Origin of the sequence: [Borrelia] finlandensis (genome assembly GCF_030438365.2) — a bacterium.
Taxonomy (GTDB): domain Bacteria; phylum Spirochaetota; class Spirochaetia; order Borreliales; family Borreliaceae; genus Borreliella; species Borreliella finlandensis.
Window position 1 is genome coordinate 1 of sequence record NZ_CP179480.1, and the last position, 49758, is coordinate 49758.

The window sequence follows — 49758 nt, forward strand, 5'->3', positions numbered from 1 at the left end:
ATATAATTATTTAATAGTATAAATATATCAACTCAAAAAAATTAGCCCAAAAACCCAACCCTTAGCCTAAATAAAAAAGCTAAACTTTAACTCAAAAAAGTAAACCTAAATTTCTATGAAATAGATCCAAATGGATTCATCCTAATTAGTGAACATCTTATAAATTCTTATGACACTATTCACCAATTACTTGAAATTATTATGACTTCTAGAATTCCATTACCTCATCTAAAAATCTAAATATTAAAACTCCTACAATTTTAAATCTAACATAATCTCTTATGCATCAAACAACAGCTTACAAATTCAAACATATTCTCTATTTTGTTTTAATGAAATTTATAGCTGTTGAACCTATAAAAAAATAAGATTATCACCTATTAGTGCAAGCAAATCAATTGTGGCCAAAAATATATTTGGCTTTAAAATTGCTACTAAAAAACTAAAAATTGCTTACCCTTTAGCCCAAAGAAACATTGCATGAATCTAAATACAATTCTAACTTAAAAACATTTTTCTAGTCAATACGCCTGTATATAAATATCAAAATCAATCACATTAGGTCATTTGCCTCTAAAAAAGTTCAATCAAGGCAATCTAAATTATTATCGAAACGGCTCTAATGAATTTATATCTACTATTACAAATTTGATTTCAATTTTTTTTACTTAAAAAATAACTTGAAAAAATTTGCACAATCTAAAGCAATACATTAATTCTAACCTAAAACATCTAGAAATCTAAAAAAACTATTGAATTTGTAAAAGCAAATTATATCTACAATTTTTTTAAATTGGTGTATGGAAAATTTTTTGTAATGTCTATTTGAAAAACTTAACAATTAGCAAAATAATAAAAGGCATTAAAAGATATATCAAGCGAGCACATACTATTAGCAATAGTTGCAAAGGAAAAGAGAAAAGTATAGCTGCTAAATATAGTAAAAAGTTGCTAGAAATAAAGGTTTAAAAAAAGGAAGGATATCACAGCGGAGAGTATTTACAAAGGGTAAATTTAAATACTAGAAAGTCATAAAAGTAGTGAACATTTGGGGAAATGAATCTTATATTTAATTTTTTTTTAACTTGTTTAGTATATTTAATATTTTATATTACTGAAAGTCTTGTATTAAAACAAAAGAAAACCCAATTTCTTAAAAAGAATCGATAAAGAGATTACTAGGTTTGCATATAAACTTCTAGTAAAAAGAATATAAGAATTTTTAAGCCAAAAATAATATTAATAGCAATGCCCACTCAAATAGATAAAATATTTTTCCACATAACCTTAAACAAAAAATATAAGTTGTTTTGACATTCTTGAAACACTTTCTATGAAATATTTGTCAAACGAATTTTTAGGCGTCTTTAAATCTGAAATATCCAGTTTATTTAGTTTATTTTTAGGGTACAAGTAGCAAATTGCTGTGTCAAGAACTCCCCTAAGAATGCCAAAGGTAATATATCCTCCTCTGTTACTAAACAACATAATATTAGAGAATTCCTTTAATTCATCAATATCTAGAGCACTTAAAATAATATAGGCATGTCTTCTAAATTTTACAGATCTTTCGGTATTTTGGGATATCTCTCCAACCCCCTTTAGCTCTTTTCCATCTCACCATTCACCCCAACCAGTAGTCTTAGAAATCTTGGTGGCAGCTGCTAGCAGCTCCCCCTCTAACAACTCAATATATTTCTTTTATTCTTCAATAGCACTTTCTATATTAAGTTTAAAATACGCTTTTTGAATCGTTTTTATCAGCTTTGACGACATTGTTCTTGCAATTAATAAAAACAAAAAAAGCCGCTAAAATATTACACTTGAAATCTTTTATCTTAATATTTTTGATGGGAACATAAGATATTATCTTAACTTAAAATTCACACTTTAACACATGCAATCGTTAAAGTAATTTTAGCCAAAATCAATAAAACATTTTTATTTATATTTTATGGCAATTTAAACAAAATGATATATAATCTTAATTAAGAATCATTATTATTTGTTATATATATATTCTTAATTAGAGGAAAGGAGAATATTTTTATGAGAAAAAATTTGTTTTTATATACATTATTAGTGGCAGAATTGTTATCTTGCAATCTAAATTCTAAATTATCTGGCAATAAAAAACAAAAAAATAACAATGATGTAAAAGAAGTTTTGAATAGTGCTCAAGAAGATACCCTTAATGATTTATATAGTAACCAAGAAGAGAAAGAGGGTTTTGATAAAAATTTTAAAGAACGGAAAAATGAGGATTTAATCGATCCTTTAAAGTCTACAGTATCTTTAAAATCACTCAAGAATAAGGTTGATATACCAAATACTACTTCAATTGAGCATGCTCAAAAAAAAGAGATAAAAAAGGGGGATTTAATTCCTTATACTAACGAAGAAAAAAAAGCAGATAAAGCAATTAAACATTTAAAGAATGTTCTTGAAAACTCTAAATTTTCTGAATTAATTGGAGAAGTGTGTGCACTTAAAGATGAATATACTTTAATAAAAACTGATTTCTATAATGTGAAGGAAAAGATTGAAAATAAAAAAATGTCACTAATGGTAAATCGTAGGGAAAATAGAGATAAGATCAATCAGCTAACACAATTGCAAAATACTTTAAAGATAGATATTGAACTTGATAAGCTTATAAATAATATTGATATTACAGAAAATATAATAAGATCTGCTGCTTTATTTTTTGATATCGCCCAGAAAAGGTTAAATGAAAGTATTATTAAAAGATTGGAGAGTAAAAATAATAAATATTATGCATTAGCATTATCTAGACAGGCTCTAATTGACACAGAAAATGCTTTGAGCAATTTAGAATCTTTTTCTTTAAAAAAAATTGAGGTAATAGAGAAAAAAGAAGAAATAAAAAAAATTATTAAACATGCAAAAACTGTTTTAGCAAGTCTAAATAAAAAATAATTCTCCATTTATAATTTCTATAGAATTTAGGTGAAGATGAACTTATAAAGTAAGGTGAACTACTATTTCTAAATCAAAGATTATAAAAATAGCTTCTTATTTCATTCCATGATAGCTTTTTAGATTTTTAAAAAAAAGAATGGGGAGATCCAAAAATAAAAGCATAATCCACAAGATTTACTTAAGGCAATTCCTGCTTTAATTTTTATTTCTTTATAAGAAAAATATAAAAAAATGATATTGAGTAAAATAACATTAGCAACAAAACAACTTAGATTGCTGAACATTTCTAGAACTTACTAATGACTATTTTCATATCACTTAAAACATAAATTCCAATAGCATTTAATTCTAAATAATTAAGGATATTCATTTTTTACTACTTCAGTAAGAATTTGTTTGTAATTGTTTTCAGAATTTAAGAACTCTATGTAAAGACTTTGTGCATACTCTTCAAGAGTATTAAATACTAGAATATTTTCTATCCCATAAAAAAACATAGGATTTTAAAGTGTATTTTATGATAAGCATAATGTTATAGATGACAAACTACATGGCTATTAATAAATTGATACTATTGAGATTTTTTTAAAAAAGAAGCATTAAATGCAATTTTCTTATTCATAATTAAAATAAAGCCTCTTTAAGGACAGTCAATCTTATTATTTTCTACTTATTTTAAGTAGAAAATAATAAGATTGACTATTCTAATAGTAGAACACAAATTCATAATTACAATATATAGGGAAAACCAAATATCATTATATGTATAATTACATAATTAAATATTAATAATGAAAATAATAATATATTAACATAGTATGTAATCGCAATTTTTTGGGTTTTCTTATTTTATTTTATTTTAATTAATTTTTCTAATTTGCACTTTATGTTGCTTGGATTCTTACAATTTTTTATTTTCTTTACACAAAAAACAACTAAACCTTGTTTTTTATAATTATTAATCAATTAAAATGCCTTTTTTACTTCTATTTATTATAATATTGAAGCTCTTACTCAATATCTTTTAGCGAATTGGCTATAACTTTATTTGTCAACTTGTCAGTATCAAAAACAGTGCTAACTATTTTATATTTAAATTAGGAAAATTATATTTTTTCATTTAATTATATTACAAAATATTGTAAAATCAGATCTTTAATTTCCCTTTAAATTAAAGCTTAATGGGTATAGCTATGAATAAAAGAATGTTATTATTTGCTTTGTTTTTGAATTGATAATTTCCTGTAAGAATTATCAAATTAGTAAAGATGCAAAAATTTCAGAACAAAATTTAAAAAAGCAAATTAAAGGATTTATAGATGTTTTAGATACAAAAGAGGAATTAATGCGAGCTGATGAACAGATGTAAGTTCAAGCTAAAGATTAATTATCTCAAAATGTTGTTGAAAATCTAATATTAAAAGATATTGAAAAAGAAATACCCTCAGATCTCTTAGAAGAAAAATAGATAAAGTGGACCGTGAAAAAACTTCTCTTAGAACATATTGTGAGCATGAAAATGAAATAAGAAAAATTACAAGAAGAACAAAATATAAAGAGTAACTTGAAGATAAATTAAAGGGACCGAAGATAGCTTAAATAAGGAAAAGGATAAAAGAGAAAGCGATTGACAAAAGGCTAAAGAAAAATTTGAAGAGCTTGAAAAACAATTTAAAAGTGCAATTGTAATAACCGATGGTGATCTGGTTAAAAGAAAAGGTGAAATTGGCAGACAAGCTTTTTATTGGCTAATAGTTTGGATTTAAAAAATATTATTAGTGTTATATTTAAGTTTTACAGAATATTAAAACTATGGCAAAAGATTTAAATCAAAAAGTACCATTTTTGCAAAAATCAGCTCAATAACAACGATAAAATTTGTATTGCTTGTAAAACTCAAAATAAACATATTAAAAAATCTTGAATTAAATTGATAGATATTAGCCCCAGAATAAAGAAATATAAAGTTTTTATTATTATATTCTTTTAATAAAGATTTGCGATTCTTTATACTTGGGACTAGCCCTTTTTAAAATTAATATATTCTTCACTAAGAATACTAAATTGACTAAACATTTTATTAATTAAGACAAATTCTTTACTATCTTTAAATTCAATAATTGATTCTTGAATGGTTATTTTTTTAAAAAACATTATCATTACTCTGAATCATAAATTTTGCTTTTAAATTCGATGTAGGGGTTTTAGTATTGCTAAGTTGAAATATTGTAAGCTTAAAGCTTGAATGCATATCTTCAAATCTTTTTTGATTTTGAAATTGATAAATATAATTAAGTTTATAGTTACAGTTACTAAATATGTGTTGTCTTAGCGATGAACTAGATTCGCTCCAAAGACTTGAGAGAACCAAATAAGTTAAATTCCCGTTTTCTTTTATTAATTTTAAATTAAATGTAACAAAATATCTAAAAAGATTTGGATCTCCACCACTAGTAAAATCTTGCAAAATCACTTTATTATATTCAATGCTCAAAGGATGATTATCTTTGCCAAGTATTTCTTACTTTATTCCATTTTAATCTTTTATGCTTAGCTTTCTGTAATTAGGAATATGTTTTGAGAAAAACTCTGCTTAATTAAACTTGGTTTTCTCCCATGGCAGATTTCCAATTACAATATCAAATCCTTTCTGAATATCTGGAAACTCAATTCCATAGTGAAAAAATTTATAGTGGCTACTTAATTTTCTAATTTTCTCCATTTTTTTATTATCTTCACTAGAAGTTTTATTACTCAAAATATTTTCAATTAAACTGATTACAGCTGCAATATCACTAAATTCTATATCTAAAGATTTGTCAAAAGATAATGAATAAAGTTTAATTAAAGAAAATATTATTCTTAAATTATCTATATCACCTTTCTCATATTCTTTGTATATCTTTTTAGATCTTTTTAGATCTTCCCTAGTAATATCGTTAATGCCTTTAATTTTTTTTACAACCATCTTCCAAAATAGTTGTAATTTCCTTAATTCTTTTTTTAAATAAAGAAAATCTACTTTCAAATTTCTTTTGCAATATCAAAAAATTAATCTTTAGTATAGCCTAGCAAAGCATTTCCTACTTATGATACCCAATAAAGCTTAATGGTGTTCCAAAAATAAAGGTATTAATCCGCAAACTTAGCATAGTAATTAAAAACGAAATAGGATTAATATCAATACCATAAATGCACCTCTTTGGCAGCATCCTTTTAAGTATCAATTCTTTACTTATACTATCTTGAACATCATACTCTTCACTTTCTTCAAGAATAACTCTATATTCTTTATTAAGCTCTTTTTAAGGAAAAAAATAAAAATCTTATAAAAACAGATAGCAATGAGCCTAAATCCCATATAAATAAATTTCAAAATCAATTTCGATAAGAAGCTCACCAGGTAGATAAGTTAAAAAAGTTTATAATATCAAGACATAACTTTAAGTTTAACTTTAAAAAAGTTAAACTTAAATATTCAAATTTATCTGCTAACTATGCTTTTTATGTTAAGTAATCTAGACAAGAAATTAAAAAATGCCCTGATCCACAAGAATTATCAATGATTTTTATATCTAAAGGGGGCTTGGTTTTAAGCTGCTCTTAAATTTATTATATGACCACAAAATCAGTTAAGTCATCTGGGGTATAATATGCTCCACTTTTCTTTCTATCAAGTGATCTAGAAGCAAGATAAATATTCCCTTTAAATATGTAGCAACTTTGTTTACTTTCTTGTTTTAAGCTTTTCCTCAGTACGAATGAGATAAAAAAATTCTTTCTAAAGAATTTTTAGACAAGACTATAAGGATTTATAGCCAAATAAATTTAATTAAAAAAGCTATAATGATATAAAAATACTAATAATTAGTGTAGACCAAATTTCCAATAGAACCTCCTTATTGAAAAATTTTTTCCGCCTATTACAAACTATTATTTACATAGTAAATATTTGACTTTAAAAAAAGTAATTTGTATTTTCTAGTTTATATACTTTATTCTTGCAAACTTTCTAATTTTTCAAGCTCTTCTTAAATATTATTAAGAACATTCTTCATTAACTTCCTTTAATACCATATCCCCAAAATGTCTTTTTTATAAGAAAAATTAGTATATCTTTTACAAGAAAAATTACAAAAAATCATAAGTGGAGAAACAACATAAATAATAAAATAATAAATGTTTTTTTATTCATCATAATTTACTCCTTTGACTTAAAGCCAATACAATACCTAATAAATAAAAATATTTTAAAATAAAAAACTTCCCCAACTTCAATAAAAACCAACAAACATAAACTAAGCATTGCTAGCCAATTTTCACATAAAAAAATTTCAATCTTCAAAACAATTTAAATAATTGTGGATTAACATAGTATATCAAGTGGTACATTATCCTCATCAAAAGCAATACCAAGCGCAAAAACCTTTCCACTAGATGTCTAAATAGCGCCTGAATTTCTTAATTTACCTCTAATAAAAATCTCTTTATCCATAAATTCAAAATTAAATCAACAATTATATTTTCATTGTGCATTTATGCTTCTTCACATTAAACTTGATAAAAACTTTATTAAAATCAATTTTTAGTCTTCTAATAGAATTTTTATCAACAATAATCCTCTCATGAATTCTCTGATTTTGTCCAAATTTTAATTCAAGAAGTTTTCCCACTTTAATAAGAATCTCCTCTGGCATAAAAGTTGAAAATTCAAATTTTAATAAATTGTATTTTTTATTTTGATGAGAATAAGTGGAAACACTTAATAGATTAACAGACAAATCCGGAAAAAAATCCGCACTATTATTAGAATCTGAATTTTTTTTAACTTGCATAGAACATAAATTTTTATTTTTGGCCAAAACGGATAATATGTTATTCTCTTTAAAAAAATCTTAATAGAGTCCATAGAAATAGAATAAATCATTCCAAATACAGAATAAGAATGATCCATTGTCATATTAACAATATTGCTAATATTTAAAAAACCATTTATTTCGGAGCTCAATTTAACTTCTTTATCCCTATACTTATCTTTACACTCTCTTAACCTTTTCGATTAAATCATAAGCCCTCCTTATATTTTTTTATATATAAGAGATAAAACAAGAAAATAAATATACTAAATATGGTTTTGGCTTGTCAGATTTTATTGGAATTTCACTTAATATTTCTTTTATAAATTAAATAAAAAAATTGATTTTTGTATAAGAAAGACAAAATGAAGACAAGTCTTTATAATTCGCCACAATAAATAACTAGAAGATCTAAATAAATAGAACCACCATTTATAAGTAAAAAACACCAAATTTCAAATAAGATCAACCTTGATTTTTACAAATTTTTTAATTCTATTACGAACTACTGTTTTTTAAATCAAAGATTATAGAAATAATAGTTCACGTCTTATGTCTTTATATGCCAAATTATTCATAGGTGTTCAGCTTTTAAAGCTTTCAAATTCTTTTATAAACTTTTCAAGCAAATCTTGTTTCTCTGTAAAAACTCTATCTAAAAAGTAACCAGTAAATTCGGTGTTTTTGCCATAAAAATCATAACTTTCCTGATTTTCAAGCTTAAATCTTAATATCCTTATTGATTTCCTTTTTACAATACCCTTCTATGTCAAACTTTTTGAGTCTACTATAAGTCTCTGCAAATCCTAGTTGCTTAATTTCATCTATTTTTAAATCGCCCGATAATACAAGCCTGTAAAGCCTTAAATATAAAAATGCTTGACTCCTTGATATGACAAATTTTTTTAATAAAATCTCCAAATTTTTTGTATCCATCAAATTTATAAAGTTTTTTAGTCCTTATTTTATATAAAATTTTCATTAATTCAATTCTATTGTATATTTCGCTTGTGGTAATTCTTCTTATTTGATTTTTATAGCTTTCGTATTCTATTTCATTATCTTTATCGCAACTATTTAATTGATTAATGCTGATTTCTCTACCATTTAAAATGATTTCTTTTCGCTCCTTTCTAGACATTAAAACTCCTTTCTTTTAACAGTAAAAAGTACATTCTAAGTACTTTTTTATTAATTTAAGTTTGTGTTTATTATTATTTTCATGCGATCCTTTTTCAAAGGATTCTAGATCAAGCCAAAAGTACAATTTTAAAGCAAAAGCTAAATCGGTCTTGAATCCTTCTAATAAAGAAAATATAAACACTGGAAAAGGCACTAATACTATGCTTTGCATAAAATAAGAAGATAGTAAAATTATAGTTAAAGATTATATTAATAATCAAGAACTTTTTAAAGTAAGCTCTAAAAGAAGATATGATATTAAAGCTATGCTTCTTGGTGTTAAAACGGCTTTAAAAGTTATAAATATTGGTAAATAATAATAAAAATTAAATTCTATAATAAAAACACAAAGATCATATTTTATTAGAATTTAAAGATAATAAAATATATATAATTAGATTATCTGAGCTTAAAACATTTACTAAAAAGCAAGAAAAAAACATTATTAAGAAGAACAATGCCGGGAAAAGAAACAGAATTTATAAAGATCCTGATGGGCAGCATAGAAGCAGACAAAGAACAGACTATAATAGACAGAGAAGATTTCAGAGACGAAGAATTAGAAGAAGAAATAATAGGAAAAGAAAAATCTGACAATTAAAATTAGATATTATAATTTCATAAAATGATTGTCTAAAAACTTATATTATCCTAAATCATTAATACTTTTTCTCAAAGCATTAATTTTTGCATATCTTTAATTAATGCGTTTTTTATTACTATGTTTTTATAATTAGCAACAAAGTAATAAGTTCATTTGTCTAAAAAGTCTTTTCTTTGATTTGAAATTTTCTTATGAAACTTATCAGCTCTTAATCCAGACCAATTCTATTAATAGAACCTTTTTGTTTTTTGCCGGTTTTCTTTGGTATTTTTTAAGTTTATTTTCATTTTTTAGCAAATATTTAGGATGATTGTTTTTACACCCTTGCTACTCTAAAAAATAATTAATACTCATACCAATACCAACTACCTCTTTTTTATCATCTTTGATTTTATTGTTATTTTTAATATTTAAAAACTTAACGATTGCTAAAATATAATATTTATCATCAGTATCTTTTTATACTACTCTACATAATAGTCCTAAAAGTTTGCTTATTTTTCATAATAATCTATCTTATCGCTTAACATTTTGTTATATAAAAATTTTACAAATCAAAATACTTTTGAAAAATATTTCTTTTGATTGACACTAAGATATATTATATACTTACAAGCTGTATTGGTGCTCATTATTATATTATCCTTATACTTAAATATATGACAAATAATCTAAATTTTAATAATCACTAAACATATTCTATTAGTGATTGCCCAGTATTAGCTATTAACTATATAGGCACAAAATGAACTTGTGTTTTGTTTTTGACAAATAATATTTATAATATATATTCTTTATGGAAAATAATCTTTGATGAATTCAATTATTATAAAAATCAAATTCATTTACTACTAGAATTTACTCCAAATATTAAACCTTCTAAATTTAGACACAAAGTCTATATTTACAGTATTAGCAGCTCTCTATTTTAAAAAATTACCCCTTTACTTTAGCTGCATCACAACTTAAAGCATTATTATTTCCTTTATATTTCTGATTATTTTGATGCAAAAACCACAATGTTAGCATCCTGCTCCAATGCAATTGATTTTATTAAAGTTGCCAAGCCAAGCTCCTTGCCCTAAACCTATGGCAACTCGATATAAAACTATTATTTAAATTTCAAGATCAATTGCGAGTATGGTGCAGCTCAAAAAAAAGAATATCATTGCACTGGATGATAATAAGCCAATATAACCAACAAAAATAATCCAAATATTACTGCTTCTAATTTATCTGGCTTTAGATTTTAATTCACATATTTGGACACCTCGTGTACTTTAATAAATAAAGTAATTCGCTATAAACAATACGATCGTTTTTATTCATTAAGTTATTATAAAGATTATAAAGCATTAAGTAATATAATACTTCTTACAATAGGTTTACTTGACATTTTAAATGCAAAAAATCCAACACTTCAATTTTGCTAAAACACAAAATATTTACCATATTAAAAACAAAAGCTGCTTTGCAAACATTAGGATTTCTTTATTCACATAAATACTTTCATATTGATTTCTAAACCCATCAACTCAATCTTGAAAATCGTTGCCCTTAAAATTAAAACTCATAAATCATATTTTGTTTTTATACTTTAATTTGAATTTAGATAGGTAAAATTTCAATATGTCTTTTTATCATATTGCTTTATGATATATGCGATATAGCATTCAAGATTAATTGGTGTTTTTATAAGCAATTGGATTATTTGAATGGCTTTTTAATTCTTAGATATCTTAATGGAACTTTTTATTTAATAGCTAGCTTATTTTCCTGATGTTATTTAAAAGCCTTTTTTGTAGCTAAATCTTAACTTTTCTTTTTCAGTTTCTGCTTTATTGAATCTAATTTTATAATTGTTATTTTTTTTGATTGTTTTGTATTATTTGAAGTATTTTTTTGTTTTGTTTGGAAAAATTTATACAGAATTCTTATTTATATTATGGGTACCTTCCATATAATTATATATAGGTGTAAAATTTGATGGGGATAAAATTTGATAAATAAAAGCTTTAAAAAGTCAGGTTATCAATATCTCTCTTAAGAACAGCCGCTATTATTTTATCTTATGAATATTCTTTAATTTCATTTTCAATAAAGTTTCTTACAAGTACTATTCTACTTTTCCAAATATTGGTACTTGTTTTATAAAATTAAAAACTCCATTATCTTTGCCTAAATTTTTTAAAAATGTAACAATTAAATCAATTTTTATAAGTTTTTTTTAATGCCTTTTTGCATTGTTCTTTTAATACCCGGCTTATTATCTTTCATTAAAACCTAATTAATACCAAATACTTAAGTCTATAAGTTGATGCATTTTTAGTTTTTTTTGAATGTATCCTAGTAGCAATTTGATTTAAGAAACCAGGATATTTTTAGCAATCTTTGTTTGGCATTCTATTTCTTTTTTAGCAATATTAAAACTAAGTCTAAGATTAGATTTTTTTAGATTCACATTATTTTTTTCCATATTTTTTATAGAAGCTCTAAATAAGAATTAAAAAAATATATTTTTTTAAATCTTAACACCTTGAGCGCTACTCGCTATTCTATTATTAAATTTGTTATACAAAATTAAAATAATAATCCTTTATTTTTTGCTTTCATGAAATATGGATGCTCTTTTGCTCAAATATCAACTCTTTAAATTAGATATTCTTAAAAGAAGCTTGTAGTTTTAATTTTAAATTGGTTTTAAATATTTAGGACTTTTTGGAAATTTAAATTAATTTTTAACTTTAAAATCAGCGAAATTAATTAGTTAAAATTCTTTGTAATTTTTATTTGAAAAGCCTAATAATCAGCGAAATAATAGCTCACAGTATGCCTTTTAAAGCATTTTCGGCTTCTCTATAATAAACTTCTTTCAAAGAAGGCTCTAAAAGGTCATTTATAAAAACTTTTATACTGTTTGAAAAGTGAATTTTGCCTTTTATATATTTACCATATTTTTTATACAGCACATCCTCCACCTCCTTTAAGGTATTCCTATTTCTAATAAATTGGTTTTCTATAATAGAAATATTATATTTTTTACTTTTAATATTTTGAATATTATTAATAGTTTCTGTTAAAATAGAAAAGCTTTCTATTGACCATCTTTCTACTTGAACTGGAATTATAATATGATCTGTAACATTTAAAGCGTTCTTTAAAAGGAAATTTCTGCTAGGAGAAGTATCTATTATAATATAATCAAAATCAAAACTTCTAATACTTTTATTTAATCTAAATTCTAAAATAATTTCTTTATAATCTATATCATCTGTGTTAAATTTTTCTAAAACAGGATGAGAAGGAATTATAGAAATATATTCATTAACTTTATTTTCACATTTATCAAAATAGGCATTTCCCTTTAAAAATTCATAAACATTATGTTTTTTAATATTAAAAATATATTTATTAAAATAAGAAGTTAAAGAATTTTGTGGATCTAAATCAATTAATAAGACTTTTTTGCCCAATTCTTTTAAGACATAAGAAAAAAGTATAGAAAGTGAACTTTTCCCAACTCCTCCTTTTAAACTTGCTAGTGTAATTATAATTGGTTTTTTTTGATCCATTTGTTTATAACCTTCTTATCTTTTAATTTCTTATTATAAAATTCATATACTTTTCTTTCCATTTTTTTCAAGTGCGATAAATTGAATTGATAATACTCGGTGCTTTCTTTGCTTTTTCTTAGAAGTGTTCTTAAAGTTTGAACATATGCTTTAATAGAGCCATGTTTAAAAACAAATTCTATATAATAGAGTTTTTTTATTGCATAAATTTTATTATTCTCTTTTTTAAGAAAAAAGGGTTTATCGAGTCTGTCATACTTATATTTTATTTCTAAAAACTTGTCGTCTTCTTTTAAGGGAAACAGATTAAAAAAAAGAAAATCTTCATTGTTATTAAATTTTTGGAAAGTAAGCCTTAGTCTTTTTCCTTTGTTTGTAATTTTAAAACCAATCAAGTGTTTAAATATTTTTGTGCAGTATATTTTTCTACTATCTATTTCTTCAATTTTATTGAATATAACTCTTTTTTCTATATTATTTTTTTTATTTCTGAGTTTTTCAAGCAAACTACTCAAATTATAATCCCTTTGTTAAAATGTTAAATAAAATACTATTGGTATTGTTCCAGCATGTCCAGAAAAGCTTGTTATTTTCCTTGATTTCCATTTAGCAGTATAAGTGTCTTTAAATTCTTCTACTAGAGTGTAAAAATTGGTTTCATAAGGTGCCATTTTTCTCATAAAGTGAATTTTGCATTTATAAACGTTTAGCTTGAATAAGAAAAATTCTTTAATATATTTTACTTCATAATCATATTTTAGATAATTTTTAAAATATTTATAGCTTAATAAAGTATTTTTTAGTGGTTTAATTGGTTTTTGGGTATTAGAGATTATTGATTTAATCTTTTTAAAGAAAGAGTTTTCTATAGAATTCTTATTATATATATTCATGTATTGTTTATTATATACAACAATATTTTTGGTGATATTTTGAGGTTTAAAAGATTCTTTCTTTTTCCTTAAAGTATCTTTTTCATCATTTACTTTTTTAACTAAGTCTGCTTTAGTGATACTAAAATATGCATCAACCAATTTATGTTCAATAGGTGGCACTTTGTATAAACAAAATTTTCCCTTTAATTCTCTAAAGTTATTTGCAAATATTAGTATTCTTTTTTCTAATGCTTTTAGCTTGACTAAAAATCTTAAGTCCAGTCTTAGAGTATTAATTGTGGTTTCTTTTTTATTTTCTTTATGTATATTTGAGCTTAGTACATAAAGCATATCTCCTTGATGATGAACTCGAAGTACTTTTAGCTTTTTAGAGTTAAAATGAATTCTATGTATTAATATATTATATTTTTTTTCAAACCCTTTATTTAAGTAAATAATAACTGAAATTATTTTTTTAAGTTTAAAGTTTTTTGGAAGTAGCTTGTTAGCATTAATTTGGTAGTTATGATTAGATACAGTAGCTTTCATTTTTTGCCTTCTAGTTTAATGTGTATTTAATTATCAATTTTATAGTTAAAAACTATAAAATATAAAATAATAAATTTCAACCTCCTGTTAAAATTAAAGTTTAAAACTATTTTTAAAAATACTTAAGCCAAGGAGGTATTGATTTTTTAACAAAAAGTATTTTTAATGTCGTCTTATATCGTTCGGCGCTGAACGATTTTATTTATTATTATAATAATAATTTTTCATCCAAAAACAAATATTGACATAAATTAAACTTTGTGTCAATATTTGTTCACAGATTAGCAATATTAGATTTATCGTATATCTTTTTTTATCTTATATCATTAGTCTAAATTTATTTTTAGATTCGAATTAATAGTTAAATATATGGAAGTACATACTTTAAAAAAATAAATACAAGAGGACAAAATGGGGAAAAACCAAAATAAAAAAGAGATGATTTTAAATGATAGATTTGAAGATTTTATTGATAAAGGTCAAAATTTAAATAACAATCAAGATGAAAATTTAATAATTTATAATAATTTAAAAGACCAATTAAAGCTTAATTTAAAAGATGATATTGACAATAAAATTCAAAGAATGAAAATTCTATATGAAATTAAACAAAAAGAACTTTATAAATACGATGGTTTTAAAAGCTTTGAACAATTTATAAAATCTTTTATAATTGCAAAAACTCAGGCTTATACATATTTAAAAGTTTATGAAAAGGTTTTGGAAGGGATTATTTCTATTGATAAAATTAAGGAAGTGGGTTTTAATAGCATATATCATGCTATACAAAAACAAAAGTTGTTAGAAATAAATCAAGAAAATATGAATAAAAACAACAAAGAAAATACCCCAATTAGAATTTTAATAAAAGATAATGAATTATATGATTTTTGTAAAAAAGATACTAAAAGGGTCTATTTTATTTTAGAGGAGATTTTTAAAAATAAAAAAAATATTTTGTCAGAAATCATAATTAAATATAATAATTCTAAAAAGAAAAGGAATAAATAAATTTTCAAAGCTTGTTGACTTTAATGCTTGATTAATGGTAATCTATTATTTCTAATAGGCTTAAGTTTATTTTGCCTAGTTTAATGTCGAAAAGATGCCCGGAAAAGGGTTTTTTCATTTTAAAATCTAGGTTTTGTGAGACCCAGTATTTATACTGGATTTTAAATTTAAATCTCCTTCAAATATCTTGTACTGATAAGCTTCCTACTTCTATGTTTTTATATTTAAATAAAAAGCAATAAAATAATTTATGTGTAAAGTCTTTTCTTTGATATGAAATTTTCTTATGTGGCGGCAGTTCTTAATCTAGATTAATTATATTAACAGCCCCTTTTTGTTTTTTTAATTGTTTTTTTGATATTCATTATTTTTATTTTTATTTTTTATTAAATATTTAGAATTATTAGTTTTCTCATCTTTACTACTTAATAAAAAATTGTAAATAAAGAACTTTGATTTATTTTTTAATTTTGGAGGAGATAATTATGAACAAAAAAATATTTATTTGCATAATTTTTGTGCTGATAAGTTCTTTCAAGAATTTTTTACATCTTTAATACTTTCATAATTCTAAACAAGATGCTTCTAGGGAAGAAATTAATAAAATACCAGGTAATTTCTATTTTAAAAATGAAAAGCATAAAAGCCCTTTTTTGCTCGTGTTCCACAAATTAGAAGGCATTTAAGAAAAGTTGAGATTACAGAAAAAGTTTTTTTTAAATATTCTTAGTATTATGTGGTGCCTCATAAAAAATAAATTGATAACCCCCTAATTATATTTATGAATCTTAAGGGAATCGCTTGTTTTGTAGATAGTTATCCAGATCGAATTTTTAAGTATTTAATACAATCGGACTCGTACAAAATTGATTACACTGAGAAATATAAAGAAAAAGCTATAAATAGGTTTAAACAATCTTATTCTAAGGATAGAGCAAATAAAAAAGTCAAACAAATATTAAAACAAGTTTTAGTTGACCTGCCTAAAGATTAGTTTTAAAATTAAAAAACCAATCTTTAGGCATATTGCGAGCATTAAGAAAAGCTAAAAAGATTTGCAAATAACATAAATGATTTTTGTAGGCATAAATAATGAAAACTAATGACATTGTAAAAACAAATGATCCAAACATATCTCTTTATAAAGAATTGTCAAAAGACTTTATAAAAAAAGAAAATATTAATAAGCTAAAAGATTTTTTCATTTTTTTAACAAATAAACTTTCTTCAATAGATGATAATTCAACAGAAGCAAATATAGAGTCTTTACTAAAATCTATATTTGAAGAGCTAAATTATTCAGTGGAACAGCAAAAATGTGGGCAAATAGAAGGAATAAATTCTAGAGTAGATATACTGCTTTTTGAAAATGATAAAGACAAAATAGATTTTAATAATAAATTAGAAGAAGCTAAAAAAAATAATGAGCCTATTCCAGCTGAAGATATCTTGCTTATAGCAGAAGTCAAGCGCCCATCATTCAGTTTTGATGCTAAAGACAAATTAAAAGAAGCAGAAGATCAGCTATATAGATATCTAAATCAGTATCAAAAACATTATGGAATACTCTCAAATGGAAAAGTGTGGAGATTGTATGACAAATCGAAAGTACTTTATGGAGAAAAAAGATATATTGAATTTAATTTTTCTAAAATTAAAGGAAAAGAAGATTACGGAAAACAAGAATGGTTTGTTTTATTTAGCTACCTTGTAAGAAAAGAAAGATACCTAAAGACAAGCAATATAATAGAAGTCGAAAAAGAGCAAATAGCCAAAGAAAAAGAGATAATCAAAAAAACCTTAAGGGAAATACTCTATGAGAAACCCGATGACTCTATAGTATTTAAAATTGCAAAAAATATATATGACAAAGAATTTAAATTGTCAGGCAAAGAAATTACTCAGCATATTTTAGCTAGCATTCTTGAAGAATCAATTATTTTTATTTTAAGAATATTTTTTATTGCATATATTGAAGATAACGACATATTTAAGAAAATATTAGAAGAAAATAAATTATACAGATCTTCTGTATCTTTTAGATATTTTTTTTATGATGAAAATACAAAAAAGAAATTAGGATATAAAAAAATAATAACAATTTTCAATTTACTTGATAAAGGAAGTGATGCAATAAAGTTTCCTATATTTAATGGAGGATTATTTTCAGAAGATAAGGTTAAATATTTAAATAATGAAAGTTTACTCAGTATTAGCGATATTGAAGAAATACTAGTTAAAATACTTTTCTTTGAAGAAAAAAATATTAAAGATAAAAAATTTGTAAAGTATTCAAGGTTAGATCCTAAAAGTTTTGGAGAATTATACGAAACTCTGCTTGAATATGACCTAAGAATTGCAGATACTACTGTTCATCGTATTGTTGAAGACGGAGTTTACCTTATTCGTACTGAAGAAGAGCTTGACAACAAGAAAATAAACAAAGTTGCTACATATCTTAAGGGAAATATTTATCTTACATCTAGATCACTTGATAGAAAAAAAAGTGGAGCATATTATACCCCAGATGATTTAACTGATTTTATGGTCACATCATCAATTGAAGAGCAGCTTAAAACCAAATCCCCTTTAGATATAAAGATCATTGATAATTCTTGTGGATCAGGACATTTTTTAATTTCTTGTCTAGATTGCTTAACAGAAAAGGTATGGTACGAGCTAGATAAATTTGAAGATGTAAAAAAAGAGCTTGAGAAAGAATATAGGATTATTCTTAAAGAAAGTGAAGAGTATGATGTTCAAGATAGCATAAGTAAAGAATTAGTACTTAAAAGGATGCTGCTAAAGAGGTGCATTTATGGTATCGATATTAATCCTATTTCGGTTGAAATTACCATGCTAAGTTTATGGATAAATACTTTTATTTTTGGAACACCGCTAAGCTTTATTGAGCATCATATAAAAGTGGGAAATGCTCTGCTAGGATATACTAAAGATGAATTTTTTGATATTGCAAAAAAGAAATTTGAAAGTGGATTTTCTTTATTTAAAAAAAGAATTAAAGAAATTACAACTATTTTAGAAGATAGTTATCAAAAAATTAAAGGCATTAACGATACCACTAAGGAAGATGTAGAAAGATCTAAAAAGATATACAAAGAATATGAAAAAAGTGAATATATAGATAATTTAAGAATAATATTTTCTTTAATTAAACTTTATTCATTATCTTTTGACAAATCTTTATATATAGAATTTAGTGATATTACAGCTGTAATTAGTTTAATTGAAAATATTTTGAGTAATAAAACTTCTAATGAAGATAATGAAAAAATGAAGAAAATTAGAAAATTAAGTAGCCACTATAAATTTTTCCATTATGGAATTGAGTTTCCAGATATTCAGGAAGGATTTGATATAGTAATTGGAAATCCTCCATGGGAGAGAACCAAGTTTAATGAAGCAGAGTTTTTCTCAAAACATATTCCTAATTACAGAAAGCTAAGCATAAAAGAACAAAACAGAATAAAGCAAGAAATACTTGGCAGAGATAATCATCCTTTGAATATTGAATACAATGAAGAAAAAAACACTATAAGTACTATTAACAATATTTATAAAAGTGATTTTATATATTTTACCAACAGTGGTGATCCAAATCTTTTTAGATATTTTGTAGCATTTAATTTAAAATTAATAAAAGAAGCCGGAAATTTAACTTATTTGGTTCCTTCAGCCCTTTGGAGTGAATTTAGTTCAAAAACACTAAGAAAACATATATTTAGTAACTACAAACTTAATTATATTTATCAATTTGAAAATAAAAAAAGATTTAAGGATGTGGATTCTCGCTTTAAGTTTACAATATTTCAACTTAGCAATACTAAAACTCCTACATCAAATTTTAAAGCAAAATTCATGATTCAGAACAGTGATAATATTTTAAAAGAAATAACCAGCAACTTAAAAGATAGCAAAAATGATCCTTATAAAGGAATTGAACTAAATATAAACCAAATCAAGAAAATATCTCCTATTCAAGAATCAATAATAGAATTTAAAGATAGTAAAGAATTTATCTTAATTAACAAAATGTTTAGTCAATTTAGCGTTCTTAGTCAAGAATACATTGATTTTAAAATAGGGCTAAACCCAAGTATAAAGAATTGTAAATCTTTATTAAAAGAATATAATAATGAAAACTTTATATTTCTTTATTCTGGAGCCAATATTCATCAGTTTAATTCAAGATTTTTTAAAGATAAAGATGCAAAAAAAAGTTCTAAATTACTATGGATAGATAAAGAAGACTTAAAAAAAGTATTGGCTAAAGACAATCAACATCCCACTGAAAGGATCTGCTATAGAGATATTGCAAGCAACACAAATGAAAGAACCATGATTAGCACTTTGTCTCCTAGGAATTGTTATTGCGTTTCTACAATATATATAAATTATGAGAAAACACCAATATCTATTTATAAAAAATTATTTATTATATCTATTTTTAATTCATTTGCATTTGACTTTATGATTAGAAGATTTGTTAATATACATGTTCAAAAATCATGTTTATATCAATGCCCTATGCCTCAACCAGAAGAAAAAGAAATTTTAAGTAATTCTTTATATTTAAATCTTGCAAAAAATACTTCTTTACTAATAGCCAAAAATGATCCCGAGAACTTTAAATATTTACTTTATTTAGAACATTTTGGTCTTAGCAAAGAAAAAGTTAATAAAATTCTAAAATTAGATACTAAAGATGAATTTTTCAAAGAAATAGAAAATAAAAACAACTTTATTGTAGCTAGTCTTTATTCGCTAACCAAAGAAGATTTTATCGCTTTACTTGGTGATTTTAGGGCATTAAAAAATAAAAAAGGAGAAGAGCATATTTTGTCTTTAATAAAAGGATATGAAAATTATTTAAGAACAAATAAACTTAACTAAAGTTTAACAATCCAAACTTAGTTAAGTATTTTAAAGAGATTTATGTGCATTAAATGAAATATATGTTTTAGTAAAAAAATTATTATAAAATGATGAAAAAGTTATTCTTAGTAAAATTCTTTTTTAAAGAAAGCAATAGAGAAATTAAAAAAAATTTTAAAAATTAAAGAAAATAATGTTTATAGATTTGAAAATACAACAATGCATCCATTGTAAGTGTTTTTTTTAAAAGCCCAAGACATTAGAAATAAGGCGTTTATATTCTAACACAGAAAGTTATAAAAAGTATTGTCATTATAATATGTTTCAATAATATCTTATTAATTAATATTTAAAAGCCAATTGGGTATTATTTGGGACAATCTACACCAAATACTCCACATTTTATAGTGTTAGAAATTATCTCGTCCTTTTCGGGATTTCCAAGATATTTTTTATTTTTAAAAAAAATATCTTTTTAATCTTTATAGATCATCCACTAGTACTTTGCAGCATTTATTTTTTTTCATTACCATCTTTTATTTTGCTTTTTAGCATTTTCTTAAAGAAGAAAAAATCTATTTATTAAAATATCACTAAGGTATTCATTATTCATTAATAAAAAGCTTTAATTTCTCATTTGATAAATTTGGATACTTGGTAAATATTAGCTTAATAGTATCATTAAATAGCTTTAAATTTAATGCAATTTCATAGGCTTCATCTTTATGAGTTTGTTTATCTTTTATAGTAAGATGTGCAAGCATATGGCTACATTTACTCTTCTTATAAAAAAGTCTAAAAGAATCTGTTAATGCATTATCAAAAACCACAAAATTATATGAATTAATGTATCCTGACTCTTTTGAAGCCTCTTTTAAACTAATTGTAGCAATACCGGTTCTATATCGCTCAAAATCAATATTCGAACCTTCAGAAATTAACCTCAAGCTTTTAACTTCATATTTTTCTTCAAACTCTTTAGTTGACTCAAATGCTATTATTTTAGCTATTGGCACTTTACTGCCCAGTATTGTATAGCTATCATCATTAATGTGATAAGTATAGCTCAACCCTGATGTTTTTAATTGAATGGGCGAAAAAATATAAGAATATTTAAGTCCTTCAAGATCTTTAATTAGATTATTATGCTTGTCCTTTATGGGCCTTAAATTGCCAGATTTTGCCCATGTAACATAACCTGCAAGAAGTCCCCCATAAACTTCTCCTTCTTTTATTTCATTTAACCTAGATTCTTCATCAAAAGAACAAGTATTATTATTTTCTTCTTTGATATTTTTTTTACTATCTTCTTCAATATTTTTCTTATTAATTTTTATAATTGGCTCAGAACCGAAAATTCCAGTCTTAATGTTTTTTGAAGATTCTGGTGCCGGCAAGCAAGAATAAAAAAATGATATAAAGAAAAATATGTTTAAAATACATATGCCCTTTTTCATAAAATTCTTTTTACTTTAATTAATTTTTAAAGTTCTACTCCATATTAATTTGATGTTAAAAATTCATAAAATATTTTTTCATTATAATTTTTAAAAAAAGAGTTATCCCCAAAAAGCCACCGGCTTTTTCTATAATCTTTGATTTATAAATGATAGTTCACCTAATTAATTTTACTAGTCTAAAAATGAAAAATTGACCATATATTGATTATTTTTATTTTCAGTTTAAAACATTTACACTCAAAGAATGATTTTTAGACAAAAAAAGCATCCTATTTTTATTTAACAACAGAAGGAAACTTTCTAATAAATTCTATTAAAAATGGAATAATAAATAACGCTCGAGCGTCAAGCATTAAAAAAATATATTTTTTTAATGCTAATATAGAGATTCTAAAAAAGTGAACTATGATTTTTTTAAATCAAGTATTGTAAAAATAGCGATTCATGTTAAAGCCAATCTCTGAATTATATAAGCATATGTCTAGCCGTTATTTAAGGAGTGTAATTGTAAAGAAAATTATTTATAGTAGTAAAGCATTGCTATCAATGAAATTAATAAGGCTATAAATAAAATAGATGAAATAATTGATGATATTGATAACATTGAAAGGGAAAATGAGGTAACGGGGCAAAAAGTTCAAGACAAGATTACAGGTGCTATTATATGATGAGATTTTAGGCGATAATAATTCTATGAGGGGTGTTGAAGATTTATTTTTTCAAGTATTAAAACATAAATCTATAATAATAGAAATTGAATTTCTTAAGAGTGAAAATTCTAACAAACTAACCTCATCAGCAAATTATGACCTTGATGGTTTTCAAAGATTATATAAAAACATGGTTTATATTTTAAAGAAATATTTTAGCAATACAATATTAATAAAAATAAAAAACAAAATTAATTTTTAGTATTTTTAAAATTAGATAATGCTCTTTTTGCATAAGAGGAAGTTTACATATAAGAAATAAAGCATATAGCACTCATTTAATAGAAATATTTTGCTATTGTCCTTATTGAGTTGCGTCTAAAATATGGAATATCAATAGCCAGTTTTATTTAAGAGTGTGGAATTTTGTGAAATAATTTCTGATGATATTGTTACTAAAGGCGTAATTTATAAGTTTAATTTTAATTGAAAGAGTTGGATGAAATAAATTTGATAAAAAGAAAGCCGCTGAAAAAGGAGAGTTGTGCAGCATTACTAACTTCTATTGTGTAAGGAAATATTTTTTGCTTTATAGAATATATTTATAAGTGTTGTTTGAATTAAATGTAATGTGATTATTCTTTAGAAAGATAGGTTGATGTTGTTTTTAGAAGTATAAATTGAAATGATTTTGGTAATTTAAGAAATTTTGTTTTGTGATTTTATAGCAAATGTCCTATGTTTTCTAATAATTTGTTATTAATTAAAAAATGAACAATTTGACATCTTGGTAGGGATATAAATAAGAGTTTTTTGGTGTTATGTATGTTAATATTGTTTGAGCTTGGTGTCATCATGCAGCGCAAACACTCCTAATGAAATGCTAAACAAAACAAGAAGAAAATATAAGTAATTTATACCGTTCCCATAAATGCAAATAATGTATTAAGTGGTCCGATGATTCTTAATTCTCAATATTATTCTCAAGAAAAAATAGAAATATCCCAAGAAAAACCGGAAACAACAGATGGGGTTGGCACTAATTAATAATAACGAAAAAGAAGCAAAGAAAACAATCAGAGATATTAAAGAGCTTGCCTAGAAATTCTGGATTTGTTCAATTGGTAAAGGAAGCACATAAATTAAAAAGTGATTATGATTAATTAGAGTCTAGTTTTTTATGGTATCTTATCAGAACTTAAAAATAAAATAGCAGAAATGCAAGCGGAAAGATATTTTATAAAGAAGAAAGAAAAAAACTGGGTCAATTGAGCAATAAATTTAAAATACTGATTCAATTGCGTAATCAATTAAGTAATAAAAGGACTCGTGTTGATAGATTCAGGATTCAGATTAATGGTGGGTTGAATGATAGAACTTCTTCAAAGTATTCTTTTTAGAAATCTCAAGACACTTAAAGGAAGCTATTATCAAGAGATTAAAAAGAAAGCTGCCTAAAAATTGCTATGTATTAAGAAAAGGAGATGGTGATTTGATGGCTCGGCAGGCACGAATAGAAGCACAAAGTGCGCTAAATAAATTAAAATCTGCCTCTATAAAGCTAATTGAAATCAATGGTAGCAAAAAAAGAAATAGAAATGCTCATAAAACAAGTAAAATTTTATTTATACCAGTAATTTTAAAATTATCAAAGGAAAAGAGTATATAAAGTAACAACAATTAAAACCATTTATTAAAAACCTGGAGATAGCATTGCTTAGAAAGTAATTTAAAATCAGATTTACAAAGTAATCTTGGGCCCAGTTTCGCCTAATATAGAGATTAAAGATGCAGGAAAAACTCTTAAAATCAAGGGCATTGTGATATGCATTAAAAACAAATGGCGAGTAAGTATGTCTATGTATTGTCAGCGCTAACTAATAGCCTGTGTTAAGATAAAAATGTAGCAAAGGTAATATAAATTTGTTTTAAAAATTGCCAATGCTATTCTTTATATAAAGAATAGCATTAAATACAAAATAGGAATATGATATACATTCAATAGCAATATATTAACCTATTGGATAGCTGTTTAAACGCAGAATATTAATTGTTAGTTTTACAAGAACATAGAATTTTGTGAAATGATTGCTTATAACATTATTATTAAATGTGTATCCCTAATTTTAAATTAAGCTCAGGCTTTGAACACAACCAAACTTCACTTTAAAATAAAGTTTTCCCGCTTCTGTTCTAATCCTGTCAAATAAGATAATTAATTCTTTGAATTTCCAAAAGGGACCCAAACTTAGAAAAAGCTTATCAAAAATCATTACCGCCTTCAAGTGACGGCATTTGGTTTTGCGATAATTAGCAATAAAAACAAATTAATGAGAAAAAATAGATACATTTAAAATTTAAATCTTATGTAAACCATAAAATAAAATTTAATAAATAGTATTATCTATGAATAATTAAGAAAATAGTGTAGCACAATAAACAACTTCTATTTTAATAGACCCTTGCCCCACTTATTTGGCTTTGCAATACATAGCTCTTAAATTATATCAATAACTTACTATTTGCATCAATTAAAATTAAAAGAAATACTATTTTTTCTAAAAAATAGCTAAAAACCCAATATTTGATATAATCACTCAAACTACTTAGATAACCTATGCTTTACAAAAGCTTTCAATGTTAATGATGTATCCAAATTACAGAATAGCTTGGATTATTATTTAAATAGCTACCAATAATTATAAACCATTAAAATATATCCATGTTTCACAAAAATATTAAAATAGGTATTGACATTTTAAAATATTTTAAACACAATAGTGCTTATCAATGCAAATAAATAGGAGACCAAAATGGCATTAAATTTGCTTAAACAAAAGCATAAAACCGACACTAATAAACTGCTGCTTTCAAAAGATTCTCGGCTTAAAAAAATTGTTTCAGTAATTAATTACTTAAATGAAAGTTTTCAAGAAAAATATGATGTTTCAATATATAAAATTGATTTTGATTTTGAAAAGCTAAAAGAACTTCATCCTCATCATCAAAGAGACATTCTTAGAGTTCTAAACTCAAATATAAATAAAGAAGGATATAAACCAACTGTAATAAGAACTTTAAGAGAAGATTTAAGATTTTTAATTAGAATAAAAGCAATTGAAAAGAAAATGCTAACATTCTCAAATAACATAAGAAAGTTTAAAGGAAAATTATGTATATATAAGGTATACCCTATTGCATATAAGTTAATCGATGATTATTTTAGTAGCACCAAGGCAGACCTCTATAGGAAAATAAAAAAAGAAAAAGACAATCTTAACACCGAAAATGTCACTAAAAATGTCACTGTATATATAAATAATAATAACAATACATATAATAAGAATTCTATCAAATCATTCTTTTTCAAAAAAAAAATTCAAAAGAAAAATATTCTAGAAAAAACATTAAAATTATCCAAAGAAATAGCCGAAGAGATAAAAAGATCAGTAAAAGATTCTAAAAATCCAGAAAAAACTTATAAAAATACACTTTTTAATTACAAAGATTTTTTTAATTATTTATCATTTGATTATGAAAAAGAAGATATTTTATCTTTCTTTTTAAGCAAGCTTAAAAGATATAAAAACAAAATCCATTTTATGAGGAAATATGCTCCATATAAAACAGATTTTTACTTACTTGCAGGAGAATTTAAAGATATTTATACTACTAAATGGAAAGTAAATAAAATAACTAATTTTAGTGGGCATGCAAAATATGTAGCGAATAATATTTTAAATGAAATTTTAAAGAAGGAGCAAAAGGTTGAGCAAATTACTAGAAAAACTAAGAGAAAGAAAAAAAGAATTAACAAATAGAAAAAAACTAAAGTATGATGAAAATATAAATAAAGAATCAAAAGAAAAAACCTCTTTTTCTAAAATTGAAGAAATAAATAATAAAAAAATATATTATACAAAAATCTTTAAACATTTGATAAAATTTAAAATTACCAATAAAAACAATAAATTAAGTTTAACTTTTCAAAAACTTGATAATAAAAAAAAATATTATTTATTTAACCTCTTTCCCTTAAAAGAAAATAATAAATTTTTAGGAATAAAATATGGATGGGATAAATTAGAAAAGCCCTTTTTTTTAAGAAAAGATAATAAATATTGTGTGATAGAAAAACTTTATTACTTGGAATTTGCCTTTAGTAAAGGCTCTATTAAATGTTATATTGAGGCTCTTAGAACATTATTAAGAAAAAAAGACAAAGAAAATACTAAATATTATAGTTTTAATTTAGAACATATAAAAAAAATGGAAACTACAGTATATAAATTTTATAATAAAAAATTAAAAGATAAAGGGGTAATATATAAATGGATAGAAAAAAACCAAATATCATAACAATAGCAAATCTTAAAGGAGACATGGGCAAAAGTAAACCATTTATACTCTTTTCTTATGTATTAAAGATTTGGTAAAAAACATTACCTATCGATATGGGCTCACAAAACGACCCAACTTCATATTTTAAAAAATATGTTTTTAATTTTGATGAAAACAATATTTATAATTTATGAATAGATAATGTTTATTTTGATCAATGTGTAAACAAAATTAATGACTATATTCCTATAATATATCACACCCTACTGTCAATAGAAAGTTCAGAAATATTAATACAAAAAATTATAGACAAAAGTTATAATATTTCAATTTGTTGTAAATCAATTTATTAAAAATAGGGATCTACTTAAAGAGATTAAAGATGGCTTATATATACAGTATAGTAATTATAAGGTATAATTTGTTATTATTAAGAATAAAAGTTTTTAAAATTAATCGTTTAGAACCGGATTTGAACAGTAAATATTATAAAGAATCAAAAAATGCATTAACAAATATCTCAAATTTATAACACTTTTTATTAAATTCCGGATTTTTTAGAACCTTAAATTAATTATTTTTTATTGTTTAAGATTAAAAACTTTTATAATTCATTAATCTTGATATTTTGGTCTGACATTTCTAAATCAGGTATATTAAATATAAGTTTCTTTCACTTTAAATTATTTTTTATAAAATCCACCCAATAATTTTTTAATTTTATTAATAGTATTTTAGATTTAAATTGTATATAGCAAAAAGGCCCTATATGGGCTATTCCGTTTGCAGCAAATAAATAGGTGTTGGAGATTAAATTCCTAACCTGATTGAATCATATCATAATATATATTTTAAATCAATGGCTTTGTTTTTCTATGTCTTTTATTTTTTTATGCTCAATTATTAGTTCAAATAAAATCTCCTTTTTGTATTTATAAATTTTTTCAATAATAAAATACAATCTTTTAAAATCTTGTTTACAAAAATTATATAATTCTCTATCCTTTACTAAAATTTTAATAAAAATGCTTTCATTGTTATGCTTAGTTTCATAAGATATCTTCGCTTCAAGAATATTTATGTTCATATCTCTTAATATGCCTTAAATCCCACCTCCGTAATTTTATCAAGGAATATTGTACCCTCTAAAACTTTTTGATAAACTTTTAAATATCTATAAGTTTGACTTTTTACAACTTAAAAAGATTTTATAAAATCCTTAAAATTAACATAACCAGCATATTTATATGATTCTCTTTGTCTTACTTTATACAATATTTTCATTCTTTGAATTTTATTGTTAATATCATCTTTTGGGCAACATTTGAATTGTTCTTTTAGATTTTTATAATTTGCTAGTTCTTTGTTTTGATCATCTTTTAAATTTGTTTATTAGTATAATTCCTAAAACGATTGATAAATAGCTCTTCCTTGTCTTTTTTTTGGCTTTTATTTCCATTTTGAATTCCCCATTTCACCCCCCAGGGGGGGGGGTATTTTAACTAATTGAAAATTAAGGCTATAAGCTATTTTTAAGTCCAGGAACTTATATTTAAATCAAAAAGGGGGCGCCTTGCCTTATGAAAAATCTTGCAAAAACTATGAAAAATAAAGGAGTCTGTTCTGTTTAAGAGCTTGAAATTTATTTATGTAAAAAACTGATTGATAGAATGAATGTGTAAAATCAAAAAAACTAAAAACATATTAACTTAGAGATATACTAGCCGGTATAAATTCAATGCTAGTGAAATATGATAATCAGCCAGTCACAAAAAGAACAATTTAAAAAGACATTAAAAAACTCATACAAATAAATTTGATTGTTTCTTTTTCTAAAAGCTTAGGAAAGACAATGGAAGTTTTTCATTTTACAAAATGAATATCAATATTTGGAAAAATAGAATATGATAATAAGAAAATTAATTGAAAACGAAACTAAAGAATACATATAAGATAAAATAATAGTTTTACAGGTGGTTTATCTATTTTAGGATTAATTGCTGAAGTTAAGTTTTTATCTATACACTTATAAATACTTTCATATTTATCCTTAAACTCGTCCAATAAATCTAAAAAATCGTTTTCCTTAAAATTAGGGCCCATAAACCATATTTTATATTTGAATTTAGCTAGATGGAATTTCAAAATATCTTTTATATCTAAAATAATAAGAAAAAATAGGGGAGTATAGTTTGTATTATTCAATGCTAATTACGATCTAAGAGTTAGTTTTAATTTTAAAAATGATAGTTTCTTGAAAAATTCTTTTATAAAGATACTATATATATATATATAGTCGTTTTTAAGTTATATATATTGAACACATTTTTAATAAAAAAGATTTTTTAACTATCAAGCTTTTCGTTATTTAAATAAAATTATAAAAAAGCCTTCCTTTAACAGAAGACTTTAATTTTAAGTATTAGTCTTAAAAATATATCTTTTTATTTGCTCATCTCTTAAAAAATCATAAATCTATCATCACTAGAACAGATTTTGCTCTTTGAAGAATCTAGAAAAGATTTTGCTTCTTGAAGAAGTTGTTTTACATCTTCCTTTATTCTCATTGCTTCAAGTATCTTAAAAGAAGAAGTGCTTAATTGGTCTAAAGCATTATCTACGTCATTTTTTACCTGTATTGCCAAATTACTATATGTTCTTCTTAACCCGGATGACCAATTTTTACGTTTGTTTTTTAATCTCTCAGTAATAGCATCTTTTAAAGTTTCTTTGGCTTTCTCAAAAAAGTATTTTGCAGATGCTCTTTCACTAAGTCCACTATTTAATTGAGTATGAAGCTTTTCAATATCGCCTCTTTTTTCTAATAATTGATTGAACAACCTAACTAGATCCTGTTTTTCTATCTTATTCTGAATTTCTTTCTTCTTATATTCTTTCTCTTTAGTGGTCTTTGTTTTTCTTATATAGTGACTGTTTATTCTTCCTGCAACATTCACCTCTGCTTGTATTAAATCTGCAAGTTCTAAGATTTCTTTATAAATATTATTAAAACTGGATTCTAATTGTGCAGATTCATTTTTAAGTTTATTTTCGTCGTCAACTAATTTAGCAAATTCAAGACTCCCATTGCTAATTGCCTTCTCTGCCTTCTTTTCTTCATCAGTATTGGGAACCAACTCTTCTTCTTTTATCTCTATTTTTTCTTGAAGATAATATGGAAAATTCCTCTCTACATTAATAGGCGCTACAGACGCAGCCTGCACCATTTGTTTTTCTATTTTTTCTATATGGCTTTCTTTTTCTTCTATACATTTTTCAACAATTTCTCTATTATCTGCTTGAATTTTCTCTAAAAATCCTAAAACTTTCTTGTCTTGCATTTTTTTACGAGTTAATTCATTAGGGTCACTTGTATTACATGATAATAAACTTATTAGCATTATCATGTATATTGATAAAATTTTCTTTTTCATATTTTCTCTCCTACTAGAATCTTTATAAATTCCTAGCTGTTTAATGCAAATATATTTCTATTCCTATAAAATACAATTTTTTTCCATATCGTTAATTTTTTGTTTTGATTTTTTATAATTTTGACTATGTGACTTATAAAGTTTTTTATAAGCTGCTAATAATTTTTAATAAATCATTTATTTTTATTGTGTATATAGAATAAAAATAACTACCACCATCGCTAGTAGTAGACATCAGAATGAAGGGTATGTGCAAACGTATAATTCTTTAAAACTATTTATAGAAACAAAACTGTCTTGTTGTTTAATTTGATTTTCTCTAACATTTGTAGCTTTAAAAGCTTCTCCATATTAAATTAGACTTTTAAGTCTATAAACATCCTCTTTAATTTATAAAAGTTTTTTAGCTGCTATGTCCCTTTTTTAAACATTTCACCAAGAATAATGTTTCCGTTGCTTTTTTCCTATTTTAAGGATGATTTTAGCAAAAGATGAGTTAATAAAAAAACAATTGTTTTTTTATTAACTCCAATATTTATGATATTAATCATATCCTTGTTTTCAACTTTTAAGGCTTCAATTTAATTTTAAAATTGAATCTCAAACAGATATTCAATTTTTTTGACATTTCCCTATCCCCCCCAATATACTTGGTTGATTATTTGATTGAGTTTTATTTAAATTAAAAGAATAACAAAATAAGCATATAGTATTTATAGCTTTACCTTTTATTAAATATTGTAAATCTAAGTCTTTGATATAGTTTTAAATTGATTTGTGTTATTTTAGCTATCATATTTTTATTATTAAACAAGTATATTTATAGAACCTATGAAATTGGTTAAAATTGAGCAGACAGCAGCATTGTTTTCCATCTATAAATAGTTTATGTGTAATATTGATAAATAAAGTTATAGAGTATGTGCGTGAAAGTATTTAAAGAGTTTAAGTTGAAAATATCAATATATTTTTAGCTAATTAATTGGCTATGACTTTATTTGTTAGCTTTTAATATCAAAAACAGTGCTAAGCTAGTAATATTTTTAAACCCAAACTATTAGCTATCTGCAAGTTCCTCTTTATCTTTTAATTCTTCTCTTATTTTTTCTTATTTCATTTTCATGCTCACAATATGTTCTAAGAGAAGTTTTTTCACGATCTGCTTTATCTTGCATCTGCTCATCAGCTTACATTATCCCTATTTTGCATCTAAAACATCTATAAATCCTTTAATTGGCTTTAAATTTTGTTCTGAAACTTTTGAATCTTTACTAATTTGATATTCTTACAAGAAATTATCAATTCAAAAACAAAACAAATAATAACATTATTTTATTCATATTCTCGCCTATAATTTAATTGCAAAAACTTATAAATTTAGGTAGAAGTGTATTTTGTGCTATATAAAGAAAGTAAAGGGTTTATAGCTAAGCTTATGAATCGTGTCATAATGGAATTAAACTACAATCTATTTTTACGATCTTATTTAGAAATAATAGTTCCCGCAATATTAATCCAAATAATAAGAAACGGTTGTAACAATCCTTAATATTTTTTTTGGATAACGCTCTTGAGCACCTAAGCTTCTATCAATTGGAAGAAATTCAAAATATCCTTGATTTGCATTTTTAATTTTCCCTAATTTTGAACTTGAATGTTTTGCAAATTCTAAAGCTGCCAATTTTGCATTTTTAATTGAATCTGCCAACATTTCGGGTTTTATATCATTAATATTGTCAAAGTAATATCTTGGTCCTCCGCTGTTGCTAATTAATATGCCTTGATTATAAAGCTCAGCAATATTTTTTTCTGCTGCTTCCATTTTCTCAATATTTTTTGTATGAACAGCTAAAGATATATATGCTCTATACTTATAAAGAGATTCTTTGTAATTCTCTTCATTAAATTCCATAAATCCCATTTTTATATGGTCTTCACTAAATCCATGTTTTAAAAAAAAGCTTTTAATTTTAGACAAGCTTAAATTATTTGCTTTATTAATATCATTAACAGTGTCACCAGTTAAACTATATCTAAACTCCCAACTAGAAGATGTTGATAAAATTTCTCTTTCGCTGAGGCCCTTGACTGTAATATAATTTTCATTTTTAGTACCAATGTTTTTTATTCCGTGGGAAATTATAATTGATGATATAAATAAAAGTAACGAAAATAACAAGAAAGACACTTCTTTTCCTCTAAGCATAGATTAACCTCCTTAAATCAATAATAAATAATACATTGGCATTGTTTCATTTAAATTTATTTTAACATATTGCTTAATATTAATAAATCTGAATACGCTTTAGAAGATCAAAATTTTATAAACCCCATAAATATGACAAATAAAATAATTTTTAATAATCATTTTTCCATTCCATTAACCATCTTACACTTTTTATTCTTAAATTAAAAAATTAAACACAAATACATAAACGAAGAAATTTTGTTATATCTTTATTAAAAATATTTAATTTACATTTTAATAAAACACGCCCCTTTATATTGTTAGCATAGAAAAAATTAATGCAACATTATATGAGCATGTGCTGCCAGGGGATTTATTAATATAAAATTCACATATTCTAAAAAAGCAATACAAATACTGCTTAGCTCATCAAAAGAAACGAAATTATCATAGATCATCTTACATCTTTAAAATATTAAAAAGCCAACTTAAACATAAATAACTCAAAAATAAAATAATTGACTATCTTCTATTCTGAAATAAACAAGCTACTTTTCATCTTTATAGAATCTCTACCCATAAAAAAGAAGTAACTCAATTAAGGCAATTCGCCTAAATTATTTCTTTGAATGACTATTTTATGGAAAAATCCGCCAGGAAATATATTTTTAGCTTCATTTAAATACCTTTTATATTCATCTTCTCTTTTAAGTCGAAAATATCCCTGACTTAGCCATATATTTGTTAAGTATTTTTCTAAATTTCTTTTACTATATTTGAGAGCCTTTTGTAAAAATTCTATTGCTTTCTTAGAACTCCCTCCTGCAATTCTTGGAGAATATAAATACCACCTTGCTAAAGAAATATTGGCAAATATATTCTCATTATCAATTTCTAAGGATTTAATTAGCGAATTTTTAGCTTCATTTGAGACTTTAACTAATTTCATACCTCTTGTATATCTTAAAATAGATAAATTCAAATCGCCTAATACCCTATATGCATCGCTTCTAACTAATTTTTGACAATCTTTAAAGAATTGAGAAGAAATAAAATCTAAAAGATCGCTTTTGGCTCTTAAAAATATAGAATAACTATCAGAAAAATTTTTAACATTTAAACTTTGTGACAAAGACGCAATCTGCAAATTAATAATGGCAGTAATATACTTTCTTCTAATATCCTTAAATGATTCTAATTTTTTATCTAGGATTTTAAATTTATCTACATAATAATTTATATACTCAGATTGATCCTTCAAAACAAGCCTATTGTCAATTTTGCCAGAATAATAATTTTCTAAAATATTATTATATTCCATATTTAAAGCTTCAAAAGAATTCGAATATAAAAAATTAAAATTTAAAATTAGAAAAAAGAAATAACAAAGATAAATTTTCATAACCTTTTACCACCTTGCAATTAAAGGTAATTCAATAAATAAATTTTTCTATATTTGATTTAAAAAAAATAAAATTATTTTAATAATTGCTGATAATTGGACTTACTAGGCTGAATCTTAATATTGTAGTATAAAAGATAAGAAGAAAATTAAAAACTTTTAAAGCAAGAAATTCATATTAATACATAAGCTTAAACGGAATGAATTTATCAAGGAAATATACTAATCTCTTAATTGCTTATTTTAAAATTTTTGCTATTTCAGAAGACAAAGTTTCAGCTTTAAGTATTTCATATTTTAAAAAATACCCATAATTTAAATTAATGTATTCAATAAGTTCTATGGTCTTTCCTAAATCATCTTTAATATTTTTTAAATTAATATTATTTTCACAATAATTAATAATGTAATTTATAGTATTAATCCACTTTTCTTTAAAAATCAACAGCTCTTTAAACTTGCTTAAAATAAGGCTCAAATCCTCTTTATTAAAACTCATAATATTGTCCGGTTTTAATAAAAAGTAACTCTAAATTTTGATTATTCGAATTGTAATGATATTTTATTAAGAATTTTTCCAAAAATTCTTAATAAAATATCATTACAATTCAAAAATGCTTGAACTTTGCTCTATCTATGATTATTTGCTTCTCAATAAACTTGGCAATTTTAATTATTTTACCCATCTATACATCAATTTTTTTTGATTTTAAAAAAAATTAATGTAATTAAGACTTGCATAAAACGCATATAATAACAAAAATTAAATAATCTTATCATTATTAAATGACTTTAATGTTAGAGCTTAATTAAGTTTTTTGTAAAACAAAAAACTTAATTAAGCTCTAACAGCTCACAATGGCGGTCACAAATTAAGGCAAATTTTAAATGAAAAACTTAGCCCTAATTTAAGGCTACAACAATTCAAAAATAAAATCAATAATCATATAATAAATTGCTAATTTTTTTCTTTGAATCCTTTCATAATTTGCTCAATTCAATCTTTTTTATCGAAAAAAAATTTATTTAAAAAAACTCTGTAAACTTATAGTTTTTTTATAAAAAAAGCAACTTTCTTGATCTCTAAGTTGAAGGTTTAAAAAAGTTTTTAAACCTTGATTTGGCTTTTTCCCTGGTGCATTCTCAGAATTCATTAAAAATAGAATCGGTTGTCTGAAACCATTCTCAACTAAATATTCTTGTTTTAAGGCGCCTTCTTTAATTACGCCAGCTATTTTTAAGCATGTATAGTTGGATTTAAAATCAAATTCACTATTAGTTGCAATTTTTTGATTCAACCCTTCTTTCTCTGACACAACACCTAAAAAGTTATTCTTTTTTTCATTATTTTCAATAATTCTTTATGTGTATTAGTTTTCTTAAATCTAGTTGCAATAAAAAAAATTGTAACTAACCTTTCTAAACTTTTAATGAAAAATTCTAGAAGTTCGAAACTTTCAAATGTTCATTTTTCAGCTGTCATTGGTATTACCATATAATGCGCAGCATTTAAAGCACATTTTAATGTTAAATCTAAACTAGGGTTTGTATCAATCAATATATAATCATAATTGATTTTTAATCTTTTTATTTCCATTTGCAATGTTAAGTTGAATAGCTGAAAATTAAATTTAAATTGTTTCCTACATTCAAAATTGTACTATTAATTTCCAAGTTGTTTTTTAAAACCTCACAAGTGTTTTTCTTTCTAAATCTATATTATTTCCCTTTACTTTTTCATGAAAAAAAGCTAGTAGTTAACTCTTGTGTATCCATATCGATTATCAATACTGTGTGTTCTTTTGATAGAAGTACATCAAGAATTATAGCGCTTGTACTTTTCCCGACGGCGCCCTTTATGCTAGCAACGGTGATTATTTTTTTCTTTTTCTATCCATTTGGTTATAAGGCCTCTATTTGATAATTTTTTGTTGTAGAATTCATATATTTCCTTTTCTAAAGTCAAAAGTATTTTAATTAGAGATTTATAATATTTTTTTTTAATCTTATCTTTTCTTAATAAATATGAAATTCCTGAGACATAGCAAAATATGCTTCCTTTTTTGAATTTAAATTGTATATAGTGTATTTTTGAAAACGTAGCTGTTTTTAATTTGTTGTTCTCTTCATATCTCCTTAAAACATTTTGTATAGGTTTTCTGCACCCGTAAAAAATGCCTAAAAATTTATCCTCGTCTTTTAGAGAAAAAAGACTAAATGATTCTGTTTTTTTCCTATCAAACAATTTTCTAAATGAGATAAAAAATCTGTAATTTTGATTTTTCTTTGTTCCAAATGCATGAAAGTCTAAAAGTATTTTGGTGTGGTATATTTTTTTTTCATCTTTTTTTTCAATTTTAACAAAAATGCCTTTTTTTTCTGGTTTGATTTTTGTTTTCTTTTCTTTGAGTTTTTCTAAAAGTTTTTTCATAATTTATTTTTGTCCAATGACTTTTTCGTTAGTTAAAAAATTATTTTTATCTTTGGTTAATTTTATTAGATCATGGCAATATTTATTGTTAAATAAATCAGTATATTTTGGTTTTTTTATTTGATTTAAATAGTTTTTTATTTTTTTTATTAAAATTTCTTTATCAATTTCAGATTTTATTTTTAATTGTTCGAATAATATGTTAAATATATTGTTTTTGATATTTTCTTGTATTGTTTTTATGTTGGATTTATTTATATTTTTCTTTATTTTATTTATTATTTGCTTTAAATCATCATATTTATCGTGATCTAATATAAAATGAGGTTTATTTTCATATTTTGAATATATATTTTGAAAATATGTTTCTAATTTATTTTTGTCTAGTCCTTCTTTTTCTAAAATTCTTTTTGTTTTTTCTAATAATGTACTTAGTTCTTTTCTCTTTGTTTTTTTGTTTTTCTTTTTTGCATGATTTTTGTAAAAGTTTTTTTTAAAGAAATTTTCTACTTTTTTGATTTCTTTTAGTATTTCTATTTTGATATTTTTTTTTATATTGAAATTTATAATCTTTGAGAAAGAATTTGTTATAAATTTGCATTTCTTGGCATAATTTTGTATTTGTAAGTTTTCTATTTTTTTGTTTTTTTCTTTCTCTTTCTCTTTATTATTATTACATTCCCTTAATTTTACATTCCCCTTTTTTGAGTGGGGGTTTTTGAAAAATGTACTTACTCTCAACTTAAATCTAATTTCTTTTTTATATTTAAAAGATTGGTTTATTTTATGATAGCATTTTTGTTTCTGATATTTAAGTTTATAGTAAATTTCGGTTCCGCAGTTAACTCCTAAATGTTTATAATAATTGGTTGTTACTTTAAATTCTTTTTCTAGTCTGTAAAGATAGTTTTGTAATGTTTTTATTTTAATAGGTTTTTGTCCATTTCTTTTTAAATTTTCATTAAAATAATAAAGTATGTTGCTTTGTGAATATTTTTTATGTTTATTGTTTACATAGCAAAGTGTTGATACTAGTACGATTAGTTTATGTTGGTATTTGTTTTTTAATTTTTCTACTTTTTCCATTTCATTTCTCCTTAATTTGTGCATATCTATTATAAATGTTATATTAAAATTAATTTAAAATTAATTTAAAAGCAAATTTAAATTAATTTTAATAAGGAATAATATCTAAGGATAAAAAGTCAATTTGAGAACTATCTTAAGTTAATCTTGTGAATCATTCTCTAGTGGATGTCTATTCTAAAAATCTAAAAAGTTACTAAAGAAAACTTTCCATCCTTAGCCAACCCCCTCAGAACAATAGCAGCAGCAATCTTATCACTCTTTTTCATATCATCATTAACAAAATTGGCACCATTATTATTATCAGTCCCAATAGCAGCTTCAATTGGATTCTTAGCATCACCAGGAGCCTTCCCCTTCGCCTCCTTCGCCTTCTCAGCAGCACCAGCAGCACCAACAATCGCTTTTAGTATCTGCTCTCCACTAACCGCACTAACAGCAGCAGCCGCCTTCCCAATAGCCGCAGCATCAACAGCAACATTACCTGCACTACCCGCGAACAATTTCCCCGCTTCCTCATTATCCTTATCATCAGCAGCATCTTTAACACCCGCTAATACACCACCACCGGGCTTCCCAGCAACAGCTTTCCCAGCAGCATCAACAATCCCCTTTATTCCCTTAGCAATCCCAGTAACACTGCTTTCATCAGCCTTTCCCCTTCTGCCCATCATCATCACCAGCATCACCAATTTTCTCTCCACCACCAGTACTACCTGCTGCAGCTTCCCCAGCAGCTTTAATCATCTCTTCTAGCCACCCGCTAACCTCACCAACAGCACTTTCAACAGCACTCTTCACATTCTCTTTCCCATTAGCATCATCAGCAGCAAACTTTCCACCCTTAGCCAACCCCCTCAGAACAATAGCAGCAGCAATCTTATCACTCTTTTTCATATCATTATCAAAATCGGCACCATTATTATTATTAGTCCCAATAGCAGCCGCAATCGGATTCGTAGCCTCACTAGGAGCCTTCCCCTGCCCCTCCTTCGCCTTCTCAGCAGCACCAGCAGCACCAACAATCGCTTTTAGTATCTGCTCTCCACTAATCGCACTAACAGCAGCAGCCGCCTTCCCAATAGCCTCAGCATCAGCATCAGCAGCATTACCATTACTACCCTCGAACAATTTCCCCGCTTCCTCATTATCCTTATCAGCATCTTTAACATCTGCTAATACACCACCACCGGGCTTCCCAGTAATAGCTTTCCCAGGAGCATCAACAATCCCCCCTTTATTCCCTTAGCAATCCCAGTAACACTGCTTTCATCAGCCTTTCCCCCCTTCTGCCCATCATCATCACCAGTATCACCAATTTTCTCTCCACCACCAGTACTACCTGCTGCAGCAGCTTCCCCAGCAGCTTTAATCATCTCTTCTAGCCACCCGCTAACCTCACCAACAGCACTTTCAACAGCACTCTTCACATTCTCTTTCCCACCATTAGCATCAACAGCAGCAAACTTTCCACCCTTAGCCAACCCCCCTCAGAACAATAGCAGCAGCAATCTTATCACTCTTTTTCATATCATTACCAAAATCGGCACCATTATTATTAGTCCCAATAGCAGCCGCAATCGGATTCGCAGCAGCACCAGGAGCCTTCCCCTGCCCCTTCGCCTTCTCAGCAGCACCAACAATCGCTTTTAGTATCTGCTCTCCACTAACCGCACTAACAGCAGCATCATCATTACCATTACTATCCGCGAACAATTTCCCCGCTTCCTTATTATCCTTATCATCAGCAGCATCTTTAACACCTGCTAATACACCACCGGGCTTCCCAGTAATAGCTTTCCCAGCAGCATCAACAATCCCCTTTATTCCCTTAGCAATCCCAGTAACACTGCTTGCATCAGCCTTTTCCCCCTTCTGCCCATCATCAGCATCACCAATTTTCTCTTCACCACCAGTACTGCCTGCAGCTTCCCCAGCAGCTTTAATCATCTCTTCTAGCCACCCGCTAACCTCACCAACAGCACTTTCAACAGTACTCTTCACATTCTCTTTCCCATTAGCATCATCAGCAGCAAACTTTCCATCCTTAGCCAACCCCCTCAGAACAATAGCAGCAGCAATCTTATCACTCTTTTTCATCTCTTTATCAAAATTGGCACCATCACCATCAGTCCCAATAGCAGCCTCAATCGGATTCGCAGCATCGCTAGGAGCCTGCCCCTCCTTCGCCTTCTCAGCAGCATCAGCAGCATCAACAATCGCTTTTAGTATCTGCTCTCCACTAACCGCACTAACAGCAGCAGCCGCCTTCCCAATAGCAGCAGCATCAGCAGCATTACCATTACTACCCGCGAACAATTTCCCCGCTCCCACATTATTATTATCAGCATCTTTAACACCCGCTAATACATCACCGGGCTTTCCAGTAACAGCTTTCCCAGCAGCATCAACAATCCCCTTTATTCCCTTAGCAATCCCAGTAACACTGCTTGCATCAGCTTCTTTCCCCTTCTTAGCAGCATTAGCATCACCAATTTTCTCTTCACCACCAGTACTGCCTGCAGCAGCCTCAGCAGCTTTAATCATCTCTTCTAGCCACTCGCTAACCTCACCAACAGCACTCTCAACAGTATTCTTCACATTCTCTTTCCCACTATTATTAGCAACAGCAGCAAACTTTCCATCCTTAGCCAACCCCCTCAGAACAATAGCAGCAGCAATCTTATCACTCTTTTTCATCTCACCATTAACAAAATTGGCACCATTACCATCAGTCCCAATAGCAGCCTCAATCGGATTCGCAGCAGCGCCAGGAGCCTTCTCCTTCGCCTCCCCAGCCTTCTCAGCAGCACCAACAATCGCTTTTAGTATCTGCTCTCCACTAACCGCACTAACAGCAGCAGCCGCCTTCCCAATAGCAGCAGCATCAACAGCAACAGCACCATTACCTTTACTACCCGCGAACAATTTCCCCGCTTCCTCATTATTATTATCAGCAGCATCTTTAACACCTGCTAATACACCACCGGGCTTCCCACCAATAGCTTTCCCAGCAGCATCAACAATCCCCTTTATTCCCTTAGCAATCCCAGTAACACTGCTTTCATCAGCTTCTTTCCCCTTCTTATCATCAGCACCAGTATCACCAATTTTCTCTCCACTACCACCAGTACTGCCTGCTGCTGCAGCTTCCCCAGCAGCTTTAATCATCTCTTCTAGCCACTCGCTAACCTCACCAACAGCACTCTCAACAGTATTCTTCACATTCTCTTTCCCACTATTATTAGCAACAGCAGCAAACTTTCCATCCTTAGCCAACCCCCTCAGAACAATAGCAGCAGCAATCTTATCACTCTTTTTCATCTCACCATCAACAAAATCGGCACCACCACCATTATCAGTCCCAATAGCCGCCGCAATCGGATTCACAGCAGCATTACTACCCGCGAACAATTTCCCCGCTTCCTCATTATCCTTAGCAGCATCTTTAACACCTGCTAATACATCACCGGGCTTCCCAGTAATAGCTTTCCCAGCAGCATCAACAATCCCCTTTATTCCCTTAGCAATCCCAGTAACACTGCTTGCATCAGCCTCTTTCCCCCCTTCTTATCACCAGCACCAGTATCACCAATTTTCTCTCCACTACCACCAGTACTACCTGCTGCTGCAGCTGCCTCAGCAGCTTTAATCATCTCTTCTAGCCACCCGCTAACCTCACCAACAGCACTTTCAACAGCACTCTTCACATTCTCTTTCCCACTATTAGCAGCAACAGCAGCAAACTTTCCACCCTTAGCCAACCCCCTCAGAACAATAGCAGCAGCAATCTTATCACTCTTTTTCATCTCATCATTACCAAAATTGGCACCATTACCATCAGTCCCAATAGCCGCAGCATCAGCAGCATCACCAGCACCAGCACTACCCGCGAACAATTTCCCCGCTTCCTTATTATCATCAGCAGCTGTAACATCTGCTAATACATCACCACCGGGCTTCCCAGTAATAGCTTTCCCAGCAGCATCAACAATCCCCTTTATTCCCTTAGCAATCCCAGTAACACTGCTTTCATCAGCTTCTTTCCCCTTCTTAGCAGCATTAGCATCACCAATTTTCTCTCCACCACCAGTACTGCCTGCTGCAGCAGCCTCAGCAGCTTTAATCATCTCTTCTAGCCACCCGCTAACCTCATCGACAGTTCAGAACAATAGCAGCATCAACAATCGCTTTTAGTATCTGCTCTCCACTAACCGCACTAACAGCAGCAGCCGCCTTCCCAATAGCCTCAGCATCAACAGCACCTTCACCTTTACTACCCGCGAACAATTTCCCCGCTTCCTTATTATCATTATCAGCAGCTGTAACACCTGCTAATACACCACCGGGCTTCCCAGTAATAGCTTTCCCAGCAGCATCAACAATCCCCTTTATTCCCTTAGCAATCCCAGTAACACTGCTTGCATCAGCCTTTTTCCCCTTCTGCCCATCAGCACCAGTATCACCAATTTTCTCTCCACCACCAGTACTACCTGCTGCAGCTTCCCCAGCAGCTTTAATCATCTCTTCTAGCCACCCGCTAACCTCACCAACAGCACTCTCAACAGCACTCTTCACATTCTCTTTCCCAACAAAATCGGCACCATTATTATCAGTCCCAATAGCAGCCTCAATCGGATTCGCAGCAGCATCAGCAGCATCAACAATCGCTTTTAGTATCGTGCTCTCCACTAACCGCACTAACAGCAGCAGCCGCCTTCCCAATAGCAGCAGCATCAACAGCAACAGCACCATTACTACCCGCGAACAATTTCCCCGCTTCCTTATTATCCTTATTATCAGCAGCAGCTGTAACACCTGCTAATACACCACCGGGCTTCCCAGTAATAGCTTTCCCAGCAGCATCAACAATCCCCTTTATTCCCTTAGCAATCCCAGTAACACTGCTTTCATCAGCCTTTCCCCTTCTGCCCATCATCATCACCAGCATCACCAATTTTCTCTCCACCACCAGTACTACCTGCTGCAGCTTCCCCAGCAGCTTTAATCATCTCTTCTAGCCACCCGCTAACCTCACCAACAGCACTTTCAACAGCACTCTTCACATTCTCTTTCCCATTAGCATCATCAGCAGCAAACTTTCCACCCTTAGCCAACCCCCTCAGAACAATAGCAGCAGCAATCTTATCACTCTTTTTCATATCATTATCAAAATCGGCACCATTATTATTATTAGTCCCAATAGCAGCCGCAATCGGATTCGTAGCCTCACCAGGAGCCTTCCCCTGCCCCTCCTTCGCCTTCTCAGCAGCACCAGCAGCACCAACAATCGCTTTTAGTATCTGCTCTCCACTAATCGCACTAACAGCAGCAGCCGCCTTCCCAATAGCCTCAGCATCAGCATCAGCAGCATTACCATTACTACCCTCGAACAATTTCCCCGCTTCCTCATTATCCTTATCAGCATCTTTAACATCTGCTAATACACCACCACCGGGCTTCCCAGTAATAGCTTTCCCAGGAGCATCAACAATCCCCCCTTTATTCCCTTAGCAATCCCAGTAACACTGCTTTCATCAGCCTTTCCCCCCTTCTGCCCATCATCATCACCAGTATCACCAATTTTCTCTCCACCACCAGTACTACCTGCTGCAGCAGCTTCCCCAGCAGCTTTAATCATCTCTTCTAGCCACCCGCTAACCTCACCAACAGCACTTTCAACAGCACTCTTCACATTCTCTTTCCCACCATTAGCATCAACAGCAGCAAACTTTCCACCCTTAGCCAACCCCCTCAGAACAATAGCAGCAGCAATCTTATCACTCTTTTTCATATCATTACCAAAATCGGCACCATTACCATTAGTCCCAATAGCAGCCGCAATCGGATTCGCAGCAGCACCAGGAGCCTTCCCCTGCCCCTTCGCCTTCTCAGCAGCACCAACAATCGCTTTTAGTATCTGCTCTCCACTAACCGCACTAACAGCAGCATCATCATTACCATTACTATCCGCGAACAATTTCCCCGCTTCCTTATTATCCTTATCATCAGCAGCATCTTTAACACCTGCTAATACACCACCGGGCTTCCCAGTAATAGCTTTCCCAGCAGCATCAACAATCCCCTTTATTCCCTTAGCAATCCCAGTAACACTGCTTGCATCAGCCTTTTCCCCCTTCTGCCCATCATCAGCATCACCAATTTTCTCTTCACCACCAGTACTGCCTGCAGCTTCCCCAGCAGCTTTAATCATCTCTTCTAGCCACCCGCTAACCTCACCAACAGCACTTTCAACAGTACTCTTCACATTCTCTTTCCCATTAGCATCATCAGCAGCAAACTTTCCATCCTTAGCCAACCCCCTCAGAACAATAGCAGCAGCAATCTTATCACTCTTTTTCATCTCTTTATCAAAATCGGCACCATTATTATTAGTCCCAATAGCAGCCTCAATCGGATTCGCAGCATCGCTAGGAGCCTGCCCCTCCTTCGCCTTCTCAGCAGCATCAGCAGCATCAACAATCGCTTTTAGTATCTGCTCTCCACTAACCGCACTAACAGCAGCAGCCGCCTTCCCAATAGCAGCAGCATCAACAGCAGCAGCACCATTACTACCCGCGAACAATTTCCCCGCTCCCACATTATTATTATCAGCATCTTTAACACCCGCTAATACATCACCGGGCTTCCCAGTAACAGCTTTCCCAGCAGCATCAACAATCCCCTTTATTCCCTTAGCAATCCCAGTAACACTGCTTGCATCAGCTTCTTTCCCCTTCTCATCATCACCAGTATCACCAATTTTCTCTTCACCACCAGTACTGCCTGCAGCAGCCTCAGCAGCTTTAATCATCTCTTCTAGCCACCCGCTAACCTCACCAACAGCACTCTCAACAGCACTCTTCACATTCTCTTTCCCACTATTATTAGCATCAGCAGCAAACTTTCCATCCTTAGCCAACCCCCTCAGAACAATAGCAGCAGCAATCTTATCACTCTTTTTCATCTCACCATTAACAAAATTGGCACCATTACCATCAGTCCCAATAGCAGCCTCAATCGGATTCGCAGCAGCGCCAGGAGCCTGCCCCTCCTTCGCCTTCTCAGCAGCACCAGCAGCACCAACAATCGCTTTTAGTATCTGCTCTCCACTAACCGCACTAACAGCAGCAGCCGCCTTCCCAATAGCAGCAGCATCAACAGCAACAGCACCATTACCTTTACTACCCGCGAACAATTTCCCCGCTTCCTCATTATTATTATCAGCAGCATCTTTAACATCTGCTAATACACCACCGGGCTTCCCACCAATAGCTTTCCCAGCAGCATCAACAATCCCCTTTATTCCCTTAGCAATCCCAGTAACACTGCTTTCATCAGCTTCTTTCCCCTTCTTATCATCAGCACCAGTATCACCAATTTTCTCTCCACTACCACCAGTACTGCCTGCTGCTGCAGCTTCCCCAGCAGCTTTAATCATCTCTTCTAGCCACTCGCTAACCTCACCAACAGCACTCTCAACAGTATTCTTCACATTCTCTTTCCCACTATTATTAGCAACAGCAGCAAACTTTCCATCCTTAGCCAACCCCCTCAGAACAATAGCAGCAGCAATCTTATCACTCTTTTTCATCTCACCATCAACAAAATCGGCACCACCACCATTATCAGTCCCAATAGCCGCCGCAATCGGATTCACAGCAGCATTACTACCCGCGAACAATTTCCCCGCTTCCTCATTATCCTTAGCAGCATCTTTAACACCTGCTAATACATCACCGGGCTTCCCAGTAATAGCTTTCCCAGCAGCATCAACAATCCCCTTTATTCCCTTAGCAATCCCAGTAACACTGCTTGCATCAGCCTCTTTCCCCCCTTCTTATCACCAGCACCAGTATCACCAATTTTCTCTCCACTACCACCAGTACTACCTGCTGCTGCAGCTGCCTCAGCAGCTTTAATCATCTCTTCTAGCCACCCGCTAACCTCACCAACAGCACTCTCAACAGTACTCTTCACATTCTCTTTCCCACTATTAGCAGCAACAGCAGCAAACTTTCCACCCTTAGCCAACCCCCTCAGAACAATAGCAGCAGCAATCTTATCACTCTTTTTCATCTCATCATTACCAAAATTGGCACCATTACCATCAGTCCCAATAGCCGCAGCATCAGCAGCATCACCAGCACCAGCACTACCCGCGAACAATTTCCCCGCTTCCTTATTATCATCAGCAGCTGTAACATCTGCTAATACATCACCACCGGGCTTCCCAGTAATAGCTTTCCCAGCAGCATCAACAATCCCCTTTATTCCCTTAGCAATCCCAGTAACACTGCTTGCATCAGCTTCTTTCCCCTTCTTAGCACCACCAGCATCACCAATTTTCTCTCCACCACCAGTACTACCTGCAGCAGCTTCCCCAGCAGCTTTAATCATCTCTTCTAGCCACCCGCTAACCTCACCGACAGTTCAGAACAATAGCAGCATCAACAATCGCTTTTAGTATCTGCTCTCCACTAACCGCACTAACAGCAGCAGCCGCCTTCCCAATAGCAGCAGCATCAACAGCAGCATTACCTTTACTACCCGCGAACAATTTCCCCGCTTCCTTATTATCCTTAGCAGCAGCTGTAACACCTGCTAATACACCACCGGGCTTCCCAGTAATAGCTTTCCCAGCAGCATCAACAATCCCCTTTATTCCCTTAGCAATCCCAGTAACACTGCTTGCATCAGCCTTTTTCCCCTTCTGCCCATCAGCACCAGTATCACCAATTTTCTCTCCACCACCAGTACTACCTGCTGCAGCTTCCCCAGCAGCTTTAATCATCTCTTCTAGCCACCCGCTAACCTCACCAACAGCACTCTCAACAGCACTCTTCACATTCTCTTTCCCAACAAAATCGGCACCATTATTATCAGTCCCAATAGCAGCCTCAATCGGATTCGCAGCAGCATCAGCAGCATCAACAATCGCTTTTAGTATCGTGCTCTCCACTAACCGCACTAACAGCAGCAGCCGCCTTCCCAATAGCAGCAGCATCAACATTACCAGCACCAGCACTACCCGCGAACAATTTCCCCGCTTCCTCATTATCCTTAGCAGCAGCTTTAACATCTGCTAATACACCACCGGGCTTCCCAGTAATAGCTTTCCCAGCAGCATCAACAATCCCCTTTATTCCCTTAGCAATCCCAGTAACACTGCTTGCATCAGCCTTTTCCCCCTTCTGCCCATCACCACCAGTATCACCAATTTTCTCTCCACCACCAGTACTGCCTGCTGCAGCAATCTTATCACTCTTTTTCATATCATTACCAAAATCGGCACCATTATTATCAGTCCCAATAGCAGCCTCAATCGGATTCGTAGCAGCATTAGGAGCCTTCCCCTGCCCCTTCGCCTCCTTCGCCTTCTCAGCAGCATCAACAATCGCTTTTAGTATCTGCTCTCCACTAACCGCACTAACAGCAGCAGCCGCCTTCCCAATAGCCTCAGCATCAGCATCAACAGCTTTACCTTTACTACCCGCGAACAATTTCCCCGCTTCCTCATTATCATCAGCAGCTGTAACATCTGCTAATACATCACCACCGGGCTTCCCAGTAATAGCTTTCCCAGCAGCATCAACAATCCCCTTTATTCCCTTAGCAATCCCAGTAACACTGCTTGCATCAGCTTCTTTCCCCTTCTTATCATCATTAGTATCACCAATTTTCTCTCCACTACCACCAGTACTGCCTGCTGCAGCTTCCCCAGCAGCTTTAATCATCTCTTCTAGCCACCCGCTAACCTTACCAACAGCACTCTCAACAGCACTCTTCACATTCTCTTTCCCACTATTAGCAGCAACAGCAGCAAACTTTCCATCCTTAGCCAACCCCCTCAGAACAATAGCAGCAGCAATCTTATCACTCTTTTTCATCTCACCATCATCAAAATCGGCACCATTACCATTATCAGTCCCAATAGCAGCCTCAATCGGATTCTTAGCATCGCCAGGAGCCTGCCCCTCCTTCGCCTCCTTCGCCTTCTCAGCAGCACCAGCAGCATCAACAATCGCTTTTAGTATCTGCTCTCCACTAACCGCACTAACAGCAGCAGCCGCCTTCCCAACAGCAGCAGCATCAACAGCAGCACCAGCACCATTACTACCCGCGAACAATTTCCCCGCTTCCTCATTATTATTATCAGCAGCAGCTGTAACACCCGCTAATACACCACCGGGCTTCCCACCAATAGCTTTCCCAGCAGCATCAACAATCCCCTTTATTCCCTTAGCAATCCCAGTAACACTGCTTGCATCAGCCTTTCCCCTTCTGCCCATCAGCACCAGTATCACCAATTTTCTCTCCACTACCACCAGTACTGCCTGCAGCAGCTTCCCCAGCAGCTTTAATCATCTCTTCTAGCCACTCGCTAACCTCACCAACAGCACTCTCAACAGCACTCTTCACATTCTCTTTCCCACCATTAGCACTCTTAGTAGTCTCACTTCCAGTACTGGTCTCGGTTTTTCCGCTAGATAAGCTACCCAATTTTTCTTTTGTACTTTTTAATTTTTCACATATAGAATCAAAGTAAGTTTTTACATCAGATTTTTTTGGATCTGCTTTAGAGAATGCATCTGCAACTAATCCGCTAAAAGCGTTAAATACATCTATAAATCCATTACCTAGTTTTATAATTGATTGGTAAAATATACTTACTGAATCTTTTTTGTCAGTAGCCTCACTACCATTGTTTTTGCAGTTAATAAAAACAAGTAAAGCTACTAAAATCATTGCACTTGAAATTTTTTTCATCTAAAAAATAAATCGATTAGTTTACAATGGGTTTCCTTTTAATGTAAAAAGAGCTTTTTAATTTAATAAAAGTTGAATCCTTTAAAGATTTAACTAATTTTCTATTTTTATGATAAATAAAGCTGTTGCCCGAAAGAATTTATACTTTTTTGTTTGAAATCGCATGTGGTAATTAACTTATTTAAGTTGAGATAATGCGTTTTATAATTTTATTTAGGCTTTAAGAAAAATATTTTATTATTTATGGTTTTGTCTTGGCGATAATAATATTATCAAGCGAATGTTCTAAAAATTTTAATTTCTCTTTTATTCTTTTTTCAAAAAGAATAAAAGAGAAATTAAAATTTTTAGAACATTCGCTTGATAATATTATTATCTTGAGCTAAGATGATATCTTATACTTTTCATTAAGGAGGCAATATGAAAAAAATTTCAAGTGCAATGATTTTAGTAGCTTTACTTGTTTTTATTAACTGCAAAAACAATGGTAGTGAGGCTACTGACAAAAAAGATTCAGTAAGTATATTTTACCAATCAATTATAAAACTAGGTAATGGATTTATAGATGTATTTAACGCTTTTAGCGGATTAGTTGCAGATGCATTCTCTAAAGCAGATCCAAAAAAATCTGATGTAAAAACTTACTTTGATTCTATATGTGAAAAATTAAAAAGTACAAAAGAAAAATTGGGTAGCTTATCTAGCGGAAAAACCGAGACCAGTACTGGAAGTGAGACTACTAAGAGTGCTAATGGTGGGAAAGAGAATGTGAAGAGTGCTGTTGAGAGTGCTGTTGGTGAGGTTAGCGAGTGGCTAGAAGAGATGATTAAAGCTGCTGGGGAAGCTGCAGCAGCAGGCAGTACTGGTGGTGGAGAGAAAATTGGTGATGCTAATGATGATAAGAAGGGGAAAGAAGCTGATGCAAGCAGTGTTACTGGGATTGCTAAGGGAATAAAGGGGATTGTTGATGCTGCTGGGAAAGCTATTACTGGGAAGCCCGGTGGTGTATTAGCAGATGTTACAGCTGCTGCTGATGATAAGGATAATAAGGAAGCGGGGAAATTGTTCGCGGGTAGTAAAGGTGCTGTTGATGCTGATGCTGAGGCTATTGGGAAGGCGGCTGCTGCTGTTAGTGCGGTTAGTGGAGAGCAGATACTAAAAGCGATTGTTGATGCTGCTGAGAAGGCGAAGGAGGCGAAGGGGCAGGCTCCTGGCGCTGCTGCGAATCCGATTGAGGCTGCTATTGGGACTGATAATAATGGTGCCAATTTTGTTAATGGTGAGATGAAAAAGAGTGATAAGATTGCTGCTGCTATTGTTCTGAGGGGGTTGGCTAAGGGTGGAAAGTTTGCTGCTGTTGCTGCTAATAGTGGGAAAGAGAATGTGAAGAGTGCTGTTGAAAGTGCTGTTGGTAAGACTTTCACAGCGTTGACTAACATTGTTAGGAAGGCTGTTGAAGCTGGATTAAAAAAGGTTGCTGATGTTGTTCAAAGCGAGGGAACTAAATC

At 29.3% G+C, this 49758-nt stretch carries 37 protein-coding genes and 8 pseudogenes; 11 read left to right on the plus strand and 34 right to left on the minus strand.

Going from position 1 to position 49758, the window contains the following annotated elements; translation table 11 throughout:
• Positions 1 to 1287 precede the first annotated feature (1287 nt).
• A complete protein-coding gene (locus tag QIA19_RS04980) occupies positions 1288 to 1488 on the minus strand; it encodes a hypothetical protein (RefSeq protein WP_418905160.1) in 201 nt (66 codons plus the stop codon).
• Between the two features lie 561 nt (positions 1489 to 2049).
• Here QIA19_RS04980 and QIA19_RS04985 point away from each other — a divergent pair.
• On the plus strand, positions 2050 to 2940 hold the full coding sequence (locus QIA19_RS04985; protein ID WP_418905161.1) for a P12 family lipoprotein: 891 nt from the start codon (positions 2050 to 2052) through the stop codon (positions 2938 to 2940).
• Positions 2941 to 3299: 359 nt separating this feature from the next.
• On the opposite strand, the pseudogene QIA19_RS04990 reads toward QIA19_RS04985, so the two are convergent.
• The 6 genes and pseudogenes from QIA19_RS04990 to QIA19_RS05015 form a co-directional block, all read right to left on the minus strand.
• Positions 3300 to 3471: pseudogene (locus QIA19_RS04990) on the minus strand (L-threonylcarbamoyladenylate synthase); the annotation flags it as partial.
• 1384 nt (positions 3472 to 4855) lie between these two features.
• Positions 4856 to 6712 (minus strand): annotated as a pseudogene (locus tag QIA19_RS04995) (Eco57I restriction-modification methylase domain-containing protein); the annotation flags it as partial.
• Between the two features lie 748 nt (positions 6713 to 7460).
• On the minus strand, positions 7461 to 7805 hold the full coding sequence (locus QIA19_RS05000) for a PilZN3 domain-containing protein (protein WP_418905162.1): 345 nt from the start codon (positions 7803 to 7805) through the stop codon (positions 7461 to 7463).
• The gene (locus tag QIA19_RS05005; RefSeq protein ID WP_418905163.1) at positions 7706 to 7951 is read right to left on the minus strand and encodes a hypothetical protein; all 246 of its coding nucleotides are present in this window, start codon (positions 7949 to 7951) and stop codon (positions 7706 to 7708) included. Before QIA19_RS05005 ends, QIA19_RS05000 begins: the two co-directional genes overlap by 100 nt.
• Positions 7952 to 8383: 432 nt before the next feature.
• Positions 8384 to 8557 carry a hypothetical protein gene (locus tag QIA19_RS05760; RefSeq protein ID WP_472841220.1) on the minus strand — a complete coding sequence of 58 codons (174 nt, stop codon included), beginning with the start codon at positions 8555 to 8557 and terminating at the stop codon, positions 8384 to 8386.
• A 62-nt stretch (positions 8558 to 8619) separates the two neighbouring features.
• Complete coding sequence (locus QIA19_RS05015; RefSeq protein WP_418905164.1) at positions 8620 to 8940, minus strand: plasmid partition family protein; 321 nt, start codon at positions 8938 to 8940, stop codon at positions 8620 to 8622.
• Between the two features lie 498 nt (positions 8941 to 9438).
• Between QIA19_RS05015 and QIA19_RS05020 the strand changes: the two genes are divergently transcribed.
• Positions 9439 to 9582 (plus strand): hypothetical protein, encoded by a 144-nt coding sequence (locus QIA19_RS05020; RefSeq protein ID WP_418905165.1) that lies wholly within the window; start codon positions 9439 to 9441, stop codon positions 9580 to 9582.
• A gap of 48 nt (positions 9583 to 9630) precedes the next feature.
• Here QIA19_RS05020 and QIA19_RS05025 read toward each other — a convergent pair.
• From QIA19_RS05025 to QIA19_RS05040, 4 genes and pseudogenes are all read right to left on the minus strand, one after another.
• Positions 9631 to 10217: pseudogene (locus QIA19_RS05025) on the minus strand (transposase); the annotation flags it as partial.
• A gap of 2190 nt (positions 10218 to 12407) precedes the next feature.
• Positions 12408 to 13157, minus strand: a complete 750-nt coding sequence (locus QIA19_RS05030) for a ParA family protein (RefSeq protein ID WP_418905166.1) — start codon at positions 13155 to 13157, stop codon at positions 12408 to 12410.
• On the minus strand, positions 13133 to 13672 hold the full coding sequence (locus QIA19_RS05035) for a DUF226 domain-containing protein (RefSeq protein WP_418905167.1): 540 nt from the start codon (positions 13670 to 13672) through the stop codon (positions 13133 to 13135). Before QIA19_RS05035 ends, QIA19_RS05030 begins: the two co-directional genes overlap by 25 nt.
• Position 13673: 1 nt before the next feature.
• A pseudogene (locus QIA19_RS05040) lies at positions 13674 to 14581 on the minus strand (plasmid maintenance protein).
• A 411-nt stretch (positions 14582 to 14992) separates the two neighbouring features.
• On the opposite strand from QIA19_RS05040, the gene QIA19_RS05045 reads away from it, so the two are divergent.
• The 3 genes from QIA19_RS05045 (at position 14993) to QIA19_RS05055 (ending at position 20506) form a co-directional block, all read left to right on the plus strand.
• The gene (locus tag QIA19_RS05045; protein ID WP_418905168.1) at positions 14993 to 15592 is read left to right on the plus strand and encodes a chromosome replication/partitioning protein; all 600 of its coding nucleotides are present in this window, start codon (positions 14993 to 14995) and stop codon (positions 15590 to 15592) included.
• A gap of 781 nt (positions 15593 to 16373) precedes the next feature.
• Positions 16374 to 16586, plus strand: coding sequence for an exported protein A EppA (eppA, locus tag QIA19_RS05050; RefSeq protein ID WP_418905169.1), 213 nt, complete (start codon positions 16374 to 16376; stop codon positions 16584 to 16586).
• Positions 16587 to 16684: 98 nt separating this feature from the next.
• Positions 16685 to 20506: an Eco57I restriction-modification methylase domain-containing protein gene (locus QIA19_RS05055; RefSeq protein WP_418905170.1), complete on the plus strand. Its 3822-nt coding sequence runs from the start codon at positions 16685 to 16687 to the stop codon at positions 20504 to 20506.
• 587 nt (positions 20507 to 21093) lie between these two features.
• Here the strand turns inward: QIA19_RS05055 and QIA19_RS05060 are convergent.
• Positions 21094 to 21945: a S2/P23 family protein gene (locus tag QIA19_RS05060; RefSeq protein ID WP_418905171.1), complete on the minus strand. Its 852-nt coding sequence runs from the start codon at positions 21943 to 21945 to the stop codon at positions 21094 to 21096.
• A gap of 605 nt (positions 21946 to 22550) precedes the next feature.
• Here QIA19_RS05060 and QIA19_RS05065 point away from each other — a divergent pair.
• The 5 genes and pseudogenes from QIA19_RS05065 to QIA19_RS05085 all read left to right on the plus strand — a co-directional run bounded on the left by QIA19_RS05065 (position 22551) and on the right by QIA19_RS05085 (position 26957).
• Positions 22551 to 22616, plus strand: coding sequence for a hypothetical protein (locus QIA19_RS05065; protein WP_418905194.1), 66 nt, complete (start codon positions 22551 to 22553; stop codon positions 22614 to 22616).
• Positions 22603 to 22860, plus strand: a complete 258-nt coding sequence (locus QIA19_RS05070; RefSeq protein WP_418905172.1) for a hypothetical protein — start codon at positions 22603 to 22605, stop codon at positions 22858 to 22860. Before QIA19_RS05065 ends, QIA19_RS05070 begins: the two co-directional genes overlap by 14 nt.
• Positions 22861 to 23994: 1134 nt before the next feature.
• Positions 23995 to 24267: pseudogene (locus tag QIA19_RS05765) on the plus strand (hypothetical protein); the annotation flags it as partial.
• Between the two features lie 1144 nt (positions 24268 to 25411).
• A complete protein-coding gene (locus tag QIA19_RS05080; RefSeq protein WP_418905174.1) occupies positions 25412 to 26419 on the plus strand; it encodes a plasmid maintenance protein in 1008 nt (335 codons plus the stop codon).
• Complete coding sequence (locus QIA19_RS05085; protein WP_418905175.1) at positions 26367 to 26957, plus strand: DUF226 domain-containing protein; 591 nt, start codon at positions 26367 to 26369, stop codon at positions 26955 to 26957. The genes QIA19_RS05080 and QIA19_RS05085 overlap by 53 nt, the downstream gene beginning before the upstream one ends.
• Positions 26958 to 27795: 838 nt before the next feature.
• Here the strand turns inward: QIA19_RS05085 and QIA19_RS05090 are convergent.
• The 22 genes and pseudogenes from QIA19_RS05090 to QIA19_RS05195 all read right to left on the minus strand — a co-directional run bounded on the left by QIA19_RS05090 (position 27796) and on the right by QIA19_RS05195 (position 48250).
• On the minus strand, positions 27796 to 28026 hold the full coding sequence (locus QIA19_RS05090) for a plasmid partition family protein (protein WP_418905176.1): 231 nt from the start codon (positions 28024 to 28026) through the stop codon (positions 27796 to 27798).
• Positions 28027 to 28136: 110 nt separating this feature from the next.
• Positions 28137 to 28253: pseudogene (locus QIA19_RS05770) on the minus strand (plasmid partition family protein); the annotation flags it as partial.
• A gap of 1101 nt (positions 28254 to 29354) precedes the next feature.
• Positions 29355 to 30373 (minus strand): annotated as a pseudogene (locus tag QIA19_RS05100) (P12 family lipoprotein).
• 1510 nt (positions 30374 to 31883) lie between these two features.
• Positions 31884 to 32579 carry an SIMPL domain-containing protein gene (locus tag QIA19_RS05105; protein WP_418905177.1) on the minus strand — a complete coding sequence of 232 codons (696 nt, stop codon included), beginning with the start codon at positions 32577 to 32579 and terminating at the stop codon, positions 31884 to 31886.
• Positions 32580 to 33159: 580 nt separating this feature from the next.
• Positions 33160 to 33963, minus strand: a complete 804-nt coding sequence (locus QIA19_RS05110) for a tetratricopeptide repeat protein (RefSeq protein WP_418905178.1) — start codon at positions 33961 to 33963, stop codon at positions 33160 to 33162.
• A gap of 238 nt (positions 33964 to 34201) precedes the next feature.
• The gene (locus tag QIA19_RS05115) at positions 34202 to 34462 is read right to left on the minus strand and encodes a CRASP family complement regulator-acquiring lipoprotein (protein ID WP_418905179.1); all 261 of its coding nucleotides are present in this window, start codon (positions 34460 to 34462) and stop codon (positions 34202 to 34204) included.
• 685 nt (positions 34463 to 35147) lie between these two features.
• Positions 35148 to 35841 (minus strand): annotated as a pseudogene (locus tag QIA19_RS05120) (ParA family protein); the annotation flags it as partial.
• Positions 35825 to 36394, minus strand: a complete 570-nt coding sequence (locus tag QIA19_RS05125) for a DUF226 domain-containing protein (RefSeq protein WP_418905180.1) — start codon at positions 36392 to 36394, stop codon at positions 35825 to 35827. The gene QIA19_RS05125 and the pseudogene QIA19_RS05120, both read right to left, overlap by 17 nt.
• Before the next feature lie 3 nt (positions 36395 to 36397).
• Positions 36398 to 37480 carry a plasmid maintenance protein gene (locus tag QIA19_RS05130; protein WP_418905181.1) on the minus strand — a complete coding sequence of 361 codons (1083 nt, stop codon included), beginning with the start codon at positions 37478 to 37480 and terminating at the stop codon, positions 36398 to 36400.
• Positions 37481 to 37665: 185 nt separating this feature from the next.
• On the minus strand, positions 37666 to 38151 hold the full coding sequence (locus QIA19_RS05135; RefSeq protein ID WP_418905182.1) for a variable large family protein: 486 nt from the start codon (positions 38149 to 38151) through the stop codon (positions 37666 to 37668).
• Entirely contained in the window at positions 38129 to 38611 is a 483-nt protein-coding gene (locus QIA19_RS05140) for a variable large family protein (protein WP_418905183.1), read from the minus strand. The genes QIA19_RS05135 and QIA19_RS05140 overlap by 23 nt, the downstream gene beginning before the upstream one ends.
• Before the next feature lie 44 nt (positions 38612 to 38655).
• Positions 38656 to 38964, minus strand: a complete 309-nt coding sequence (locus QIA19_RS05145) for a hypothetical protein (RefSeq protein ID WP_418905184.1) — start codon at positions 38962 to 38964, stop codon at positions 38656 to 38658.
• A complete protein-coding gene (locus QIA19_RS05150; protein ID WP_418905185.1) occupies positions 38957 to 40894 on the minus strand; it encodes a variable large family protein in 1938 nt (645 codons plus the stop codon). Before QIA19_RS05150 ends, QIA19_RS05145 begins: the two co-directional genes overlap by 8 nt.
• Positions 40895 to 40995: 101 nt before the next feature.
• Positions 40996 to 41610 (minus strand): variable large family protein, encoded by a 615-nt coding sequence (locus QIA19_RS05155; protein ID WP_418905186.1) that lies wholly within the window; start codon positions 41608 to 41610, stop codon positions 40996 to 40998.
• 22 nt (positions 41611 to 41632) lie between these two features.
• A complete protein-coding gene (locus tag QIA19_RS05160; protein ID WP_418905187.1) occupies positions 41633 to 42172 on the minus strand; it encodes a variable large family protein in 540 nt (179 codons plus the stop codon).
• On the minus strand, positions 42141 to 42416 hold the full coding sequence (locus QIA19_RS05165; protein WP_418905188.1) for a variable large family protein: 276 nt from the start codon (positions 42414 to 42416) through the stop codon (positions 42141 to 42143). Before QIA19_RS05165 ends, QIA19_RS05160 begins: the two co-directional genes overlap by 32 nt.
• A complete protein-coding gene (locus tag QIA19_RS05170; RefSeq protein WP_418905195.1) occupies positions 42394 to 42975 on the minus strand; it encodes a variable large family protein in 582 nt (193 codons plus the stop codon). Before QIA19_RS05170 ends, QIA19_RS05165 begins: the two co-directional genes overlap by 23 nt.
• Positions 42921 to 45281: a variable large family protein gene (locus QIA19_RS05175; RefSeq protein WP_418905196.1), complete on the minus strand. Its 2361-nt coding sequence runs from the start codon at positions 45279 to 45281 to the stop codon at positions 42921 to 42923. The genes QIA19_RS05170 and QIA19_RS05175 overlap by 55 nt, the downstream gene beginning before the upstream one ends.
• Positions 45266 to 45880: a variable large family protein gene (locus QIA19_RS05180; RefSeq protein ID WP_418905189.1), complete on the minus strand. Its 615-nt coding sequence runs from the start codon at positions 45878 to 45880 to the stop codon at positions 45266 to 45268. The genes QIA19_RS05175 and QIA19_RS05180 overlap by 16 nt, the downstream gene beginning before the upstream one ends.
• Positions 45881 to 45902: 22 nt before the next feature.
• Positions 45903 to 46442: a variable large family protein gene (locus QIA19_RS05185; protein ID WP_418905190.1), complete on the minus strand. Its 540-nt coding sequence runs from the start codon at positions 46440 to 46442 to the stop codon at positions 45903 to 45905.
• A complete protein-coding gene (locus tag QIA19_RS05190; protein ID WP_418905191.1) occupies positions 46411 to 47772 on the minus strand; it encodes a variable large family protein in 1362 nt (453 codons plus the stop codon). The genes QIA19_RS05185 and QIA19_RS05190 overlap by 32 nt, the downstream gene beginning before the upstream one ends.
• A complete protein-coding gene (locus QIA19_RS05195; RefSeq protein ID WP_418905192.1) occupies positions 47750 to 48250 on the minus strand; it encodes a variable large family protein in 501 nt (166 codons plus the stop codon). Before QIA19_RS05195 ends, QIA19_RS05190 begins: the two co-directional genes overlap by 23 nt.
• 420 nt (positions 48251 to 48670) lie before the next feature.
• Between QIA19_RS05195 and QIA19_RS05200 the strand changes: the two genes are divergently transcribed.
• A partial coding sequence (locus QIA19_RS05200; RefSeq protein WP_418905193.1) for a variable large family protein occupies positions 48671 to 49758 on the plus strand: 1088 nt, incomplete at its 3' end.

Bases quoted from the DNA above. Each gene is read 5' to 3' on its own strand.
- QIA19_RS04980 (WP_418905160.1), bottom strand. From the start codon at position 1,488: ATGTTGTTTAGTAACAGAGGAGGATATATTACCTTTGGCATTCTTAGG.
- QIA19_RS04985 (WP_418905161.1), top strand. From the start codon at position 2,050: ATGAGAAAAAATTTGTTTTTATATACATTATTAGTGGCAGAATTGTTA.
- QIA19_RS05015 (WP_418905164.1), bottom strand. From the start codon at position 8,940: ATGTCTAGAAAGGAGCGAAAAGAAATCATTTTAAATGGTAGAGAAATC.
- QIA19_RS05020 (WP_418905165.1), top strand. From the start codon at position 9,439: ATGCCGGGAAAAGAAACAGAATTTATAAAGATCCTGATGGGCAGCATA.
- QIA19_RS05030 (WP_418905166.1), bottom strand. From the start codon at position 13,157: ATGGATCAAAAAAAACCAATTATAATTACACTAGCAAGTTTAAAAGGA.
- QIA19_RS05045 (WP_418905168.1), top strand. From the start codon at position 14,993: ATGGGGAAAAACCAAAATAAAAAAGAGATGATTTTAAATGATAGATTT.
- eppA (WP_418905169.1), top strand. From the start codon at position 16,374: ATGAATCTTAAGGGAATCGCTTGTTTTGTAGATAGTTATCCAGATCGA.
- QIA19_RS05055 (WP_418905170.1), top strand. From the start codon at position 16,685: ATGAAAACTAATGACATTGTAAAAACAAATGATCCAAACATATCTCTT.
- QIA19_RS05060 (WP_418905171.1), bottom strand. From the start codon at position 21,945: ATGAAAAAGGGCATATGTATTTTAAACATATTTTTCTTTATATCATTT.
- QIA19_RS05080 (WP_418905174.1), top strand. From the start codon at position 25,412: ATGGCATTAAATTTGCTTAAACAAAAGCATAAAACCGACACTAATAAA.
- QIA19_RS05090 (WP_418905176.1), bottom strand. From the start codon at position 28,026: ATGAACATAAATATTCTTGAAGCGAAGATATCTTATGAAACTAAGCAT.
- QIA19_RS05105 (WP_418905177.1), bottom strand. From the start codon at position 32,579: ATGCTTAGAGGAAAAGAAGTGTCTTTCTTGTTATTTTCGTTACTTTTA.
- QIA19_RS05110 (WP_418905178.1), bottom strand. From the start codon at position 33,963: ATGAAAATTTATCTTTGTTATTTCTTTTTTCTAATTTTAAATTTTAAT.
- QIA19_RS05115 (WP_418905179.1), bottom strand. From the start codon at position 34,462: ATGAGTTTTAATAAAGAGGATTTGAGCCTTATTTTAAGCAAGTTTAAA.
- QIA19_RS05125 (WP_418905180.1), bottom strand. From the start codon at position 36,394: ATGAAAAAACTTTTAGAAAAACTCAAAGAAAAGAAAACAAAAATCAAA.
- QIA19_RS05130 (WP_418905181.1), bottom strand. From the start codon at position 37,480: ATGGAAAAAGTAGAAAAATTAAAAAACAAATACCAACATAAACTAATC.
- QIA19_RS05135 (WP_418905182.1), bottom strand. From the start codon at position 38,151: ATGGGCAGAAGGGGAAAGGCTGATGAAAGCAGTGTTACTGGGATTGCT.
- QIA19_RS05155 (WP_418905186.1), bottom strand. From the start codon at position 41,610: ATGATTAAAGCTGCTGAGGCTGCTGCAGCAGGCAGTACTGGTGGTGGA.
- QIA19_RS05165 (WP_418905188.1), bottom strand. From the start codon at position 42,416: ATGGGCAGAAGGGGAAAGGCTGATGAAAGCAGTGTTACTGGGATTGCT.
- QIA19_RS05180 (WP_418905189.1), bottom strand. From the start codon at position 45,880: ATGATTAAAGCTGCTGGGGAAGCTGCTGCAGGTAGTACTGGTGGTGGA.
- QIA19_RS05190 (WP_418905191.1), bottom strand. From the start codon at position 47,772: ATGGGCAGAAGGGGAAAGGCTGATGCAAGCAGTGTTACTGGGATTGCT.
- QIA19_RS05195 (WP_418905192.1), bottom strand. From the start codon at position 48,250: ATGAAAAAAATTTCAAGTGCAATGATTTTAGTAGCTTTACTTGTTTTT.